Below are 57,671 nucleotides of genomic sequence, written 5' to 3' on the forward strand. Positions count from 1 at the left end.
ATAATTCTCTGGACAGTTTCTCCACTAATCGAAATTTATTTAATTATTTATACAGTTATTGGTAATTCCATAGCTGTTTACTTGAATCAGGCAATAAATATAGTTAATCAACAAGAGCTTGCGTTTAAGGCAGACTTTGCTTATTGCTTAACTCATGTTCGCAATCACGCTGAATCGATTGCTTTTTTTCAGGGAGAAAAGGAAGAATTAAATATAATTCAGCGTCGATTTAATCATGTTCTAGAAACTGCTGAACGGAGGCTGAGTTTGGAGAAAGGTCAAGACGCTTTTGGCAGAGCATATCAGTCTGCCATTAGTGTATTTTCGATGTTTATCCTCACGCCTTTATTTATTCAGAACCAAATTGATTATGGGGAAATTAACCAAGTTAGTTTTGCTTGCTTTATGTTTTCTAATGCTCTGGGAGAGTTAATAGGTGAATTTAGTATTTCCGGGCGATTTTCTAGTTATGTGAAGCGTTTAGCTGAATTTTCAGATGCTTTAGAAGCTGTTAGTAAACAACCAGATAATGTCAATACCATTCAAGTCATAGAAGAAGAACATTTAGCGTTTGAAAATGTCACTTTACAAACACCAAATTATGACCAGACGATTGTTGAAAATTTATCAGTTTCTGTTCAGCCAAGCGAAGGGTTATTGATTGTTGGCCCTAGCGGTGGGGGTAAAAGTTCTCTATTGAGAGCGATCGCAGGATTGTGGAATGCAGGAACTGGTCGTCTAGTGCGTCCTCCCCTAAAAGAAGTCTTATTCCTACCCCAGCGTCCCTATATCATTTTGGGTACTTTGCGCGAACAATTACTCTATCCGCATACAGACCGAAAAATGAGCGACACAGAACTCGGACAAATTTTGCAACAAGTTAACTTACAACACTTGCTTACCCGTGTAAAAGGTTTTGATACAGAAGTTCCTTGGGAGAATATATTGTCTTTAGGAGAACAACAACGTTTAGCTTTTGCACGACTATTAATTACTCATCCTAGTTTCACCATATTAGATGAAGCAACAAGTGCTTTGGATTTAACTAATGAAGAGAATTTATATGAACAACTGCAAGAAAGTAAAACAACTTTTATCAGTGTTGGACATAGAGAGAGTTTATTTAACTATCATCAATGGGTTCTAGAGCTAAAAGAAGATTCCCATTGGCAACTTATTTCTGTGCAAGATTATCAAAGGAAAAAAGGAATTGTCATTGCTCCACCTGAAAACGCTCAAATTACAATAGATAGCTCCTCTGAACTCCAAATAAAACCAGAGATATCAGTAGCAATAGATACAATCGAAAAGCTCACTCATCAAGAAATTAAAGGATTAACAGGCTATTCTATTACCACTATTAGAAGCAGAGCCAGCCAAGGGAAGTCTATCACTACTAAAGATGGCGCAACCTACTGCTATGACAAAAATTCAAAAGTTTTAAAATGGGTGAAAGTTTAGCGGCTGTTGTGAGAACTGATGTGATGTTAACTAAAAAACAAAGACAACTAATAAATTATAAATCTATTACAATTTATGAAAAAAGTTATCAATTACCTGTTATCAACAATTCAAAATTAAAAAAAGCTCAAAAAAAAATTAAAGAATGTCAAGTATTAATTCAACAAGGTACTAAGTATCATTATTATTTGTGGGGAATAATCAAACGAAAGCAGGAAATTAGCCAAGAAGAAATTTTCGCTAAGACTAAATTATTAATTAAAGACTATACTCAACTAATTGATTTTTTAGAAAAATATAAAGATAATTATCAAGATTTTTTATTAAAATTTACTGATAATTGGAAACACTTGTTTACTCAAAAATACCTAGAAATTAAAAATATAAATGCAGAAAGAAACAAACTAGAAATAAAAAATCACAATAATCCGCAACTCATTGAAAAACTAAAATGGGAAAAACAAGAAAACCTCAAATCAATTTTACTTTTGAGTAATACTAACTTTTTGATGTTAGAAAAAATTAAATTGCTAACTCAAGGAATTAAAAGTTTAGGGGAAGATACTAAGAATCAAAAGCAAACTGTCCAGCAAATAGCTCAAGAGTTAGGGGTATATCAAGAAATTTACGAATATCAAATAAAAGCAATAAAAATTCGTCAAGAAATAGCAAAAATAGCTGAGACAGTAACAAATTTTGAAGATTATTTACAAGATTACTTTAGTCCATTTCAATCTTTAATAGACGAAGTAGTAAAACTAGATGCAAACTTTTACGCAATTGTCGGAGAAATTAAAAATTTAGCAACTAGTAGTTTAAATTTCCAGTCAAGCTTATTAACCATACAAGATACTGATACAATTTCTGAAAATATTCTTAATTTATTGGTAGCAAGTTATGAGAGAGGAGATAGATTAAAAGATGCGTTAGTTGAGTCTAAATTATTAAATGAACAAATTACTAATTTTGAGTTAAATAATGATGGAATAGCTTTAGAACAAACAATTTACTTAATATCTAATTATATATCTACTCAACTTGTCGATCAAAGAAAAGTGCTAGGGATATTAGAGACAGATGTCGTTTCTACAAATTCTGCACTTTTTATTGAAAAAACAGAATTATTAGAGCCAACTAATAATCCTGGTAACTCTGTAAAAGAATTTAAAAATAGTAAAAATATTGATTATAGTCAACTTCAAACTCTACTCGCACAATTCCAGTGGAAAGAAGCTGATATTGAAACTGCTAAATTAATGCTACAAGTCATGGGAAAAAATTATTGGAATGAAGTTTATAAGGAAGATATTCTTAACTTTTCTTGTCAAGCTTTTTATACTATCGATGGACTTTGGCAAGAATACAGTCATGGTTATTTCGGCTTTAGTGTACAGCAAAGCATCTGGAAAGAAATAGGCGCTCAAGTAGATTATGAAACAGAAAAGAGACTTGGCGATCGCTTGGGTTGGCGAAAAGAGGGAAACTGGCTAGATTACAACCAACTAACTTTTAAATTATCTCCAACGACACCGATGGGACACTTACCAGTCAAATGGCTACACTACGACCAAGATATTTTTGATTTACCTCCAAATTCATCTGCTGAACCTCTATCAATGGGAGCTTGGCGGGTTGGTTCTTGGCTAGTATGGCAGATGCACTTATTCTTTTCCCGTGTCCAAATTTGTAATGAAAGATCATAAGTTAATAGTGTAAAGTAGAGCTAATAAATAATATGAACCTTTCTGATATAGAAATAGAAGTTTTGCTTTTTGGAAAATGGCGTTTTAATACAGATTGGGAGAAAATTTTTATTGAATTAAAGCAAGATATGACTTATGAGCAAACGAAGATTCAAACATTTATTTTATCTAAACCTAGTGAATTGATCGTAGGTAATAAATTTACTGGCGTCTGGTATATAAATGATGCAAGATTATCTTTAATTCCTAAAACTGTTCCTAAATCAATTTTTAATTTTCAATTACCAATATTACCTAGAGTTTATCTTGCCGATATAATAACTAGTATTACTTCTGCATTTATAACGGAAAAGTATGAAATTCTTGAAGTTAATAAGTCTAGATTTATCATAAGTGATGTAGATAAATCATTTGTTGGTATCAAGATAAGTTAATATGTGAAAATGAATATAGCGGTTATCGGTTGAGTGAGATACAAGAACCCCACCCCCAACCAGGGGGCTATGATGTACCTGATGTGATCAGGAAACGATATATAAATAATCAATTATGCATACAACAATAAATTAATACTTGAAAAATAATATAATTTGCAATTTACTGATGTATTTTCTTTCCTCTGACAGAGTTGATATTGATTTTTATCCCCAAAACTTTTAAAGTTCCAATACTATTGCTGGCATTAATTGAGGTTAACTCTTTACCTAAAAGATAAAAACTCCCAGCAATATTAACAGAATTGTATTGTCCGTTCTTGGCTTTGTTGAGTGTTATCGTAGCATTTTTCTGATTTTTAGCTCCTCTAAGTATTAAAATGCCAGCAAAATTGAAGCTACCCGATGCAGTTAATCTGCTGCTATTAATGCTAGCAGTGGTATTGGCAAAGGTGTAACCTAAAAATTTGAGATTTCCTGCAATATTAGCAGAATTATTGATACTACCATTACTGCCTTTGCTGAGAATAACTGTAGCACCATTGAAAGCTAAAATGCCGAAGTTGAAGTTACTTGTAGCTTGAAACCCAGTCTCATTAAGACTGATACCTAACGCAGTAAATTGTTTACCGAGGAGTGTAACATCACCTACACCAAAAACCTTTTTATTCGTTGAATCAAGGTTGAGTTTAGGAACATTGAACTTGAGAATATTACCTAAATTAATAGCTACATTATTAACTGACACGTTCTGAGTGTTAAATGATAATATCCCGCTACCTAAAGATTGATTAAAAGCAATAATATTTGCTGTTCCTGATACACTTTTGTTTGTCAAGTTAACTGTAAGACTCGGAATACTGAAAGTCAAGAAACCTGCTAAACTCAACTGAACATTCTTCAGGTTAACACTATTTTGAGTAATATCAAAAGTAATGCCTGCTAGCGTATTCCCCAAAAAATAAATTGTTCCTGAACCGCTACCGCTACCAGATTTTATATCAATATTCAAGGCATCAACATCGATACTCAATACATTAGCTAAACTCAAGTCAAAGTTTTTGAAGGTAGCATTATTAGAATTAATTTTAAATTCAACATTTGCAATCTCATTGCCAAAAATTTCAACAGAACCATCTCCTTGAAGATACTGTTCGCTAGGTGTTACCTTTAGGGCTAAATCTAAACTATTGTCATCTGTTCCCTTAATTTTCAGAAATCCTAAATCAATTTCACTAACTTTTAACGAACCCCCAATATTCTTGAAAATTTTGTCACTTTGAAGGATTACAATTGCCTCATGACCCCAAGCATTAATTTTGCCATTAATTTCTAACCCTTCTGATATCGGTTGGCCTGCAATTGTCGTCGGAAAAGGAACATACTTAATTAATGGGTTAAGTTTTCCGTCTCCATCCCCATCAATTGGTTCAATATTTAAGTTTACTAAGCTCTCTAGTAAACCTAGTGCTTTGTTAACCAAATCGATTGAATAACCTACTTGTTTGTTAATAAAAGAAGCGACTGGCCCTCGCCACAAATCTATTAAGCTAACCGCTTGATTAGGATTTAAAACTAAAGCTAATTTTTCTGGATCGTTTGTATCCATGAGGAATGCTACCTCAAAGTCTATTTTTTCCCATTTCAAATCACCAATGAAACCAAAGTTATCGAAGTAAGGAGGTAAATAAGTCCCGCCTCCTTGAAACCTGAGATTGCGAAGTTCAGTTCCTAGCAACCCATAGGGATTACACCAGGATTTTTTACCTTGTTGATAAAAGAATGCCGTTAAAGATTCGGGTTCCAGAGAAAGATTACCAGAGAGAAGTAATTTAGGTTCGTTTTCTTGGGTGGGATCGTAGCCTTGAAGAATCAGATTTCCAGTTAATCCCAAGTTTGGCTCTAAATCAGCCCCAATATTTAACCCTATGAGTAAGTTATTAAAAGTAGCTTTAAATTGTTGCTGGGAAAATAGCTGAATATTGCCTGGAATATTTCCTGTTAAGCTGACCTGTCCCGCAGGATTAAAGCTTATTATGGCTTGGAAGCAAGTAATTTTTAAGCTTTTATGAATAAAACTACTGAAATTTGGATGGAGGTTCTTTAAATCAATATTTCCGATAAAATTAAATCCTCTGCTTAAGTTAATACAACCTAACTTTGGATGTATAAAAGAATAGCCAATGTTAGTTATAATTAACTCTGGGCTGCTGAGTTTTAAATGGTTAACAATAGGTATTATATTTGTTAAAGAGCTAAAACTGAAATGTGTAGGTAGATGATATTTTAATATGGTTTTTTTCCCAAAATATAATTCAATATTTTGGTTATTTAGCAAACCTTTAAAACTGAATTCAATTTCTTGATTGCTTTGGGAAACTCTATATTTTGGTTTAGATATTGTGATTTCATTGTTGCCAAAGACTTCAACAATAATTCTATCAATTGCCACATCCATATATGGAACTGTACTATGAATGCTAAAGAATTTGTCTAAATTTATCTGTAAATCATGATCAAAGTCTAAGTAAGTTCCTGAACTGGATGGGGTTAGCTTTATACAATTTAGAGCCTCAAGCTTTAATTGGATATCATCAGGTAAAGTAATTCCTGCTAGATCAAAGCTGTTATTCATAAATTAAATGGAGCTAAATATTTTTAACAAATTGCCTTGAAATCGATTTATCGCTTCAAGCTATGTTGTAGTTTAGCGTATTCTCATGGTTCTAAAACTTACTACAAATGTGGCGTTCGCTCTTTTCTAAAGCTATATTAGTTTTCAAATAATCTTTAATTATACTGCAACCATAAGTTAGTACATTTAGATTGAGAATTCGTGGCAAGTTCCACAGAATGAGTGTGTTGTCATCACCCCCCGAAACCAAAAAAGTTCCATCGCGGCTGATGGCAATTTTCCTAATCGCTGCGGTATGTCCTCTGAGGGTCGTTAGCTCGGTACCATCAAGTTTCCAAAGCTTGACAGTACCATCTACGCTCCCAGAAGCAAGTATTTTGCTGTCGGGACTGAACGCCACACCCCAAATTGCAGCTGTGTGACCTTTGAATGTTTTAAGCAATTTTCCATCAAGTGTCCACAACTTAATGGTATTGTCACCGCTTCCAGAAGCCACCATTTTACCGTCAGGACTAAAGGCAACTATCCATACTGCTGCCGAATGTGCGACAAGGGTTCTGAACAACTTACCCTCCAGCGTCCACAGCTTAACAGTACCATCACCATTAGCTGAAGCAACCAGCCTACCGTTGGGACTAAATGCAACTTGCCACACTTCGGCTTGATGTTCTTTAAGAATCTGTGGTGTAGGGCGACCTATGTGCCATATCAGCACACTCTTGTTAACATTTGCTATGGCGATCGCTCGGCCATCGGGACTCAATAACGCTCCTGTCATTTTGCCATAAGGGTTTTTGTAACTAGCGATTAACGTACCATTTCGCTGCTTGAGTTTTACCGTATCATCATCACCAGCAAGAGCAATTAACTTGTTATCCTCACTGAAAGAAACCTGGAAGACTAACCTTTCTTCAGTCAAAGTTTTGAGCAATTTGCCTTGACGACTCCAAAATTTAACAGTATTTTCGTGGCTAGCTGTGGCGATGGTAGAACTATCAGAGGCGATCGCTATTGACCAAATCCCTGCACTATGAGCTATCACACTCTTTTGGAATTGATTTTCACTCTGCCAAAGTCTAACAAGGTTTTCTGCACCCGCCGAAGCTATAAAGCTACCGTCAGGACTGAAAGTAACTCCCCAAACAGATGCACTATGTCCTCTGAGCGTTCTCAATTCTGTTCCATCAATGTTCCAAAGTTTAATCGTTTTGTCGAGACTGGCGGAGGCAATAGTCTGACCATCGGGACTAAACGCTACTCCCGAAACTCCGGCACTATGACCTTTAAGAGTTTTATCAAGGTGATAACTGCCATCTGTGCTGTCTCGCTGCCAAAGTTTCACAGTTTTGTCTTCACTTGCTGAAGCAATGGTCTGACTATCAGGACTGAAAGCTACGCCGACAACCCAAGCTGTGTGACCTTGGAGAGGTTGTAGGGGTTTGGCGTTCTGCCAGCCTAAACTGTCTCGTCTCCAAAGTTTTACTGTCCTGTCTAGATTGGCAGCCGCAATGGTTTGACTATCAGGACTAAAAGTTACTCCCCAAAATCCAGTTTTATAACCTTGAAACGTTTTCAGCAAAGTGCCGTCTAGCTTCCAGACTCTCACCGTTTTGTCCCAACCAGCAGAGGCAATGGTTTGACTATCAGGACTAAAAGCTACTCCCCAGACTGAAGCTGTGTGACCTTTGAATGTTCTAGAAATGCGCCACGATAAGTCTGTGTCATTTCGCTGCCAAAGTTTAATAGTACCATCCTCACTTGCCGAGGCAAGTATCTGACCGTCAGGACTAAAAGCGACTGACCTAATTGCTCCCTGATGACCTTTGAGAGTGGCAACTGCTGTACCATCACGTCGCCAAAGTTTGATTGTCTTATCTATGCTGGCTGAGGCAATTAAAGAACTATCAGGGCTGACATTTACTGCCATAACACTTGCTGTATGACCAGAAAGATGATTATATTCATCTGCTCCATAAACTGCTTGTTTTAGTGCATCTTCAACCAGAGGTGCAAGATTTGTGTTTGCTATTCCTAGTTTTTGCAGTTTGTCTTTGGCTTTAATTGCTTCTACCAGCGCATCTAATCTGCGATTTGAGGCAAACAGTCCAGATGAAGAAGATACAAGCGCTCGAATCTCGCTACTCTTAGCTTGAGCTTCGCTTTTAAGAGTTTGACGATACAGAATGAAACTCCCGATCGCCAAACTGCTAGAGATGAGCAACTTGATACACACTCCAACTAGCAAAAACCTTTGCAATCTAGCTGTCTTTTTCTCTTGTACGAGTTGTGCTTTTTCTAGTATCAGTCGTGCCTCTACTTCTTTAGCCCTTGCTGCCTCTAATGCTGTTTGCACTTCAATGCGATCGCATTCAATACTTGCAGTTAAAAACCGATAATCTAAATCGCCCAAACTTTTGCCCTGCGACCATTTTTGAGCATCTTTAAGTGCCTGTCCTCGCAGTAGGCGCGATTCATCTTTATAATCTGATGCGACCCAAGCATTGAATGTCTGCGAGTATGGGCGGAGATTGTCTAGTTGTCTTAATACCCATTCGGCATTAAAAACATTGCGATAGATGGGATTTTTAATTTTGAGATAGCCGTTGTGTTTCTCCACTAAACCAGATAACAACAGTTCTGTTTGTTCTCGACTATCATCAATCGGGACAGAATGAAGAGGTGAAGGGGGAGAGGGGCAAAGGGGCCAAGGGGAAAACTCTTCTCCCCTGCACCCTGCACACTGAGCGTTCGCGTAGCGTCTCGTAGAAAAGTGCTGCCCCCCTGCTCTCTGCTCAAGAGCCTCTGGTGCTTGCAACACCTGCTGATAAAGACCCAACAACCGCCCGGCCTGTTGTTCGTTGAATAGTAGGCGATCTCTTATAGTACGCAGATGTTCAGGTTCGTCTTGTGATTGCCAATGTTGAATAATATGCGTTTTTACTAATTGCTCTATCCAAAATGCTTCTGTACCTGGAGCAAGAGTAATCATTTGTGTAGTATTTTCACAAGCAAGTTGGACAATTAAATCACAGAGTTTTTGTGTGAGAAATGGTTGTCCTTCCGTCCAATGAATAATCTCTTGCAATATTGCTTCTGGTTGAGTGAGTACTTCCTTTAATCCTTGAAGTAGCGGCGTGGCTTCATCTAGTTGAAAGCCTTGTAACTCAATGGCTTTACCAAGGTTAAAGGGCGTGCGGCGTTTATCAGCGATCAGGTCAGAGGGACTAGCTACACCAAATAGTGCAAATCCCAAGCGTTCAAAGTTTGGATTCTCTGGTCGTAGATTATAACAGTGACGAATCCAAGCAAAAAAGTCGTTAATTGGGAAATTTAAACTGAGCAGACTGTCAATTTCATCAATAAAGATAAAAATGCGTTCAGCTTTGCCGTTTCGTAGAGAATTGCTCTTGACATTTGGCAGTAAAATTTCTTCCACAAAGGAATGTAGTTTTTGCACCGAAGAAATGCCAGCTTGCGTCTCCCACCAATGTTTAAAATTGACTTGCGATCCTAACTTGAAGCTGTAGAACAAGCTGATAATAATGCCTTTGTACCATTGATCTGGTGTAGTAACCTCAATACCCAAGCGGGTCATATCCAAGTAAACACAGCTAGAGCCTTCTTCTCGAAGACGGTAACTTGTGCGCTGTAGTAAGGATGACTTGCCCATCTGGCGAGAGTTGAAGACGTAACAAAAATTACCAGCTTTCAAACTGTCATAAAGTTTTTCGTCTGCCTGACGGATAACATATGTCGGGTCGTCACTGCGGAGACTCCCACCTACTTGATATCTCATATTGAAGTGTGATTATCAAACAAGAACATAACACAATTATTAGCAATTGTCAGATTATTTTTGAAAATAAATATTGTCCACTTTCCAGTACGGTTTGATACGATTTATTAGTTTATTTCAGGTAAAAAAATTACTATCTTTTGCATATACAACGTTTTTGGCTGTTCTATTTCAATTCACAAACAAACAGTATCTTCGCTATTTTTACTCTTAACTTTCTTAACTTTCCCAAAAAGTTATTTACTTTCTTAACTTTCTTTGATATTTTTTTTTGATTAATGGAATATAGTTTGGTAAAAGAAATTGTTAATGATTACCATAAATTTTAATTTATATGGCTCATCAAACCAGAATAAATCTTACCTGACAATTTTGAGACAGTTAACGCCATTACATTTTTTATTATTCGGAAAATGTATTGCTAAACAATTGTCGATAACTGTTTTTTAAAATAAGCACGGTAGAGTTCAAAACGTGGTAATATGCGATCGCCTTCAAAGCGAATTAATCCCAAACTTTCAAGCTTGTAAGCCTCAATAGGATTAACAGAAATGCCTTGCTTTGCTGCCACAACTTTAGCATAAGTTTTTGCTATGCTAGGATTTTCGTACAGTTTGAACCAGTGTCGCCATAAATGATAGCGGTAGATGCCACCATTGGCGATCGCATCCTCTATCAGTTCTTGCAGGGTTATTTCTTGAGAGCAAAGATGGTACAAACTAATCTGAATCAGTGCTGGATGTCCTCCTACCAGTGACATCAGTTGGGCAATATCTTTAGGTGTACACGAACTTAAACCATACCGCCTAGCTAAATCTTCTACTTGTGATTGGGTAAATTCCTTCAAACGAATAGATAAACCGATATTAAAAGGAGAGAGGTTAAGATCCACAGAGGCATACTTTTCTGTAGAGTAAACCATGACTAATCTTAGCTTTTGCCAGTTGGGAACGTGTCGTGCTTCCTCACACCACGACCGCAACAAAGCAAAAAACTCTTGACAAATTTGAGGATATTCAAAAAAACGATTAATTTCATTCAATACCAAAACCACTGGGCTTTGACATTGATTAAACAAATAGTTTTCTAAATAGAAGCCGCTACTCAAGCTAGGGCCAATTTCTTCATTCCATTCTGACTTAAAATTAGGGTCAATACCTAATTTTGTTGCAATTTGCCAGCAAAGACAACGCAACAGCTTATTTAAATCAGTTAGACACTCACGATCAAATTGGTAGCAATTCAGATTCACAGTCTGATACCCAAGCTTCTGTGCAAAGGCTAACAGCCTCAATACTAGAGAACTTTTACCCATCTGTTTCGGACCCCTAATCCGAATCACGCAGCCACTTTGAGTTACTTCTCGATAAACCTTTCTCTCTAGTGGGGGACGTTCAATGTAAAAGTAAGAATCTAGAGGTACGGGGCCATCCGGGTATGACTGAAGATTTTCTATCTGTTCAGTTTGTTCGTGATGTTCTTCGACAAATGAGGTGAATTCGGAAGGTTGAGATGAATCTTCTTCTGTATTTGAACCTACAGACAAGAACTCAGATAATTCAGTCTTATTTGCTTCATTGACGGTTGTGTAGTCTTCGCTGTGTAATTCCAGATTAAAAGTGCTAAAGCAGAGTTTTACAGTTTTTTGGTCTACACTTTTGCTTAAAGACCATAATTTACTCAAAGTTCTAGAGGAAACATTAATGCGATCGCTCAATGCTTCTAGACTAAAGCGATCGCCTTTGTTTTCTACGATCTCCACAGAAAGAATCGCTTCTTGTAACCGTTTAATTCCTATGGAAGTTAGTACAACTCCTCGTCTCCGCCTACTTTTCTTTTGTTCTACTTTATACATCAATTAACTAAGTAGTTGTAAATAAGTATTGGCAAATAATAATTTTTATGTTGATATACGCAGATTGAAATTCGGTGTAGTAATTTTTGATACACTTTTATTTGTTTTTTTATGGAATCCATTGGAACTTTAACACATTAGATTACACCATACTAACTTGATAGTTGTAAGGACTTGCAATACTAATCGCTCAAACCTGCAATCAAGGTATTTTCAAACCAGGATTATTTGCAACCCACTTTCCGCACCCCCCAAGTGTCACAATAGGGAAATTACTTAGAAAAAAAGGGAACAAAGAATAAAAATACACATCTAGAGATAAAAAAATATAAAAGCCGTTGGTGGCCATCCCAAGCAGTCAAATGCGGGCAGCATGGTATTTCCGATCTATTTGCAAGGCGATCGCAATATCTTAACAATTTATCTGAAGTTTAAAAAATCCTCAAGCATTATGGTGTGATTTCCGACTCCAGCAAGCTCAATACTTTCTCCTCCAAAGCCGTCAAATAAGCACGGTTTAGTTTCCCCAGCGACTCTAAAAACTTCTGCTCTTAAAATTTGTCATTCTCTTGGCATATCATTATCAGATTTCCTCACCAAAGAGAGCATCACTCTTAATTCTAGTCATGTAAATAGTCACCAATTGCTAACTAGACAGCACAAATCAAGAAAACCATCTAGCCTATTTGATTTACAGAGAGTGCAAGATACTCTGTTAGCTGTAGTGCAAAGTAGCCAGGAACCACCAGCGACAATGCAAGAGGTAGCTGATTCTCTCAAATATGATAGGAGAACGATTTTAAGGCATTTTCCAGATTTATGCGGTGCCATTTTGGCAAAATCTCGTAGTTACAAGAAAGCTCAACATATAAAAAAAATAGAGCAATCTTGCGAGGAGGTCAGGCAAATTGCTTCCCAACTTCGTACCGAGAGAGTCTATCCATCTGAAGCTCGCGTTGCACAGAATATGACAATGCCTGGATACTTAAGGTATAAACAAGTTCGTACTGCATTGCAAGAAGCCAAATTTGAAATGGGTAATTAAGCTGATACTGATTAATCAAATTCCAACTCTTTTGCTTTAACATTAAAAGTGACAAGCATAAGTTGTTCAAGGAAAATTACAATCATAAAGTGACTATTTTGGACAACTAATGCTGTCGATTGCCAAATTAAATGACCACTTGACAAATTAATGTCCACAAGAATATTAACTCCTAAACCCTTACATAGTGAGGGTTTTGTTATTTTAGCCTATGTTTTTCCTATTAGACACTAATTGACAAATTAATTGTCCGAGTTTAGATTGCTGACAAATTAGTTGTCCTATATTGAAAATCACTATTTGTCTAATTTTGCTCTGAGTTGACAAATTAATTGTCCTCCCATATAGTACAATACAACTATGTTTGTAATAAACATATATGCTAGAAATACAAGATGATCAAACAAATGATGATGAAGTAGAAGGTAGTGAGATTATCACTGAATTATCCGCAGGTGATAAGGAACTATTGGAACTAATCCAAAAATTACTCGAACCATGCGATCGCAAAACCTATGGAGAAAGACAAAGGGAGGTAGCCGCCAAACTAGGGAAATCAGTGCGAACAGTACGCAGACTGGTTAAAAAATGGGAAACAGACGGTTTAGCTGCACTGCAAACCACTCGACGGGCTGACAAAGGCAAACACCGCATTGATACCAGGGCTATTTCATTCTAAATGTAGGCAGTTTATGGTAAAATTAGGGCGCAAATTTCGTTTAATCCATTTCCATGTCTGAAATCGCCATTATAGAAGCCTTTGCCGACTTACCAGACCCTCGCCGTGGCGCAGGACAACGTCATAGACAAGCCCTGTGTCTTGCCCTTTTCACCCTTGCGTAGGCGCAGCCCGCCGTAGGCATCGCCGCAGGCAACAGGGGATTTCTGGCGATGGGAGACTGGCTCAAGGCTTATAGAGACGAGTTAGTGGCATTGTTTGCCCCTCCAAAAGACAGACTTCCTTCCTACAGCACCATCCGACGTGTACTGCTTTGCACTAACTACGAAGAATATTCTGCAAGACTAGCGAGGTTTTTTGACATTCGTCCCTTACCTGGAGAAATGATTGCTACTGATGGTAAGGTGTTGCGAGGTTCATATCAACTAGAAACTGACAATCCTGATTCTGAGCCACATCCGGCAATTATCTTGGTTAGCGCCGACATTGTCGAACGGGGACTAATTTTAGAACCTTACCAAGTTGAGTCCAAAACCAATGAAATCAAAGCCTTACCTGAATTTATTAAAAGAATGGCACTACAAGGTGTTATTTTTGCCTTTGATGCTATTAACACTCAAAAAAAACCTGTCAGTTGATTGTGGACAGTGGTAATGACTATATTGGGGCACTCAAAGGCAACCAATCCGGGTTACTAAAAGAAGTGGAGACTTACTTTGGCCCAGAACAAACCGACATGCAGATCAACAAGGGGCATGGTCGAATTGAGAAACGCACCGTTAGTATCTGTCAATCTTTGCAGGATATACGCAATTGGCCAGGATTGGTGACGGTGATTCGAGTGGAATCCGATCGCCAACTCCTCAAGCAACACTTCATTGCGGTACAAACAGAAACCCGTTACTACATCGCTTCGTTCAGTGACACTGCACAAGCTTTTGCCGAACGGATTCGAGGCTACTGGGGAGTTGAGAACAAGCTGCATTACGTTCGAGATGTTACGCAAGGAGAAGACAGTTGTAGAATCCGCACAAATGGGTTAGTCCAAATTTGTGCGTTGGCACGAAATTTTGCTTTGAATCTTTACCGTTCTAATGGCTTTGAGAATATGGCTCAAGCCCAGCGTTTCTCTTCATTTGGTCTAAGCACACTCAAACACTTATTTAGAATGAAATAGCCCTGGTTTGAGGCGCTGGGTTTCAATACCCCTCACAGCTTGAGGCGGGTTGAAAGACAGTTACGGTTACTCCAGTTTCTTGACATTGAAAAGTTTCAATACCCCTCACAGCTTGAGGCGGGTTGAAAGGCATGAGTTCCCACGCCCAAGCGCGGTACTTTCCCGAAGTGTTTCAATACCCCTCACAGCTTGAGGCGGGTTGAAAGGATGCACTACTGGCAGCCACAGAATTGTTGATGAAACTGGAGGTTTCAATACCCCTCACAGCTTGATGCGGGTTGAAAGTTGTCAGATATTATATTTATTTACGCCCATCTACTTAGTACCAAAACAATGGTTTTGGGCGAATTTAGAAACCCTTATAGGACAGAGACATTTCTAATTCACATCAGGCGTAATCAAGGTTTTTTGTAAAAGGTGGGTTGAAAGCGAATCCAGTTACGTCCTTGTTAAACTGGTATTGTGACCATAGCAGTTCATTTTTGATATGCCTTATCCAGACTGCCTAATGGACACTAATTTGTCAACGCGGACATTTATCTGTCAATATGGACATTAATTTGTCAACGCGGACAAATAAATTGGCAATCGACACTTGTTGTCGCAATTGGCGACTACTGGTAAGGACTTCCGAAAGTGGACGTAACTGGATTCGAACCAGTGACCAGACGTAATTAACAGCTAAAACACTTGCTATATCGTGGTTTTCTCTCAAAAACCGTTATCTGAAAAACAGAATTGAGAGAAGAATGAGAGAAACTTTTACAGCAGCAAATATTGAATCACATTTAATCGGGTATGAACGATTATTAGCACTCTTCAAAGAGATCCAGAAGCAAACACCTAAAGGTGTAGGACTCAAACGAGAGGTAAAAACATCTGGTACATATATACTACTTCAATTCAAGATAGGCGATAAACGCACTGCTAAGGCTTGTAATTGTGATTTTACTGAGATAGGCATAATAAAGGCATTAGAAAAAGCACAATTAGTCAGTGAAGCTTTAGGAAAATTCACCAGCGAAACAGAGTTCTTAGCTTGGTATGACGAAACTATCCTTGAGAAGAACATAGTCAAAAATGACCTGATTACATTCAGTGAAGCTATCAAGCTCGTAGAAGATAATTACTGGAATAGTTACACTAGGAAACGTCAAAAGCGAGATAGGAACAACCCTAGCCAACAATCATGTTGGTATGAAGTTTACTATTGTTTCTACAAGTTGCTACCAATAGAAAACTCAGTAAATTTGACTGATATGATGGCAGTAATTAGCAGTAAAGAACGTGGTGCTAAAAGTTATAAACTTTGCACTTGTGCTATGAAAAAACTATGTGAGGTTATAGGTAATGACAAGCTACGGGATGAGTTGAGCAAGATAAATGTAACTCAAACTAAGTTTAAAGAAAATTTGCAAAGTGTTTCACTTGATGACTATCTAAGATTTAGAGATTCGGTTTTAGATATTCCTTTCAAGGACAAACGCTACAATTTTGAGTCTAGGAATGCGTGGCTATTTGTATTTTCAATGCAAGTTGTATATGGATTGAGAGTTAACGAAGTATTCGCTGTTCAAAACATTGATATACCATTCAAAACTAAAGATGGAGTAACCATACCAGCATTAAATGCCCCAAGTAACCGAGATATGGTAGCGGTTGTAGGTGATGAAACAAATTTAGGTACTACTACTAAGACAGGTTATCGATTAGCTATTCCATTAATTCCACCTACTTATCCTGATTTGATTGGGAAGTTAGAGATTAAGTCTGGAAAATTACCAAACATTAACCCTGAAAGTAATAATCCTGAAACCATAGCTAAAAAGCACGCGAAAGAAGCTCATACAAGATTAGTTAAATGGGGACAGCAAATAGGATTTACTCAAACTCATGCTTTACGTCACTTAGCTAACCTTAACGGTATGATGGCAGGGATACCGTTAGAAAAAAGAGCTATGAGTTTAGGTCACTCTCCCACAATGAATGACACAGTGTACAAAAAACGTCAAACAACTAAGACAACACTGGATTTACTTACACAATCTACTAATCAAGCTATTCCATTACAGTCAGCAGTTGCGATCGCTCAACAGCTAGGATGTACTGATGAGAAGTCAATCAAGTTACTAGCTGCTATCTACAATGTTTCTGAAGATCAAATAACAAAGACTATGTAGCCTCAATAATACACGTTCAAGTACCTGAGTTTTAACACTACTTACAATACAAGCAATAACTGAGGATAGTAAATACACAATACTATCCTTTTTTCTTACCTCATGTAACAGCTAATAGTTATTTCATCTAACGGCGCTCTAAACATTAACTAAATTACTATAAACAAGTTAGTCTAAGACAACTAAGTTTAACAACTAATTGTATTTACCTTATTTGGAGTAATTTAATCAGCAATAGGTAAGACAAGTATCTTAAGTAATACTTCATTTAACTATCTTAAATACAGTTAGGTTAACTATGAAAAGTTACCTTAACTAATATATCTAACTTTACTTTAACTAAAGTACTTGAAAATAGATTAATTAAAACAATATAAATACTTGGAATTATATTAGTAATAAATCAGATAACTATACAAACTAATTTATCATCTAATTTATCTTGTAAATAAGTTGTATGAGTAAGAAAAACATTCATAATTCTGCTAATTTAATTACTTTGTTTGCACTAATAATAAATCAAGCAATATCGGCATTTTAATCAATAAGCAAAATCTGAAAAGCAGTATATAGAATGATAAGAAAATACAATCAATTAATTTTCCAAAAGTATACACAAACCGATTTATTCCGTTTACAATATTCGTATGAGCGCTAAAAAAGCTCACCGAACCTTGAAAACTGAATAGTACCTAACCACACATTCTTAGGAAGTCTGGTTAAGTCGTGTCAATTTAGATTTATTTAAACAATAATAACAATGCCAAAAATCACAGATAAACCTTTAACCCATATAGTTAGTACTCGATTAAATAATAAGGATTATGAGCAGTTAGTCAATACAGCAAAACTCCACAAGCTTACAAATACAAGCTTAATAAGGAAGTTAGTTGTAGAATGTTTTGAAAAAGCAGCTAAGGAAATACCAGCACTTAATTAAGTACTGGTATCTATGATTCTCTATAAAAATTAACAATTATTTAACTATGAATAACGAATATTATAACACTTTTGATGATTGCCAGAGCCAAAAAGAAACTGATTTAATACAAGAAGAATATTCTGATAATTTGCTGTTACTACCAACAAAGCATGAGAATAAAAATTTAGTAAAAGTTAATGATGAAACTACCAATACATCTAGAAATACACAAGGTACGATTCCACGAGCCGATATTATAGGTACACAGATAGCTGAAAAATATAAAGATAAATGGATATTTAACAGTGAAGCTAATTGTTGGATGATTTATGAATTAGAACAGTCTGGTATTTGGAGTAAAGTAAATGACTATTATATTGAAGGATTGATCAATAAAGAACTCAAACATCAAAAAATAGCTGGTTATGGCTCTGTTAATTATATAACTAGCATTATTGGTAAACTTAGACTTGAATTAATAGAGATAGGTTGGGAAGAAAAATCTCCTACCAAATTACTACCATTTCAAAACTGCGTACTAGAGATAGCTACAGGAAATATTCTAAATCATTCACGAGAATATCGCTTTACTTGGTGTTTACCGCGTGATTTTGATAACTCTGATAATGAGTTTCGATTGATTAATGATTGGTTAGATGAAGTCACATACAATAATGAGTCAATCAAAGAAATATTACTATGTTACTTAGCTGCTATTCTCAAAGGTCGTTCTGATCTCCAACAATTCTTACATCTCATTGGTTCTAGTGGAACAGGTAAAAGTACATTTGTTGGACTTGCACAATCTCTCGTAGGTAACAAGAATATATGTAGCACTACTCTGAGGGATTTTTGTAGTAAAACCTTTGGAGTGGCTAATGCTTACAAAAAGCGGTTACTTGTATTTGCTGATCAAACTTCGTATCAGGGTGACGTACAAAAGTTTAAGTCACTTACAGGACAAGATGAGTTACAAGCAGAAGAAAAATATAAGCAAGCGTTTCAATTCAAATTTGATGGTATGGTCATCATGGCATCAAATGACCCAGTGTTTGATACTCGTAATTCATCTTGGTTAACGAGAAGGCAGATTTTAATTCCATTCACAATAACTGTAGATAAAACAAAGCTTAGAGATTTAGAAAAAGAGTTTCAACCTGAGTTGAACGCATTAACTCAATATTTACTGAATATTCCTGATGAAAGAATTACTCAAGTATTAAGGCGTGCAGTAGATAACCCAGAACTAGCTAAACATAATTTAGAACATCAAATAATTAGTAATCCTATTGCAGGCTGGATTGATGAGTGTGTTATTCGAGATGCCAGTAGTAAATGTTCAATAGGGAGTGATAAGGCTAAGAGCAACACTTTATTTGGTAGCTATACCCAATGGTGTCATAAGTCTGGTAGTTATCTTCCCAGTTTGCGTAATTTCAGCCCTAATCTACTAGATTTTTGCAACTCTACTATGAGATGGGATGATGTGAAGAAAGCACGTAATAGCCAAGGTTATTGCATTCACGGCTTTAGATTACGTCAACTGGATAACGATGATCATATTCCTTCACCACTAATAGTTAATGTAGAGTCAAAGCTACATAGTGAAGAGTGGGGTATAGCATCCTAACCCAGTCAGGATAAGGGTTATGTAGGTTGTGTAGGGTTAGAGCATTATTTCTAAATATATTAGAAGTAATGCTTTGACCTTCAAACGAAATAAGGAAAGCATAACCTAAGCCACAATCCATAATTCACTATGGTATGTGAGCTTAATATATATCAATAACCCTACACACTATACATAACCCAGTCAGTATAAGGATTACAACACTACACTTGACTCTGCACAGTGTAGCACTTGATTCTACATAAAATCATAGGGGTGGGATTTGCAATTGAAAGTATAATAAATAACTTCACTCAGGCATATCCTAAGTACTAACAGTTATTCTCATAATGAGAGTATCACTAGGATCACTTGAATATGGATTATGCAATTTCAATATATAAAGGTGGCAAAAAAGTTTATCCAAAGGACTATAATTTTGTTTCTTACTCAGAACAAGGTTTAAACTTAAGTAATTATTCGGAGTTAGATATCATGTTAATGATGCAAAATGGATTTTTAAACCACATTCCGCACCATCATTATTATGACTTTACATCAGAGTAAGTTGGTTTATAAAAACATTCTTGTAATTCTTCTAAGCCTCATCTGTATGGAAGTTGGTTTACCAGAATCCATAAGTTCTAAAACGGTCTTAGCACAAAATGTAAGTGCTGATCCGCTTTGCTATTGGCAAACTACAAATGGTACAAGTATAGACTTAGGAGCTTTATGTGCATCTAAATCTAATCAGCATATACCCACTATATCTTTAACAAATACACAAAGTTTGACTATTAATAGTATTAAATTTATTAAGGTAAAGGATACTGAGGAGATAAAGTTTAAAACAGTAGGTACAATCACAAATACAGGGAGTATTCCTCAGAGATTTATAGAAGTTTCTTATCAAAGTTACGCTTTAAATAATGGTTTATTAAAAGCTAGGGACTCCAACAAAGTCTTTGTAAATAATACTACATTAAACCCAGGTGAAACAACAACTTTTCCTGTTGAATTTGAATATGATAAACATAAACATTTTGGAGTCCGAAGCCGTTTTGATGTGTTGGTAATAACTTCTGTGGATTCAGTTGAAGAAGGCTCTATACCAGTTAATATTTGCTATTCTGGCAGACTTGCTGAAGACAGATTTTTGTGTCAGCGTCTTTCTCCAAAGCAAATCAGAGAATTTGGCTAAAGTTTATAGTATTGAAAGCAGAAAACCCAGTGGCTTGAGTCCTGGGTTATTGACATAGAAACTACTCTCTACTTCCTGAAGCAAACACTTCTTTAAACGTTTTTTCATTCAACTCATAAATAGGCGCTGAATATGAATGTTGCAAAAGCAATGGCTTTAGGTGGTCAAAGAGTTTATCCAGAGCAATGTGACTTTTATTCTTATAAGAAATTACTGTTACGTTGCTGTTTTTGTGGACAAGAAGTTTGTTTGAAAAAAGGTAGTATTAGAAAATCTCACTTTGCTCATTTTGCAGGTACAGATCCTAAACAAATAGAAGAATGTGAACTGAGAGTATCAACCGATGGTAACAGCACAGAAACAAGTGGTTTGATTGAAAATAGAGGACAAAGATTAGAGATATTTCAACAACACTTTTTAAGTTTGATTTATGTGGGGCAAGAAAAAATTGTTAATGATGTGAAATTTAATAACTGGATTGATTCAATAAAACAAAGTGATCATCTAGCAATTAATAACATTACTAATGATTGTATAGAATATTTTTTAAAATATCACAACAAAATAAAGCAAAGATATGTTATTCCATTAACAAATGTAAAAGATAAACAAATCTTGTTTCAACAGCAAATAGCTTTCGAGGGAATAGATTATTTGTGCGTTAAATCTAGTTCTAAGTTGCTGGAATACATAATACATTACTGTATATACCAATTATATAAAGAAAAATTTACAAAAAATAATATCGATTTAATTTGTCATACTGCTATCAAAATAATTATGCTTAACCCTTGGATAAAAGCATTAGATAATACTAAAGTTATTAACTCATCAACTACTAATATTTCTCAACTATTTGAATCTAAAATAGTAGAATTTCAATCTCCATCATCACTAGAAATATTCTTGCAAGATATTCAGGATGCTTCTCAACTATATGATTTAGAACAGGCTAAGGTCAATAGTAAGTGGATTGTATCTGGAAGCATTGATATCGACATTAATCAAATCAATGCTAGTGAACGCCATGCACTTGAAAACAAGTTAGATTTGCAATTAACTTTCCCAGCATGGGAATACGGTAACGTCGATAAGCAGACTGGATTACCATCACGTAAAAAAGTTTTTGTTTCTTGCAAATTAGTCACCGAAGCCAATCCAGATGATAAGACAGCGTTACGTTTTTCATTTATGACAAGTCAAAATGTTAACGTTAAAGTAACTACTGAAACTTATTTACCTGCTGTAGTGTATTCCTTTGGGTACGATTTCACCCTCACTGTAGAAAAATATTCGGATCTACTGTTTGCTAAAAATGGTAAATTAATGGAATATCCTCATATAACAAAAAGAGATGAATTAGCAAGCTTACTAGAACGGATGATTAAAGATAATAAAGTAGACTTTATCAAAATGTACATCGACGACAAAGGGAAAAAACGAATATTACATACCTACGATGATACAGTTTTAATTTTGTTAGCATTAAAACGCCGTACACAGTTAGATAATATTTCAATAGAAAGTACTACAGATGTTAAAAAAGGTACATACAATAAAATCACAAATAAAATTGTAATGGAAGCATTCATAGAAGCTTATCAGAAGTCACTTGAATGCTCTGTAAAACTACCAAATACAACGATTGATAATTATCATCGTTATGCACAGTTTAAGCTTACTGAAGCTAATTCAGAACACGTAAAAACTACAGTAGAAAACTACATAGTTAATAATTCTGATGCTCAAATACATAAAGCTACTCACGATGTTAAAAAGTGTCAACAGTCAGCCAGAAGTGTTATTAGAGAACATCAACCAAGTGCTAGTGATAGTGATATATCAAGGTTAGCTATGCTAATCACTGAGTACATTTTCACTAAGTTAAACCTCAATAAATCTCAGGCTGTAGCACTCTTGAGTAATTTGAAACAAGATGTTAACCAGTACATCAAAATTAGAGACTTGGTTATTAAACCAGAATTAGATCACCTTAAAGAAGTTGCTCAAAAAGTTTCAGCACTTTCAAATTCCAGTGACTTTGGAGTTAGTTTTTCATTAATGGGAGGTAAAAAACTGAGTACTCCTATTATCTACACAATGGAAGTTTCTAATACTGGTGAGGTAGTTCTTTATTATCATTACAGTGAGAAAATTAAAAATGCTATAACAGATGAAAATGAAACTAGCTACAAAAAACGTGAAGTAGCCAAAATTAATGCAGCACCGGGAACGCTTAAAGTGGTGTTTCAACATATTACGTTAGATAAGTTAGCTTTTGGTGACTATTCATTCCATCATGAGTTATTAGAAAATTACGCTATACCATTCTGGATTAAGAATGCTGAAAACTATGTATTGGCAAATAAGTTAAAACCAGTATGGATGGTGACAAGTAAGCCTATTGAAATAACTTGTATGGATGATAACCATAGTAAACTAACACTTACCCAATTGCAGAATACATTACCATTCACAGAGGTACAATGGTATCAAACATTAATTCAATGTAGTGAACAGTGTCCTAGTGTGCCACAGTTTGCTAACGCGGTACGTAATATACCAGATAAGTTTAAATACTTAACTGGAGTAACTGAAGTACCTGTAACAAGGATATTACCACAAGTAGTAACTGAAATAATAACCGATGCAACTATACCTGAAATAGCTGTAACTGAGATATCGGTAGTTACAGAAGTCAAACCAGATAAGAAAGTTAAGTAACTGCTAACTTCACATACGAGTAGGATATTTTTCTTACTCATTCCTCAATGTTGGGTAATTAGAAAATTAACCTAAAGATAAGCCGTTACCTACACTCAATTAACGTTTAAATTCTACATCATAGAAAATAGATAAACTATTAGAATAAGCACTTAAATTGATTGAATAGGGGTTATTTAATTACTCAATTCAGTGTTTACAGTTATCATTTATGCCTTATGCGACCGCCACTATTATTGTTTCTATATCTACCTATCTTATGATTAAGATGATAAGTTAAATATAATAATTATCGTACATTATCTACAGTAAGAAAAATAGGTTATATATCTATTAATATATGGATTAATGTGTATATCATATATGCGATATTAGTTAAACTAAGTTATAGTTGATTAGGATTAGTATACTTGCGGCTCAATACGATTAAGTATTTTAAATTTTATTTACCATAAGTTAACTAACCTTAAGTAATGTTACTTGAGCCAATAATATAATTCTCTAGTTGTAGCTAATACTGCATTAGGCAATACAAAGCTGAAGGCTTCCATTACCTTAAACTCAAAACAAAGGTGTTATGGGCGAATATAACGCGAGTATTGATTTAATCAAGCTATTTGCTAATGCTTATCAATTTTTCAAATAACTATGCTCTATATTTAATCTGCTACTTGCTACGATGTAACCTATGTCAGATAACAATTAGACACAACAGGAAACCACCATAGCCATTACTAACGATGAAACTGGGGAATAGTTTTTTCTTACGTTTCTATTGTTGAATGATTAGCCTTGATAGCATTGAACCTTTAATACCTAGCTCTACAATTCCCTATAACAAGCGATATAAGACTTAAACTTGTCATTCTACCTGAGACTGAAAATAGAAGCATTACAGACGAAAATAGCTCAATCCCTAATCTTATACGCATACATAAGCTAATCAGGAAGTTTGCTATATAAGTAATAATACCAGCTTATATTAATACGGGTAAATGATGATCTTCTCTCAAATCAGCTAGTTACCCTTATTTCGTTGTTTTAGGGATAAAATAGTATTGATTGAGAGAAAGCTGAGAGAAAACAAGTTGGTTAGAGCGCTACGTTGACATCGTAGCCAGTACTGGTAAGGACATTATCTTAAATGGACGTAACTGGATTCGAACCAGTGACCTCTACGATGTCAACGTAGCGCTCTAACCAACTGAGCTATACGTCCTTAACCACACGATTTATAATCATAGCATAGATTTTCTTGACTAAACTAACATAGAGGGCGGAAATTAGGCAAACTCTATTTCCTAGATGACCCTAGTGTATGATTGATAAGGTTATTCGGTTCTGGTGGGAGTCAGCTACCAGAGGTAACGGGGAAAAATCGGTGCAAATCCGGCGCTTGGGAGCAACTGTGAACCTATTTGAGAGTAATCTAAAATCCAAATTTGAGTGAATCAGCATGCCCGCCGAAATAGATTTATCAGTTCCACATATCTGCGAGGTACAGATGACTACTACTGTCAATATTTCCCCAACTAGTCCTTTGAATGTTGCTGACCATACTTTATTTGTTTGCAAAACTTGCGCTAGCGTTTGGCAAGATGGAAAACGCTTAGGTGAAAGTGGTGGTGAAAAACTTCTACATCAACTTCAGCAGCTTGCACAAGATTGGGACTTACGAGATAAATTCCCAATTCAGGAAGTTGAATGCATGAGTGCTTGCAATCGTTCTTGTGTAGTCGCCTTTGCTGCCAAAGGCAAATTAACATATTTATTTGGTGATTTAGCCGTTGATGGTAGTGCATCTGCGGTACTAGAATGTGCTAGTCAATACTATGTCAAAGCTGATGGTTTATTACCTTGGTCAGAGCGTCCAGAAGCGCTGAAAAAGGGGATTTTGGCAAAGATTCCACCTTTATCTTAATGATCCGCGTTTTGATTCTGGGTGGGACGGGAGATGCCGCAGAACTAGCTGCTAGAGTGGTGACTATCCAAGGGTTAGAAGCAATCACGTCTCTAGCCGGTCGCACCCGTAAACCATCAGTTCCCTTGGGCGATTTACGGGTTGGAGGCTTCGGTGGTGTAGCTGGATTGGCTAGCTATCTGCGAGGGGAGCAAATCGACTTATTAATTGATGCAACCCATCCTTTTGCTAGTCAGATTTCTTTTAATGCGGCAGATGCCGCAATCGAAGTCGGAGTACCCCGTCTGATGTTAATTCGTCCGCCTTGGGAAAAAGTAAGTGGCGATCGCTGGATTGAAGTTGACAGCGTTGAAGCCGCAGCAGCATCTGTAGCAAATCAGCCACAACGGGTATTTTTGACAGTTGGGAGGCAAGAACTCGCCGCTTTTGCTCATTTAGAGAAAATTTGGTTTCTGATGCGGATGATTGACCCTCCTAGCGATGATGCTTTAGTGCCACCGGGAATGATATTGTGCGATCGCGGTCCCTTTACCCTGAATAATGAAAGGCAAATCCTGATTCACAACAACATTGATGCCATCGTCAGTAAAAATAGCGGTGGCGATGCCACAAAGCCGAAGATTATTGCAGCGCGAGAACTAGGCGTGAAAGTTATTATGGTAAATCGTCCAGCCATACCGCCAGGAGAGCAAGTTACTGATGTGGATGCGGCTTTGGCATGGCTATTTAATAAGTTGCACGAATAATTCATAATTCTAATGAAAATCTGTATTGTTGGCGCGGGTGCGATCGGTGGATATTTAGGGGCAAAATTGGCACTCGCAGGTGAAGCAGTGACGCTAATTGCGCGTGGTTCTCATTTGGAGGCAATTCAAAAAAATGGGCTGAAGTTGCTCATGACAGACGGTTCTAGCCAAATTGCTACTCCATTTTTGGCAACTAGCGAGATCCAAAAAGCGGGACGACAAGATGTAGTAATTTTAACTGTTAAGGCTCACAGTGTCCTGGCGATCGCACCTTTTCTGCCTGCACTCTACGATGCCCAGACGATGGTGGTGACAGCCCAAAATGGTGTTCCTTGGTGGTACTTTCGTCAGCATGGTGGTGAGTATGAAGGTACACGCATTCAATCTGTTGATCCAGATGGGATTATTGAAGCTAATATCACTGCTGACCGCGCCATCGGTTGTGTCGTTTACCCGGCAACTGAGATAATTGAACCAGGTGTAATTAAACATATTGAAGGCGATCGCTTTACTCTGGGTGAAATCGACGGCACTAAAACAGAACGCATCCAATTATTAGCACAAACTCTCAAACAGGCAGGATTTAAAGCACCAATCCGCAATCAAATTCGCACGGAAATTTGGATCAAGTTGTGGGGTAATGTGGCATTTAATCCGATTAGTGCCCTGACTGGTGCTACTCTAGAAGGTATTTGTCAGTATCCTCTGACTCGTGAACTAGCGCGGCAAATGATGACTGAAACTCAGGCGATCGCTGAAAAATTGGGTATAAAGTTTGGCATCACAATGGATCAGCGAATTAATGGGGCAGAAAATGTTGGTGCCCATAAAACATCTATGCTACAAGATATTGAAGTTGGGCGGACTACGGAGATAGACGCGATCGTTGGCGCGGTGGCAGAATTGGGAAAACTTACTCAAATTCCCACACCTTATATTGATGCTATTTATGCCAGTGTTAAGCTGCTGGAGGCGACTAAAGTCAGAATTTGACGAACCACAGAGACGCAGAGAACACAGAGACAGGAGGAATAGAGAGGATTTTTGTGTCAGCTTTGGGATATTTTTTTATTTGGAAGTCCCTTAAGGTGCGGAATGAAAGTTATCAGGACTTACGCAAAATATCTCTCAAACTCTGATTTCTCCGTGTCGCGCCAGTTGCTATAAACTCCTCCACCCCCGCAACGCACTGGCTTCTCTGCGCCTCTGCGGTAGCCTGCGGCAAGCCGTTCGCGTAGCGTCTCGTAGAGAAGCGTCTACGCTATTCCGTAACTTGTGCGTAAGTCCTAGTTATATAGTTATCAAGTTTATGAATAAGAAAAAACTATGGCTATTAACGATACTGGTTGTAGTAGTAATCAACATGATCATCGGACATAGTAATTCTCTAAAAGCTGCTTCATCTTTAGGTAAAGACACGCTGACGATGATTACTTCCCCAGATTATCCTCCTTATGAGTTTTATGATACTAAAGTCGGCGATCGCCAAATCGTTGGCTTTGATATAGATATTGCCAAGACCCTTGCTCAAAAACTAGGGTTTAAACTTCAGATAATGGAATCCGATTTTAATGGATTAATTCCTGCACTCCAAGCAAATCGCGCTGACTTTGCAATGGCTGGGATGACTCCAACTCCAGAACGTCAGAAAAATATTGATTTTTCAATTATTTATTACGAAGCTAAAGATACGATTGTCGCCCCTAAAGGTAGCAACCTGAAGCAGCCCAAAGATTTATTAGGAAAAAAGGTTGGGGTACAACTAGGAACGATACAAGAACAAAATGCTCAGAAAATTGCTAAAAAAGTTGCGGGTATTCAGCTAAAGCAACTCAACAAAGTCCCGGAAGTAGTTCAGGAAATCAAATCTGGGCGAATTGATGCAGCAATTGTTGAGGATACTGTCGCTAAGGGATTCGCCCAAGCTAACCCAGATTTAGAGTTTAATATTATTCCCTCAGAGGAGGCAAGTGGATCAGCGATCGCTTTTCCCAAAGGTTCTTCTTTAGCAGAACCGTTTAACAAAGTCCTTCAACAAATGAAGGACAATGGCACATTAGCGAAACTAGTAGCCAAGTGGTTTTCACAGAACACTACCGCCAATCCTGCATCCTCAACTCCTGCCAAAGGCGGATTGAATCTCGACTTCACCAGAATTCTTCCTGATATTCCCTTTATTCTTCGGGGAATCCCTTTAACTTTATTGTTTACGCTATTATCTGTATCCTTGGGGTTAATCTGGGGAACAATACTCTCTCTATTAAAAATTCTCAGCATCAAGCCGCTTACCTGGGTTGCTAACGCCTACACCTCTGTTTTTCGAGGCACACCATTGCTATTACAGTTGGCGTTGGTTTACTACGCAACACCCCAGCTTACAGGCTATGACATTTCCGCATTGGAGGCAGGGGTGCTAACTTTTACCCTGAATTCTGGCGCTTATATGTCGGAAACTATCAGAGGTGGGATTCAGGCGGTGGATAAAGGGCAAAGTGAAGCGGCAATGTCTATGGGTGTTCCCTATTGGTTGATGATGTGGGATGTGATTTTTCCCCAAGCATTGAAGAACATTCTCCCCGCATTGGTAAATGAAACTATCGGATTGCTCAAAGATTCTGCGCTGGTGTCAACTATTGGGGTAGTGGAAATATTACGCAGCGCCCAAATCGTTGGTGCAAACAAGTATATTTATTTTGAACCACTGCTATTTGCAGGGTTAATCTACTATGTTTTGGTAATGGGTATGACTTTGGGTGCATCCGCTTTAGAAAGGAGGTTACGGGAAAGTGAGTAATGTAGTAATTCGCACGGAATTTTTATCTAAATCCTTTGGCAAACTCGACGTACTCAAAGATATTTCCACTGAGTTTTACCAGGGGGAAGTGGTTGCCATATTAGGCCCTTCTGGTTCAGGTAAGTCTACCTTTCTGCGATGCATAAACTTGCTAGAACAACCCACCAGAGGAAGAATCTACTTTCACGACCAAGAAATCACTAATCCCAAGGCAAACATCGCTAAGGTGCGTCAGCATTTGGTGATGGTATTTCAACATTTTAATTTGTTTCCCCACATGAGTGTGCTGCAAAATGTCACCTACGCACCCATAAAGGTGAAAGGAATAAACAAGCAAAAAGCAGAACAACATGGCTTAGAATTGCTTGCTAAGGTCGGTTTAGAACCAAAAGCAGATGTCTATCCGTCCAAATTATCTGGGGGACAAAAACAGCGAGTAGCGATCGCGCGTGCATTAGCAATGGAACCAGAGATGATTTTGTTTGATGAACCCACCTCTGCATTAGATCCAGAAATGGTTAAAGATGTGCTGGAAGTGATGAAAGCTTTGGCGGTATCTGGAATGACAATGGCGATCGTTACTCATGAAATGGGGTTTGCTAGAGTTGTTGCCAATCGGATTATGTTCCTCGACCAGGGAAGTTTAGCAGAAGATACTACTCCTAGCGAATTTTTCCAAAATCCTAAGTGCGATCGCGCCAAGCAATTCTTGGAAAAAATGCTTTAGAACATCAGAAATTCAGCGCTTTTCTTGTATTCCTGAAACTTTTCCAAAACGGGGCGATCGTTTGGCATTAATGCAGGTAAAAGCGCACTCACTGAATTTGCGATCGCAAAGGGTTGGTTAGAAAGATAAATCAGAATGGCGATCGCACAAACTACCAATTTATAACAAGAATTGTCTTGGATAGGGAGCTAAGTACAGCCTTTCCTTAATTCGTAGCGAATTAAGGAAAGGCAATACCCTACAATGGCAATGAATGCGTCGGCCGCTTTGTTAATGCGTCGGCGGCCTTGTTAATGCATCTCAATGCAATGCCAATGCGTTCCCCTGCATTGGAAACGCTGCGCTTTTACCCAAAACTGTACTAAGAGCGATCGCTTTTCAATATGGTTTGGATAAGCTTTTTTCTTCCCTTGCTTTCCTTTAAACTGAAACAGTATTATCCCTACTTTCTCAAACGAAAGCGCACTGGCATTCTATCAGGCGGATAAATCAAAAGGTTTTGCTGTAACTGTTCCAGAGATGATCGACCGTTGACCAACTCCCAGTCAAAGTAGTAAAGCAGTAGTGCCAGCATCATTGTTCCTTCCAGCATTGACAAATGCTCTCCCAAGCAACGATGAGAACCTGAGCCAAAGTCTATCATTGGCAGTTGACTACTTTCCTTATTCTTCTCTAACCAACGCTCTGGCAGAAATTCATCGGGATGAGAATATACTTCTGGATCTCGTCCAGCAGCAAGCATTGACCAGAATATTTTCGTGCCACGAGGAATAACCGTACCCTCAATAACAGTGTCACGTTCAGCCTCCAATGAAGTCGAGCCTGAAGCGACTGAATAAAGGCGCAAAGTTTCCTTGATAATAGCGCGGATGTAATTCAAATCCTTGAGGCTTTCTCCATTAATACTGCCTTGACTTTTCCAAGCTTGGTCAACAACGGCCTGTGCCTGCTGAAAAACTCTTGGATTTAAGGCCAACTCTCCTATTGCAAAGGATAAAGTATGGGCCGTGGTATCAGTACCAGCGATTAAAAGTTCAATAACTTCTGCTACTAGTGTTTCCCGATTGTATTTTGGTTCTTTGGCAGCTATTTTCACCAACATTGATTCTTGGAACAAAGGACTTACCTGTGTTAAATCCGTCTGATTTTGTTCTCTCATCTGTAAAGCTAAGTCTACACGGGGAGTAATAAACTCCTCTAAATATCGCCTTGCTGCCCAATAATCTCGTGAATTCTTAGTTGGCAGATATTTCATCCATATCTTCTCGCCAGTAGCTACCCGTAGGAACCTATAGCTGACAATAGACATCGCCTCGTACACCTTGAGAACATCAAGGGGTTGTCCTTCATGAGTAGCAACGTTTTTATCCACAGGAATGCCCAGTACAAGAGAGGAAATCACCCTCATTGTTAGTTCTACAAACAGAGGATCTACCTGAACTTCTGGTGAAGCAGCTGACTGAATTTTCTCAATTATTTGTTCGCAAGCTTGGCTAATAATTTCCACATATTTGGAGAGACCGCTAGAACTGAATTCAGGGTTCCAAGCCTTGCGTCTGTACTGCCACTCACTTCCGTTTTGACCAAAAAGAATGGGCCCACCAATGTCGTTCCAAGCTTTGCTAGCTCGCTGTGACCTAATTAGGCTACCGTCTCTCATCCCATTAACAATGGTGTCTTCGATAACTTTTGGCTTACTCAAAACGAGAACTGGATTGCCAGTCCAGTAAACATACATTGGCCCTAGCTGCTGGCTCCAATCAAACAATAATTGGAAGAATTTCTTCTCTTTCACTGCTGCTAATACTTGAGGAATATTTCCTAATAGCCAGTGTCTCTTAGGAGAGGGAAAGGACTGTAGAGATTTGTAAGTGTTCTTTTGTTTCCACCACCGCCAACCTAATATTCCCACTGTGCTAGTAATGCCTAAGACTGTAACTAAATATGGAAATGAGTCAGAAAAAGCAATTTGAGCAGCAATCTCTTGGAACATGAATCCGCCTTTGTCCAACAAAACTTAGGTTATTCAGATACTACCGTATTGTTTCCAGATTGGTTCAGCGCGGTTCATAGTTGAGTGGTTTCTAAAGAAAATCTAAAGGTAGCAAATAGCGATCGCCTGAAAACAGGATAATGCAGCTGAATTGGCGAATTCTTCCCATTCAACCTCTAACTATGGCATCTACACCAAAATCCTGGCTTCCAGCCGAGATCATTAGACTTCTTGCATAAATCAAAAAAAGAACCCCACCCCGCCTTTGACTTACGTCAAATTCTCCCCTAAGAGCCTGCTCTTAGGGGCTGGGGGTGTTAGGGACTTTTGCGGTTCTATTGGAGAGCAAAAGCCAAGTCACTCTCAATAAACAAGGCACCTGTTAGGTTAGCGCCACTCAAATTGCATTCGTGAAAATTTGCCCCTCTTAAATCTGCTAGTGCTAAATTGGCTCCTGTTAAATCTGCATGAGTCAGGTTAACTTCACTTAAACATGCGCTAGTGAGGTTAGCCCCCCTCAGTGAAACTTGTTGCAGGTCTGCCCCTTTTAGGTTTGTCCTCATTAGGTATGCCGAAATCAGGTCGGCTCCACTTAAATTAGCTTGGCTTAGGTCTGCTGCTGTTAAATCAGCTTTACTGAGATTGGCTTGACTTAGGTCTGCCCAACTCAGCTTTGCATAACTTAGGTTAATTCCACTCAGCTTTACTGATGCAAGTACTGCACACCTCAAATTAGCATTAACAAAATTTCTTTCTCCTATTGCATAACGGCGTAAAATTTCATCAGCTGTTACTCTGTCTAAAACAGCTTTTGAAGCGCCTTGATAACACCATGTAGCTTCCAATAGTAAGGACGCAGTATTAACAGCTATCTCATCACATTTAGCGATGATCACACCATTGCAGCCATCCCACTGACCGTTGAGCATAAGGGCGATCTCACTAGCAGCAGCAATTGAGTCAAATAGTAAAATGGATTCTTTGTGGGGTTTTAACCAACTATTCCAAGCAGTCGAGATAATATTTTTCATTTCTATAATTTTTGGCGCTTTCAAACGATTACGGCTCTAACTTCAAGGTATTAATCAACTCTGTTGACTTTCCCTCTATCTTGAGTTAAATATTCAGGGTTAGTTCTACCAGTCATACCAATTCACACAAACCCTGATACATATAGATTTATCGTAGAGAACATTGCTGTGCCCCTACCAACGTATTTGTATGATTATTAAAGTGAAACGGTATCACCAGCGCAAAAGACTCGGCTTCGTTTTTCAAGACTGCCTCTTTTTCTTTTATACGCCACTTGGTGACAGAGCGCTGCACACAGCCCTACAAAACTGATGCAGCCCATTTACAGCGCCCAGTCACAAAAGAGTTACAAATGTCTGCAAGAACTAAGTTCTAAACAGCTGAATCTGAGCGTTGTATCTGCTGCCGAATGGTATCAATAGAAGCATTAATACCAGCCAGTTTGGACTCTAAATCATCTCGCATCCAAATCAAGAATTTTAATTTCCGCTCTAAGCTAGCTTTGTGCGAAATGGGTTCGCTTCCATAACAGGTATTACCCCAAAAAGGAAACATAGTCTACCTCTGTATTTAGCTTTTGTAAGAGTGCAATATCTTGCACCACTACATTCTGACTAATAACAATCAGACTGGTGTGGGTAACAACCGACCATTATTGTACGTGTTTAGCGAACCCTTGCTAAAAGTTGCCTCAAGAAATGGTGGAGGTATTTGACCAGACTGCCATCAACTCTTTCCACTCCTCCTTTAAGAAAAAGCTGAAGCTTAATTAAACTCTTCAATTTGACACTAAATAACGAATACCGATCATTAACACAAAGATACCATAGAGCTTTTTCATTAACTCACTGCTAATAAACGGCTGATTTGCAAGCAATGCCCCAAAGAAGTTACCCACAATTAAACCAACTGCAATAATCAAGGCATATTTGATATTAAGATTACCGGTGCGCTGGTAAACCAAGGCTGCTAAAATGCCGATTGGCAAAATTTGAGCAGCCACAGAAGTTCCTGTAGCTAACTTCTGATCCAAACCAATTACTAACACCATTGCCGGAATCATAATTGCGCCGCCACCGATACCAAACATCCCGCCAGCAATGCCAGAAACTAAACCGATTAACAACAGTTGGATAAAGATATTAGACATAAAAAATGGTCGCTTGATTGGAAATTATAAATTAATTTTATAGGAAAAAATGGATTTAGGTAGCATTCCATGCACACCTTTTTGGGGACTGTTTACAACTTGAGTAATATGAAAATTCACAGCTAAACTACACAATACATAAGCATCTTCTGGCGATAAATTTACGAAGCGTTCCAGAAAATCAATCATGTTTTTTAAAGCCAGTTCTAAGGCTTCATCTAAGGTTTGAGCAAAGCCCATTGTGATGATATCAGTTGGAGTTTCGGCAATTGGTGTTGTCAGTTGTAAATCCTTGCGAAGTTTGAGGGTAATTCTACCGTTCATGGAAGTTTCAATGGCGGTGACATTTACTTCACCATCTCCCTGTGCAGAATGCCCATCACCAATAGAAAATAATGCACCGGGTACGAAAATTGGCAAAAATAACCGAGAACCAGCTTGTAATTCCCGATTGTCGATATTACCGCCGTAAGAACCTGGTGGGACAGAAGTTCGAGAGGTTTCCGGAGTAGCGACACCAAGAATCCCAAAAAACGGTTTGAGGGGAATTTTGATGCCAGCACCCGCCGGAAATTCCGCGATATTGTTTGCTAAATCTAGAGGAATGAATCTCAAAGCAGGTTCAGGAAACTGATGTGGTAATGCTCCCCAACCTGTACGAATGGCATTGAAGCCGACAGGTAAACGAGGTGCGATCGCATCTAATTGTACTTCTAAAACATCCCCTGGTTGGGCATCGCGCACATAAATCGGCCCTGTGAGTAAATGCGGCCCCCCGGCAATTTTGCGTTCTGGTAAAAGATTTTGGCAGATGTCGATAAATTCTGGTGTGAGAAACTCTGGTGGTGCTTGGTCATAAACGTAGTAACCAGTATAAGTTTCTACGTCAACGGTATCGCCAGAGTCAATAATGAGTGCTGGTTCTAGCAGATGGGAGAAACCGCCTAAATGCACGGTTTCTTTTGAGGCTTTTAAAATGTGGTGAGTCATTGCTGTTGTGTTTTTAGTTGCGTGCAATACAGAAGCAAGCCGCATCGGCGGGTTAAGAGACTTGAGCAAACCAGCGTACCATTGGTAGGCGTACAGCAATGAACCAGGCTTCATACAAATCTGGTTTAATTGCCAGAGCTTTATCCAAGTTAGCGATCGCTTCTTCTAAGCTACCTAAATTCACCAGCGCAATACTCCGGTTGTACCAGGCTTCGTAGAAATCTGGTTTAATTTCCAGTACTTTGTCTAAGTTAGTAACTATATATTCATCAATAACTTCTAAGTTCGCTAGCACTGTTTTGCTTTTGTAGGAGCCTGCTAAAAAGCCAAGATTCATGTCCAAGGGCTTTTTGTAGCCAGTGTTCGCTTGATTTGGGCGTTCTAAAAGGAGGCTATCTATTATGCGTATTGATTCCATTAAAGTTTTACCCAATTAGTCATGTGGGTGTTAATGCGATCGCATTTTAGATTTTAGCCTCTCTTCTTCTACCTTCTCTGAATAATTAATTATTTCCGTTCTAAATCCATAACTAAAATAGGTTTCAAGTTGAAATGTCATTAACATTATATTTGTGATCTGTATTCACGATAATTGGCAGAGGAAATGGAGACTAGTGCTAAAGGAGATATCTAACGTCAGTATCCTCACAGTCCATCTGCACTACACAATTTCTTCCTTGTGCTTTTGCTTGGTAGAGTCCCTGGTCAGCAGCAGCAATTAAGGTTGCAGGAGATAATTGGCTATGAGGAGTGATGGTTGACACACCAAAACTTAAGGTGATGAATTCATTGACATCAGAATGCGGATGAGGCATTTGTAATGCACTAACATTGGTCTGAATATCTCTTGCAACTGCGATCGCCCCTTGAATATCAGTATTCGGCAAAATGACTGCAAACTCTTCTCCACCATAACGAGCAACTAAATCAACGGGGTGTTTAACTGTCTGAGATATTGCCTTGGCAACCTGTCTGAGTGCATCATCTCCTGCCAAATGTCCATGCGTATCGTTGTAAAGCTTAAAGTAATCGACATCACACAAAATCAAAGATAGTGAGCCTTGCTCTTGTGCCAACCGTTGCCACTCTGCGTTGAACGTGTCATCAAAGCAGCGTCGATTTGCCACTTGGGTTAGACCATCCGAAGAGGCAAGGCGCTGTAATTCCTGGTTTGCTTGTTGTAATTGGTGGTAAAGTTCTGATTGCTGAATAGCGATCGCAGCTTGACCTGCTAACTGCTTAAACAAATTAACCTCAGATCGCTGCCATTGTCTGGGGTTACGGCATTGGTGAGCGATCAATAGTCCCCACAAACGGTCTTGGTGCAAAATGGGTATGATCAGGTTTGACCGGATTTGCAAACTCCGAAGCATGTCAATATGACACGGCGATAGTCCCGCAGTTTCAATGTCTTCGATCGCTTTAGTATTGCCTTGTTGGTAGTATGCGCGCGTAGATTTAAACCACGTGTCCAAGACTTGAAATCCCAGAATGGATATGCAGCCTTCTGCTAAGGATTCTACGGCAACTAACCCACTCCAGTCTGGCTTAAACTGATAGATTACCACTCGGTCTATCTCAAACAGTTGTCGTACTTCGGCTGCTGTGGTTTGCAAAATCTCGTCTAACTCTAACGATTCTCGAATGCGCTGCGTTACAGCCGTGACAATTCGCTCAGACTCGATTTGGTGTTGAACCTGCTGCTTAACCAACTGAGAATTTGCTGATGCTACAGTTAATGCGATCGGATCAAACTGAGGGGTTATAGTGACAGGCACTCCACTGGGTTTAGCAATCAAATAGCCTTGAGCAAGATTTGCACCTCGTTCTCGCAGCCAGTTCAGTTCCTCAATGCACTCAATTCCTTCCGCAACAGTCTGGATGTTTAACTTTTGAGTAATCTCTAGAAGCTTCTCGGTAATCGAAGCTTTGTAAACGTCCTGATGCACATCTCGAATTAACTCCATGTCCAGCTTGATAAAGTCTGGACGTAACTGATGAAGCAAGTTTAGGCTGGAATAGCCAGAACCCAGGTCATCAAGGGCGACTAAAAACCCAGCATCCCGGTAGTATTGCAGCACCGTCTTCAGATGGTCTAAATCTTGAGGATTGTCTGACTCCACGACTTCAAAAACAACCCGATCATGGGAAATGCCGACAGCATCAATTGCATCTACCGTACTACGTAGGCAAAAAGCTGGGTCATAAAGTGATGTTAGTGCAAAATTGATGAAGATATGCCCACTTACTTTATAGCGACTGACTTGAGTAATTGCGCTCAAGCGAGCAACTTGGTCAAGTTGTGGTAGGAGTCCGGCTTCGGTTGCTAACTCCAGAATTGGTTTCGGTAGCAATATATTGCCTTGTTCATCCAGTCCCCGTAAGAGCGATTCATATCCAAAAATCTGCGATGTATCCTTAATTGAGACAATTGGTTGCAAGTAAGTGGTGAATCGCTCCATTGCTAGCATTTCAACCAGCCAGTCGGATTGGTTCAACTTAATGAAGCGTTGTAATGAGGCTATGTCACTAAAATCCTGAATTTGAGGTTGCATAGCGCCTCGAATGAAAAGGACTTGCGTCTCTTTTAATTCTCTCGGTGCAAGCAATTCGGCTAGGTTACGCGCAATTTTTAGCGACTGTCCGGGTTTACAGTCCAAACTTAAACCTGGTCGCTCGTGCATCAGTTCATACTTAAGGGCAAACTGCTGTAGGTAGGAGGTAACTTTTTGCAGAGTATGTGGAACGGGGAACCAGAGAAAGAGCCTGCCTGCTTCCTTACTCCGGCAGCGTGCAACATTGCGACAAGCACAAGTTTTGGAGATGCGACATATTTGACTCATAGCTAACTAATTTACTTAATGCGATCTAGTTTATTATTCCCACTGTTTATCCGATAAAAGATAAACTATACTTCAAATAGATGAAGATTTGATGAGTTTGGCAAACTGAATATTTTAGCTGATCAGGTGATTTCCCAACATCTTCAAAACTTGATATTAACTGCTCAAGCAATTGCCGATAGCTTTTCTACAATAAAGCAAATTAACTAGTAGTTATATAAACAATTTTAAATCATAAAATAAAAGCAAAAATTAGTCAGTGCAAGAAAGATTTTCAGATAGATTAATTAAGATTCAATATATATTACTTAATACCATTTCTTTTTGAAGATGCACCTATGGGACTTACGCAAAACTGCGCTGTAGGGGCAATTCATGTAGTTTTAGCTGACCGCAGGGTATTGCCCCTACGTCAATAAAGCGCAGCCTCACATAGAATTGGTATAAGAATGAATCTAGCCTCAATCAAGAACAAAAGCTCTCCAAAAATTTAATAAAGAATTTTTTATAAAACAGGAGATTTTAAAAGTGTTGTTTATTATCCAAAACTCTTAGAAACATCAAGCACTATATATTATCAATTTTGACAACAGAGTGTTCTTTTGCGTCTATTACTCCTGAGATAGAGATTGTGATCTCAAGTCAGAGGATCACAACTTTCATCATAATTTTAATTTATCGTTTTAAGAAAAAAGACTATTTGATTTTATTCTCCAAGTCGCTTTATCCTGAAATCACTAGAGATTTGAACTTTGAACAAATACAAACTTGGCTTACGATTAATACAGCTAAAGGCTAAGTAATTAACTATCCAAATCTCTATTGCTGTCAAACTTAGGTGAAAAATAGGTGCTACATGAATCCGGCAAAATCATTAACCAGCAACATCAACTTTCAGAAAGCAAAAAAGGACAATAACTAAATGCTAGAGCAGCAGATTGATTCCCCCACCAGACCGAAGACAAGTGCAATGATTATGAAACTTTTCCAAATAACTCTAGTGGTCTTGGTACTTTTGATTAACTTAGGAATTGCTTTCCCCTCTTGGGCAGAAAGAGCGCCTTCTTTAACTAGCAATCCTAACTATTTTGAAGTAGGACAAAAAGTCATTTGGCTTTACAAGCCCCGCACGGATTCTAACGATGTCCAAAGAATTACCGCCGAAGTAGTCAAGTTAAGTTCCAAGCAAGTGCAAATCAAGGTGTACAAACATAACAAGGAATTTGTCAATCGTTGGGTGAATCCAAACAAGCTTGAGAATTCACCAAAAGTTAAAGAGTCAGTACTCTAAAATTTAGCCAGATGGAAGTAAATCTAGTCCTAGCTAGCGACAAAACTCTTTAGTGGACAAAGTATTTGGATTTAGAGTGAGATCAGCTATTTCACATCTAAATATGCATATAATGGTAATCGTAGAAAGAGTGTATCTACGATTATGCCAACTAAAGGACATCTGAGGCGATGCGGAAGCCGCCACTTCGTGAACGCAATCAGAGAATTTACTGTCTGAGTTAAAAGATAGCAATTCTCCACAGTTAACACTAAGGATATTAATCTGATTTTTAATGGATGATGAAAAATAATATATGGATAGTAAAGAATTAGCGCAATACATCGAAGCAACGAATAGCATTACCAAACCTTGGCTATTGGTACAACTGCGCCTCAAGAAATTGCAAGAGCGTCGAGCCACCCTTACAAACGATGTCTATACCAAAGAATTAGAAGATATTTACCAAGACTTGATGAATTTGGGGGAATGGTGGCATGGGATTGAAGATGAGGTATTTTAAAATGATGAGTTATCAGCTATGAGTTTTCCTAACTCCTAACTCCTAACTCCTGACTTTTAACTTAAAACGCAACCTGATGCCTCAAGCTCTCGATCAAGTCGATTACGACACTCTCGATGCCGCAAAACGACGCTTCATCGATGCCGCCAAACGCACACTTGGCTTTGCAAGCGCTTATGGCACCGTGCCCGCATCCGGTCTCGGAGCTAGCGCTAACGCTTTTAGTTTTAACCTGGCTCCGTTTCTAGAGGCGGGGGCTAGGGAACTTTCGATGACACTTGTACCCGAAGGACTGGGCACCGCAGACGATACCCGGCCTGACGATCTCTGTGAAGAGGAGCTTCGACGATTCTGGTGGAATATCGGTATCAAGATCATCTCATGTCTGACGAACGACGCGGCAACCTCAGGTATGCAGACTATACTTCTCGGTCTTTATCTGCCGTCGAGTACTCCTGAAACGATCTTTACTCCCGCTTTCCTTGATGGGTTTCTAGATGGAGTAGTTGAGGGATGTAAACGAGTGGGGTGCGTATATCTCTCAGGGGAAACTCCTCAACTAAAAACTAAGATGATTCCAGGCCGGCTGGACATTGCAGGCTCGGTTTTTGGGGTCATGCCGGCTGGTGTCGCTCCCATTGATAGCTCGCGTCTTGATGCCGGAAATACCATTGTTCTCGTCGAGAGTTCGGGTCCCCATGAAAACGGCTTTACCCCACTGCGAAAGCTCGCCCAGTCGCTCCCTGATGGCTACAGAACAAAACTTCCGAGTGGGCAGGAGTTCTGGTCAGCGATGAATGCTGCGTCGCATCTCTACACGCCGCTTGTGCAGGCGGTGCTTGGCGAAGGAATTCGTCCCACGGCAATGGAGAATATCACTGGTCATGGCTGGCAAAAGCTGATGCGCTCGGTGAAGCCGCTCCGGTATGTCATCGAAACAATGCTGCCAGTGCCGGAGATATTTACGTTTGTCGAGGGTCATCTTGAGGGTGGCGCAGCGACGATGCTTTCCGTGTTCAATTATGGAGCAGGATTTGCATTTTATACAGAGTCACAGCAGGATGCAGAGAGAATCGTGATGCTCGCAAGAGAACATCAGCTTTCGGCTGTGATTGCAGGAAGGGTTGAAGCGTCCCTTAGCCGCGAGGTGGTGGTAGAACCGCTTGGAGTCACCTTGAAGGGGGATTCTTTTGGAATTGCGCGAGGGGTATAGTTATTTAGGAGCGATCGCCAGTTTTCTTGAAGCTATTGTAGACAATTATCCATTTAAAATTAGAGGATACTCTTAGTTTTGCGATGCCCTTCTCTACGAGATGCTGCGCCTAGCTTGCTTCCAGGTACTGCTGCGGAGGACAAGCTACGCGCAGCGTCCCGCAGAAAAGTGGTACGGCGCAGGCTCAGGGTAAGACCTGCGGTGGTCACTGAGCTTTGTCGTTGGCGTAGCCTCTCGTAGAGAAGTGCGGGCTACGCCGGAGCACAAGTCATTACTGATGAGATAAAATCAGTGTAATTATTGAGATGAATAATATTTTTTACACACAACATAAAGTTATATTTGCGGCTGATTAGAGATAATTACTCTACCATGCCTTTACTCTCTAAGTAATTTAACACAGATACTCTAGGCGGATTTATGAAGTTTTGAATGCAATATTTATTACTACCGAAAATAGAAGTAGTCCAAAACACCCATGACTACTGAGGTTAAGATTTGCTAACGTAGTCTTAACATATTGAAAAATTTGCTGAAAAAGCTGAGAAAGTAGCAGCTAACACTAATTTTTAGTGCTAGGTCTTCTCTCATCTGTAAATGTGGCGTTTTAGTGTGTTAAGAATTATATTTTTATTCTGAGGGGGTTATGGTTATAAATTTTGCCCAGACTACTGCTTCGGCAGAACTTTTGAAGCAAGTATTTCATAACATTGATGCACATAGTTGTCCAAGGTTATTCAACTTTCATATGCACACTGTCTACTCAGATGGGAGGTTGCAGCCAAGTGGATTGATGGAGCAGGCGATCGCTATTGGGCTAAAAGGGTTAGCAATCACCGATCATCATGGTATTATCGGCTATCAAGCATCACTTGCTTGGTTAGAAGACTGGAAGTGGAGTAATCCTGGTGCAATCATTCCTCAGCTGTGGAGTGGGGTGGAAATCAATGCCAACCTTTTGGATATAGAAGTTCACATTTTGGCTTACGCTTTTGCAACAGAACACCCTAGTATGAAACCCTATCTGCAAAGAAGGGCGACTATAGGCCAAGAATATCAGGCAAGTAACGTGATTGCCGCTATTCATGAAGCTGGGGGATTGGCAGTTTTGGCTCATCCAGCTCGTTATAAGCGATCGCATTTTGACTTAATTCCAGCCGCGGCCCAAAAGGGTATCGATGGCGTGGAAACTTTCTACGCCTACAACAACCCTACCCCTTGGCAACCGAGCATCTTGGAATCAGAACAAGTGCAAAAGTTAGCTGATGAATACTTTCTTCTCAATACCTGTGGTACTGATACCCACGGTTTGAGCCTGCTACAACGCTTGTAAAGATGAATCCATTTGTTTTTATGCCCCTGGTTCAAACAGCCAGGAGGTTATTTTTTGAGCATAATTGTCTCTTTAGCAGCTTTTTCCTTACGTTCACTATAGCGGTCTGTGAGATAATCAACTTTGTCACGCAATAGCAAGGTAAACTTGTAAAGTTCTTCCATAACATCCACGACGCGATCGCGGTAGGGCGAATCCTTCATAGTGCCGTCTTCGTTAAACTCCTGATATGCTTTAGCCACTGAGGATTGGTTGGGGATAGTGAACATTCGCATCCAGCGCCCAAGAATTCTTAATGTATTAAGAGCGTTGAAAGACTGAGATCCCCCACTCACTTGCATGATCGCCAAAGTTCTGCCTTGAGTCGGGCGCATCGCTCCCATCGTCAGGGGAATCCAATCTATCTGATTTTTCAGAATACCAGAAATCTGACCGTGCAACTCTGGGCTAGACCAGACTTGCCCTTCTGACCACAGGCTTAATTCGCGCAACTCCTGCACCTTTGGGTGAGTGTCAGGTACGCTGCCGTAGATTGGCAGTTCGCGCGAGTCGAAAAACTTTACCTCTGCCCCAAATTCTTCAATGATGCGTGCTGCTTCCTCTGCTAAGAGGCGGCTATAGGAACGCTCACGCAGGGAGCCATACAAAAATAAAATTCTGGGGGGATGGTCAAATGTCGTCATAGAAATTTCAGTATACAAATTAATAGCTGGGAAAGATAAGCGCAGAGCTACAGAGACTAAGAACAGGTGGATTAAGGGGTTATTTTTACCTCGCTTTGAGACTTAGCTTGTGTACTTCAGCAACTTGAAATCTGCTATATTTTTCGTGAAAATTTGCTTTGGGTTTGTTGAGCCAGGGACGGCATATCAATAACAAAACAACGAGTAGAAAATATGAAATTAGTCCTGTCGCACCGATGATGAATAACCCTGGTAGCCTATCTTTTATCGTTTCAGACTTGAGCTTCTTCCACCAATCTTCATCCATTGCTTTATCCCAATATCTAATAGTAATTAACATGCCATTGGCTTACGAACACCTGCTAGTTTCTCTGGAATCACCCACCACAGGTTCTCTGAAATTGGTTGAATTGTTTCTTGCTCCATTGGTTTGAGTCTTAGTCTAATCCCAGTACTACAATTTGATTTAAGGTTGCAATCTTTATCGAGCAGGTATAATTTGTTTATTTATAGACTCAATTAGTTGAGTCACCCGTTCCCTGATTTCATCGCGGACTCTCGGAAAAACTTCCGGTTGTTCTGCTGGATCATCTAATTGCCAGTCTTCAAATACTTCCCGTGTTACCCATTCCGGCGGCAAATTCACGCCACAGCCACACAAAGAAATCACTACATCAAAGTCTTGGGCTTTGAAATCACTCAGGGGTTTGGAGTGTTGATCGGTAATGTCGATACCAATTTCTTTCATGGTAGCGATTGCTTCTAGTCTGACAAGACTTGCTTCTAACCCAGAGCTTATCACTTCAATCTTTCCCTTGCCAAGAGTTTTAGCAAAACCTTCCGCCATTTGGGAACGGGCAGAATTCTTTTTACAGACAAACATCACACGTTTCATCGTTCAACTTCTCCGAATAATGTGAGTCAATTTAAAGGGTTCTCGATTCAGGTGTTACGAAATAACGTTTTTCAAGCCAGAAAGCAACATTAACAAGACCAATCAACACAGGCACTTCTACTAGAGGCCCGACAACGGCGGCAAAAGCAACACCTGAATTAATGCCAAAGACGGCGATCGCAACTGCGATCGCAAGTTCAAAGTTATTTCCGGCGGCTGTAAACGCTACACTTGCGGCTCTAGAATAGTCTATCTTAATCCGCCAAGCCATATAAAAGCTGACCAGAAACATGATGACGAAGTAGATGATCATCGGAATTGCAATCTTCACTACATCTAAGGGTATCTGAACGATCAAATTTCCTTTCAAGCTGAACATAACCACAATTGTAAATAACAAAGTAATCAGCGTGATCTGGCTGATTTTAGGCACAAATTCCTCATGATACCACTGCTTACTTTTCACCTTTACTAAGAAGTAACGAGTAAAAAATCCAGCTAAAAAGGGAATACCCAGATAGATGAACACACTTTTGGCAATCTCGGTAATGCTGACATTCACAACACTGCCTTGTAACCCAAATAGTGGCGGCAGTACAGTTATGAAAAACCATGCATAAGGACTATAAAAGATGACTTGAAAGATACTGTTGAAGGCAACCAATCCAGCCGTGTACTCTGTATTGCCTCGTGCCAAGTCACTCCACACAACCACCATTGCAATACATCGGGCTAATCCAATCAGAATCAATCCGGTCATGTATTCTGGATAACCGTGTAAGAAGATAGTCGCCAGAGTAAACATCAAAATTGGCCCAATGATCCAATTCTGAATTAGTGACACACCAAGAATTTTTCCGTTGCGAAATACATCCCCTAATTCTTCATACCGCACCTTGGCTAAGGGCGGGTACATCATCAAAATTAACCCAATAGCAATTGGTATATTGGTTGTTCCCACCTGGAACTGGTTGATAAATGCTTCTACTCGCGGAAATAAATAGCCTAGACTAACACCGATAGCCATTGCTAAAAAAATCCACAAGGTCAGGAAGCGATCAATAAAGGAGAGGCGTTTTGAAGTCTTTTTATTCATTATGGAGTTCATACAGCTTACATTAGGGACTTTCAAATAAAAAAATACTCAACTACTTCTTGTAGGGTGGGCGTCTCCCGCGCCGGTAGCCAAATGCGGGTAAGATGCCCATCCTATAAGATTAGATAATTTATTTGTTGGAAATCCCTTATTCAAAGTTTGATCATGAACAAGTTGCTTGGTTTGGATGATTGTCCATACCTAAAACTGTCCTTCCTTCCGTAACAACTCCCCTATTGTTAAGTTCATCTCTGGTTTTCCTCCAAATACTGTTCCCACTTTGCCTTCATACAAGTGAATATAATTGAGGTGTTTGCTATCATTTGGTAAAGGTATATAGCCCACAGCACTTACTATTGTTGGTGCTTTATCAATGTAAAATTCGACAAATTTGTTTACTAATGTTTTGTTTTGGTTATCCCGAAAATTAACGTAGATAAACAAAGGTCGAGCAAGGGGCTGATACTGAACTTTTTCTACAGTTTGACGTGATGGCAGTACTGCCCCTTTGCCGTTGTCAATTGCCAGCGCTTTTAACTTATTTTGGGATTTTTCGTAATAGGCATAGCCAAAGTAACCCAAAGCATTTGGATCTTTGCTGATGCCATCCACCAATACTTGATCATCTTCACTCGCTGTGTAGTCATTACGACTGGCTCTAGTTTTACCTACAGTCGCTTCTGTAAAGTAGTCAAAAGTACCAGACTCTCTCCCAGCACCATACAAATTCATTGGGCGATCTGGCCAAGATGCACGTACTTGGTTCCAGCGAGTGATTTTCCCTTGGGCTTCCGGTTCCCAAATCTTTTTCAATTCTGCTATTGTGATGTCTTTTGCCCAATCGTTTTGCGGATTAACAGCGACGGTAAGCGCATCAAAAGCAATGGGAAACTCCATATACGCCACACCATTTTTCTTGCAAGTTTCCATCTCTGCCTTCAAAATCGGTCAGGAAGCGTTGCTAATATCGGTTTTTCCAGCACAGAATTTTTCAAACCCGCCAGTAGTACCAGAAATTTTAACTGCAACCTGCACCTGATTCTTTGGATCAGCTTGATAGTTTTTGGCAATCGCCTGTGAAATGGGATATACCGTGCTAGAACCATCAATTTCAATTATTGTTGTTGCAGCCTTACCAGAATCTCTTCCCTTAGTCCCATTTTGTGACTGCTGAGTTTGAGCAGATAGGTTGGATGCTGCTGTGCAACTGGTCGTCAAAGCTAATATTGCCAGTGCTCCGGCGTAGCCTGCACTTCTCTGCGAGAGGCTACGCCAACGACAAAGTGACACAGTGAACCCTTCGGCAAGGTCAGGGTAAGACCTGTCGAACTGCTCAGTGACCACCGCAGGCATCGCCAATTCCTTTGCTGTTGTCTTCATTGACACCATCCCTGTGAGTTATATCAAGAGTATATCTAAGTAAGTCGGCGTTAAAAAAATAACCTATATGACGAAATGTAAAATCAGCAAACAGCTTATAAATCACTGATCACACAATTTTTATAAAACTAAATATATATGGGTTTTATCGTGCCCATATACTTATATATCAAAAAAAATTGATTTGTAAATGCCTACACAGCTAGAAAAAAACAAAACATTACAAAAAAAATTGATGGATTTTTAAGTCTCGCAGCGAGAACGAATAGGTAATATTGGGCTAAAGCGGCGGAATTCTGCTAGATACTGCTCTAGGGCAACAAATTGCGGCAGATTGAGACTGTAGTAAATCCAGCGCCCTTCTTGACGAGCGCGAACTAAACCAGCTTGTTTCAGGGTTTTGAGGTGAAAAGACAGTTTAGATTGAGTGGTTCCCAGGTGGTCGCACAGGTCACACACGCATAGTTCTTGAGAGCGCAGCAGTTCTAAGACCTGAATCCGTAGGGGGTCAGACAGGGCATGAAAGCCAGCAGCGATCGTTTCAGGAGTGAAGGTGCTATTAGGAACCATCAAATTTTATTGAAGTATTTCTTTATGGTAAGGGACTTCCAAGAAATAAATTATCTAATCTTGTGGGGTGGAGATCTTGTCCGCCCTTCTCTACGTGCGGGCGAGACACCCACCCCACAAGAAGTAGTTGAGTATTTTTTTATTTGTCAGTCCCTAAAGTGTAAATGATCGGTTAAACAATACCTTTAGCGAAAATAAAGGTAGGTCTAATACATCCTCTTACATAAATATTTTTTTGTTTCGCGCAAAGACTTTAAAACATAATTATGAATTATGAATTTTAAAGGTCTATAGTCGATTCTTAGTTGGGATCACAATCATTGAGAAATAGGGTACTTCAGCTGGATCGACTTCATCCAAAGGTACGATGCGTTGCTGTGACGTTGATGCCCGCTCAATATATCTTGCTCTTGATGCTAGCCCTAATTTATGTAGGATATCTCGTACTTTGGTAAAGTGACGACCTAGTTTCATAATTGCGGCTGCGTCGGTAATTAGCAAATGTGTAGTCAGTTCTTCTGCTGGGAGTGGGGCGGGTAGGACGGTGAGAATATCAGTATAGTAGGTGAAAGGCACACCCAAGGCTACCGGACAAGCCATCAGTGAAGAAACTCCGGGGACAACTTCTGTTTGGTATTGGTCAGATAACCGCGTGAACAGGTACATAAACGAACCATAGAAAAATGGATCACCTTCGCACAGCACCACAACATCTCGACCGGCTGCTAAATGGGCGGCGATTGGTTCAATTTCTTGATCATAAATAGACTTTGCCTTTTCTGGCTCCAAAGCGCGGGGGAGGTGAAATAGCACCTCAATTTGATTACCAGGAAGATACTGTGCCACGATCGCTCTAGCGATACTTGCTTTATCTGTGGCTGATTGATAAGCTACCACCGGAGCCGCACGCAATAGCCGCAGCGCTTTCAGAGTCAATAGTTCGGGATCGCCTGGGCCGACACCAATTCCATAAAGACGACCTTTGGTTTTTATATTCATTCTTCCTCCGTTGCTAGGGCGTTAACTGCTGCTGCTGCGATCGCACTCCCACCGCGCCGACCGTGTAATGTCAAAAATGGTACATTTCTGCTGTCTGCTGCCAGTGCTGCTTTCGATTCGGCTGCACCGACAAATCCCACTGGAAAGCCTAAGATTATAGCAGGTTTGTGAGCTAATTCATCGAGCATTTCTAACAGCCGGAACAGTGCGGTGGGCGCATTTCCAATTGCAATCACTGCTCCTTCGAGGTGCGATCGCCATAATTCTAAAGCTGCCGCCGACCTTGTAGTACCCAGACGCTGGGCAATTTCTGGCACTTCCGGATCATTGAGAGTGCAGATAACTTGATTGTTTGCAGACAACCGCCGTCTGGTAACGCCATCGGCAACCATCCGGCAATCGCACAGAATTGGCGCTCCTGCTGCTAGTGCTGCCCTTGCGGATTGCACTGCTGTTGGTGAATATCCCAAGTCATTGATAATATCCGTCATCCCACAGGCATGAATCAGACGGACGGCAACTTTTGCTACATCCGGTGGCAGCACATCTAGGTTCGCTTCTGACCGGATGATTGCAAAGGAATTACGGTAAATTTCGTTAGCATTTCGGATGTAGTCGGGCATTTAGTTTGGGATTTTGGATTTTGGATTGATTTGTCAATTAATATAGATACTCCGTTTTCACTAGAAGAATACCTAATTTAATTAACCGCAGAGGCGCAGAGAACACAGAGAAGAGAAACAGAGGAATTGGGTAATCTTCAACTGTGAAGAAAGAAAGTAATCAATCATCTGTATTTATTAACTTCTGTAATTGGGCGATCGCATACCGATTAGCAAATTCCCCAAAGGACTCATTGGGATTTAAACGTTGAATTTTATACACCTGTAGTATCCGCTCTATTAATGTCGGAAGTTCGGCAAAAGTCACATATTTATATATTTCACGTCCGAATTTATGCTGGTTGTCACCTACATAAACGTGATAGCCTTCAACAGTTCCATTCTCAGCCTCAATGCTGACACCAAGCAGAGTAATATCACTCTTGCTGTGCTGGGCGCAAGATTTTTCGCAGCCGGTGAAGTGGATATTAACTGGGTAATCCAGAGTGATGCGAGTTTTAAGATACTTTGCTAATGCCAACGCATCATCCTTGGTGTCCGTCGCAGAAGCGGCGCAACCCTTTTTGCCAGAACAGGCAACTAATGCACTCTTGATGTTGGTTGCAGAGGTATCCAATCCTAAGAAAGTAATCTCTCGCTGGACATCAGCAACCCATTGCTGAGGGATATCTGTGAGGAGCAAATTTTGCCAGGGGGTTAGCCGAAGAGTTCCGCTACCGTATTTTGCTGCTAAATCTGCTAAACCCCGCATCTGCTTACTTTCTAATCGCCCAAGGGGTAAGACGACACCAAGGTAAAATAAGCCTTGCTGACGTTGGGGATGAATGCCAATATGCTGATACTTCCCCTCTGACTGCTCCCACTTCCCTTGCAGGGAAGTGGGTTGGGGGGTTAGGTCTTTTCTTGTTTCACTGTATAAAAGAGAAAAAGATAGATGTTGCTCAACTTGCTGGAGATAATTTTCACAACCCAAAGTATTTAATAACTCTCTTAGACGTACCTGACGCTGACTCGTAGTATTACTATGAGCTAGATAGACATCCGCCAAAGCTGCCAAGACGGTCAAACATTTTTCTGGTAGTAACAAAATTCGCATATCACTAGGCGATTGACCCTTTGCGCCTACACTGAGATAGAGGCGAAAATAAACATTACCGTCAACTAAGATAGCGGCAAAGGTGATATCATTCAAGCGATCGCACACCCGAATTATCCCACCACCATCAAAGCAAACGCTAAATTTCGCCGACAGTCCCGAAAGCGCCGGATGTGCAGCAATATAATCATCCCAACCTTGGACAAAAGGGCGAGTGTCGATTAATTCCTGAGTATCGATACCAGCAGTTGGGCTGGTCATAATATTGCGGATGTGGTCTACAACAGGATTGCCAGAACCCAATTTCATATCCTGTAAATGCTTCAGAACATCAGCATTTATCCCCGTGTGGATTTCACGGATTTGTAGGTTAGCTCGATTAGTCACATCCATATAGCCGCCACCGTGCTGTTCTGCTATATCTGCGATCGCACGGCACTGCTGACTACTAATAATCCCACCGGGTATTCTAATCCGAGATAATATCCCATCGGCGGCGGGTGTAGCATAAAACAAGCCAGGACAAGTGGCAAATCCAGAAAACAAACTTGGAACTCCTTCCCGGTGCAACGCAGGGAGTAAACGGTGAGTGTGTCCTGAGAGTTGGCATTCTGACTTGGGTGATCCCATTACAGCTGCGGCACAGTCCCGGAATTTCACCGGAGTTTCCCAACTACAAGCTTTAGTAATTTAGCACGAGAAGGCAGTCAGAAAATTTAATGCTTTGCGGAAGTCCCTATCTTTTCTGCGTTCGCGCAGCGTGTCGCAGACAGACGCTACGCGAACAAGGTATTCCTAAGATGGGGATTGTGAGCAGAGGATGAACGCAAACAGCGTCACGAAGTGAGGATTACATCCAGGATTTTCTGGTGTTGACAATTCAAAATTCGGCTGCTGGCGTTTAGACTGCGATCGCCTTAATAAAAATGCTCCAAAGAGTACAACCCATAAAGCGATCGCCAGACATTATAATTTTACAATTGGGCTATCTAACATAATTTTGAGCCACTTTCCAATAGCGGGAGAACCGCTTCAGGTCAATATAGCCATCATAATCAAAAAATGGTTCTACCTTTAGCACTTGGACTGTTAGCGATCGCTCCATTTGATTGCAGATATGAGCAAATCTGGGACTGGGACTGTTAGCTGTGACAACTAAATTCGCATCATGTTCTTGAGCAAAAGCTAAAATTTCTTGTGCCACATCGCCACGGCGGATAACAACGGGTAACTCTAGCAAGCATTCGTAGATGAAAGCGATGCGTTTGAGACTCAGTTGCCATTCCTCTATTAAAGCCTCGTCCCAAACCCAGATAGCTGGCGCATCGGGGTATTTTTGCAGTCCGGGGTTGTATGGGCTGAGGCAATCTCCATGCACCCAAACAATTGGTTTACTCATTAGATTTTGGTTTTGTTTCCTGTTAAGACGCAAAAAATCTTAGTACAGCATTTCATTAATTCGTAGCAAATTATAGCAGAATTCAAGTATTTGAACTACATCTGTCGTAAGGGCATAGCATTGCTCATTGGTGTCAACTTAACTAACGTAAAAGCCATTCTAAAACCAATACAGTTCAGTTAAGCATTTATTGCTTCTCTTCCTTCTCTTCCTTCTCTTCCTTCTCTACGAGACGCTACGCGAATGCGTCCTTCTCTTCTCTACGAGAGGCTGCGCCAACGAGACGCTGCGCGAATGCGTCCTTCTCTACGAGACGCTGCGCGAATGCGGTTCGTTAAAAAAATTGACTTTGACAAAGAGTTTTAGCCTTAACCCAAGCGTATTGATTCTAAAACCAGCTTTTAGAGATTGTCTCGTTCCCAGTCTCCGACTGGGAATGCCTAGTGTGAGGCTCCGCCTCAAGACTAGCGGCAGAGCCGCAATTGATTTGCATTTCCAGCCAGAGGCTAGAAACGAGGTTTTAAAGGGGTTTGGGCTTAAGTTGACACCTATGAGCATTGCAGTGCCCCTACCGCGTGGTCTATTTACCGACTCAGCACTCTTCATCTGAAAATAGGTGTAAATCTGGCAATGCCAATGCATCCCTCTGCAATGCCAATGCGTCCTTCTGCAATGCCAATGCATCCCTCTGCAATGCCAATGCGTCCCTCTGCAATGCCAATGCATCCCTCTGCAATGCCAATGCATCCCTCTGCATTTAAAAACGCTACGATTCTTATGCAAAACTGTACTTACCGCCGCTTCTTCCCATGCTGCCAACTTTGGCTATTGGCTTGTTTGCTAAATTCCCCTTTAGGAAAAAGTCGCTGTTCTAATTCTTCATAGCTGCCTTCAAAATCACAATGACCGTAAAGCGGACATTTTTGGCAATAAACGCTTTTCGTATAGCGTTCTAAGTTCTCACGGTTGAAAAAATACGGTTTATGACTAAAGGTGCTAGCAACCCACTGCCATGACATATTATTGCTAGCAGGATCTCCATCTAAAAGGTGTTCAAGAAACCACTTAGCTCCTGCTTGCCAACGAATACGCCGCCAATGGACAATATAAGCGGCTAGCCACATCCGGGCGTGATTATGTAGATAGCCAGTTTCTTTTAAGTCACGGCTAAAGGTGTCGATGCAAACTCTGCCTGTGGTTCCTTGTCTGATATCTTGCGGCAATTCCGGTGCATATTCAGCCACAGTGTAACCAGTTTTGTACTCTTCTTGGTCTTCCCAGATTCCATCCCCTAACTTTACATACAACCGTTGCCAGTAGTCGCGCCAGCCTAACTCATTAATTAGTTTAGTAGCATCGTCTTGGTGCTGTACCCGGTCAAGGACATAATCCCGAATTTCTCGCAAACTCAAAACGCCATAGCGGATATAAGGCGAAAGTCGCGTGACTGCACCTGTGAAAAAATTACGTGTTTGCGCGTAGAGTAATGGGTCAATTTTTTGCAGCGCTTTTTGTGCTGCTTGGCATCCTCCCAGAGTTTCGCTGATGTGGTCATCGCGTTGTGCCGCATCTGGAAATTGTTCGCGGAGGTAGGCTACCAACTCATCGCGGTTGGTAAATTCGCGTTGCATATCTTTAGTCATGAGAACTTTGAAGGGTGAGAATAGATAAACAAAAATATCTGTAAGTTAAGTCATTATTATGACGTTTTTCCATAGTAAAGTTTATTCACTACAGATGAATGAGATGCGATCGCTCAATAGCTCAATATATGTACAATTCTAAAGCGATTGCAATCTCTCACACCACCATCATGAGCAATATTCCCCAAGTCGGACAACCAGCGCCAGATTTCTCCACACCTGACCAAAATGGCAATTCAGTCACTCTCGACGACCTCAGCAGTCAGTGGATTGTCCTCTACTTCTACCCTAAAGATGACACTCCCGGCTGTACCACCGAAGCGAAAGATTTCACCGAGTTGTATCAAGACTTCAGCGCACTGGGAGCGAAAATATTAGGCGTAAGTCCAGATTCGGGTAAGTCCCATTGTAAATTTATCAGCAAACATAACTTATCAATCACCCTTTTAAGTGACCCAGAACATCTTTTGACAGAAGCCTACGGCGCTTGGCAATTGAAAAAATTTATGGGCAAAGAATATATGGGTGTTGCTCGCTCAACCTTTCTAATTTCACCTGATAAAATTATTGTTTATGCTTGGCCTAATGTAAAAACCAAAGGTCATGCTCAGGCAGTTTTAACTAAATTACGGGAATTAGCAGCCACGTAACGCGACTGGATGCAGGTATAGTTACAGCAATAAATTAGACTTCTCGCAAGTTAAAATAAACTTGATTCAAGTTATCCAAGCCCAAAATATCACTCTCGCCTATTTCAAGCAAAAATTTGCTCTACACAAATCTGAAGATGAGCAATTTTTTACAGAGTGGTTTGACTACATCCCGGAAATTTCCGAGTTAGAAAAACAATACTTGGACAGAGTTAAAAATAACTATCTCAACGTGCTTGAAAATGCTCCTCTTTTAGAAGAAGCAGTAAAAATGGTGGTATTATCTCCCCTCGTAGATTTGGCTGGTTTTTATGGTCATCCTTTTTACATCGCTACAGAAGAAAGTGTAGAAATTAGTGAAGAAATTATCATTGATGATGAAGACAACTCTGAAGAAACTCAAGAAATTATCAAAGGTAAAATTGATGTTCTGGTTCTCCAAGATAAGTTATGGTTACTAATAATTGAATCTAAGAGGTCTAGTTTTTCCTTAGCAAAGGCAATTCCTCAAGCACTGACTTATATGCTGGCAAATCCTCAGCCGGAGCATCCTGTATATTCCTTGGTAATGAATGGAGAAGATTTTCAATTTATCAAACTGATAAAACAAGATAAGCTAATGTATGCTTTGTCTGATAGATTCACTTTATATAGACGCGAAAATGAGTTATACAAAGTTGTAAATATATTAAAGAAATTAGGTCAAATTTTAATTTAATTATTTATGACTTCTGAATTGTTATTAAACTTTGCTATTCCTATCTAGATTAATACTGGAACAGTGATATAGCGGTTATCGGTTGAGTGAGATACAAGAACCCCACCCCCAACCCCCTCCCCGCAAGCGAGGAGGGCGCTATGATATACCTCATGTGATCAGGAAACGCTATATAATACTTATACTGTGTGTATCTTTAAAATGAATTATGGTTCAATTTATCCAAGCACAAAATATCGGGCTTGCCTATTTGGAAGAAAGATTTAGTCTACGGCAAGCCGAAGATGATGTATTCTTTACAGAATGGTTTGAAAGTTTACCGGAAATTACAGATTTAGAAAAGCAAGGTTTAGACAGAATAAAAGTTCATTTTCTCCGTTTAGTCAAGCATCCTCCTTTGTCAGAAGAAACGGTGAAATTAGTAGTTTTATCTCCTTTACTCAATTTATCTGGATTTTATGATGAGCCTTTTTATATGAGAGGCGAACAATCAATAGAAATTTCTGCGGAAGATGAAGGAGAAATTATTAGAGGTAGAATTGATGTTTTAGTTATTCAAGAAAAATTCTGGTTGTTAGTAATTGAATCTAAAAGGTCTAGCTTTTCTCTTTTAGAAGCCATACCTCAAGCACTTGTTTATATGCTGGCTAATCCTAATCAAGACAAACCTACTTTTGGATTAGTAACAAATGGTAGTCATTTCATTTTTATAAAATTGACTAAACAAAATATACCAAAGTATGCATTGTCTGATGAATTTACGATGTTGAAGAGAAAAAGTGAATTGTATCAGGTTCTAAGTGTATTAAAAAATTTGAGTCAAATTTTGAGTTAATAATTATGTCTATTCGTCCTATATACCTTGATTGTCACGCGACTACACCCGTAGATGAACGGGTACTAGCAGCAATGCTACCCTACTTCACAGAACACTTTGGCAACCCATCGAGTATTAGTCATGTTTACGGTTGGGAAGCAGAAGCTGCTGTCAAACAAACGCGAGAGATTTTAGCAGCAGCAATCAACGCCACACCAGAAGAAATTGTTTTTACCAGTGGTGCAACAGAAGCGAATAATTTAGCGATTAAAGGTGTTGCTGAAGCTTATTTTAAAAAAGGTCAGCATATTATTACTGTTGCCACTGAACATAGTGCAGTTATTGATCCTTGTAATTATTTAAAAAGTCTCGGTTTTGAAATTACTATTCTCCCAGTTAAAAAAGATGGATTAATTGATTTAACTGAGTTAAAAAAAGCTTTCCGTCCTGAGACGATTTTGGTATCGGTAATGGCTGCAAATAACGAAATTGGCGTGTTGCAGCCATTGGCAGAAATTGGGGAAATGTGCCGCGATCGCCTACACCCGGACGGAAGCGATCGCAATATCATTTTCCATACCGACGCCGCCCAAGCTATTGGTAAAATTCCCCTAGATGTGCAAGCGATGAAAATAGATTTGATGTCGCTAACTGCACACAAAGTATATGGCCCAAAGGGCATTGGGGCGCTGTACGTCCGCAGGCGCAATCCCAGAGTGCAACTGGCTCCCCAGCAGCACGGCGGCGGACATGAACGGGGGATGCGCTCTGGTACATTGTATACACCGCAAATTGTCGGCTTTGGGAAAGCTGTAGAAATCGCTTTAGCAGAACAAGCAACAGAAACCCAACGCCTCACCCAGTTAAGGCAAAGCTTGTGGGAACAGATGAAGCAAATTGAAGGAATTCATCTCAACGGACACCCTCAACAGCGATTGGCGGGAAACTTGAATATCAGTGTTGAGGGGGTGGATGGAGCTGCACTTTTGCTAGGATTGCAGCCAGTAATGGCGGTTTCTTCTGGTTCTGCTTGCTCGTCGGCAACCACTGCACCCTCCCATGTTCTCACAGCACTGGGACATTCAGAACAGCTAGCTTATGCCTCAGTGCGGTTTGGTATTGGACGGTTTAATACCCAAGAGGAAATTGCTCTTGTGGCGAAACACGCGATCGCTACCATTGAAAGTTTACGCAAAACCTCTTTTATGGATTCTCGCGGAGGAAAGCAGCAATCTGATCTAGCTCTTGCTGATTGAGGCGGAATTCCCCAGCCCCGATGATTCCTTCCACCTGCTTGGGATTGCGTCCGCCAACGATCGCCGCAGTCACCGCCGGATTGTTTAAAGTCCAAGCGATCGCCACCTCACCCGGCGAGCGATCGTGTTGTTGACCGATGTGTTGCAACACCTCCACCAGCTTCAGGTTACGAGATAGACGTGGCTCCTGAAATTCACTACTGTTTTTGCGCCAATCATCATCTGATAAATTAGCAACCCGCTCAGGTGTCATCTTTCCTGTGAGCAAGCCAGATTGCATCGGTGAATAAACAATCACACCGATGTTATTTTCCTGACAAAAAGGCAGAATCTCCTTTTCGACATCGGGCTTAACCAGAGAATAAGGCGGTTGCAATGAAGTAACTGGTGCAATCTTTTGGGCACGTTTCAACTGTTCTACATTGAAGTTTGAAACCCCGATATAGCGAACCTTGCCCTCATCCTTTAACTTGGCGAGAGTTGTCCAGCCTTCTTCGATATCTGAGTCAGGGCTAGGCCAGTGAATCTGGTAGAGGTCGATAGTTTCAATATCAAGTCGGCGCAGACTAGCTTCAACTTCCCGCCGCAGAGAATCTGCCTTGAGGCTGTTACCAATTTTGCGCGTTTCATCCCAAATCAGTGAGCATTTAGTGAAAATGTAGGGGCGATTAGATCGACCTTTGAGCGCCTTAGCAACAATCTCCTCCGAATGCCCCAGACCATAGACAGCTGCGGTGTCAATCCAATTAACACCGAGGTCGAGAGCGCTATTGATCGCTGCGATCGATTCCTGGTCATCCTGGGTTCCCCAACCAAAAGCCCATCCACTTCCACCGATCGCCCAGGCTCCAAAGCCGATTGGGGTAATGTGAAGCTCCGAATTGCCAAGCTGTTTGGTTTGCATATCTACCTTCTTCAAGAATTTTTGAGTCAATTGTTAGTGTACGCTGCAAACATTTTCTCAACCGCTATCTGAGGTGTGAATGACTACTGCTAAATTTTGAATGTTGTGTTTATATGCACTATTACACTGTGGTCTGGCGGAAAATAAGGGACTTAGAGCAACTTGTCTGGTTAAATTGATACCTGGATTTACGCCGTCCTGTACTAGACTTACTTGCTTGAAGATGGTAACAGTTGTCAATGTTTATCAAAATAAAGAAGTAATATGTCAGAAGATTTAAAAGGCAAAGTTGCGCTGATCACAGGTGCAAACAAAGGTATCGGGTATGAGATTGCACGCCAATTAGGTTCTAGAGGTGCTACTGTTCTTGTGGGTGCAAGAGATATAGGACGTGGTGAAGAAGCTGCGAATAAACTTCGTTCAAATCAGATCGATGCCCGAACAATTCAGCTTGATGTCATCGACCAAAAAACAATCGACTCTGCGAGTAAACAAATCGAGAGCGAATTCGGAAAACTTGACATCCTTGTGAACAATGCCGGGATAGCAAGTGATGGCGATCGCCTTCCACCCAGTCAAGTTGATATTGAAACACTGCGACACACTTACGAAACAAATGTATTTGGAGTGTTTGCAGTTATAAAAACGCTGTTGCCACTCTTAAAGAAGTCAAAAGCAGGGCGAATAGTAAATTTATCAAGTGGTTTAGGTTCTCTGACTCAAAACTCTGACCCAAATTATGAGTTCGCTAATGCTAAGCCTCTTGCTTATAACTCATCAAAGACAGCAGTGAATGCGATCACAGTTTTGTTGGCTGCTGAACTTAAAGATACCCCGATTAAAGTCAATGCTGCTGACCCTGGTTTCACAGCAACTGACCTTAATCAACACCAAGGGCACCGTACTGTTGAGCAGGGAGCGATCGCAGCAGTGAGACTTGCTACTCTACCTGATGATGGTTCTAGCGGAGGGTTTTTTGATGAAAA

Annotated in this window: 47 protein-coding genes, 1 tRNA gene, 2 pseudogenes and 1 riboswitch (1 of these 51 running past the window's edge); of the genes and pseudogenes, 25 read left to right on the forward strand and 25 right to left on the reverse strand. The window is 39.9% G+C overall.

Features of this window, described 5'->3' with window-relative positions; all coding sequences use genetic code 11:
• From V7K15_RS15020 to V7K15_RS15030, 3 genes are all read left to right on the forward strand, one after another.
• Positions 1–1,461 (forward strand): ABC transporter ATP-binding protein/permease (locus V7K15_RS15020; protein WP_334906274.1); only part of this gene is annotated, 1,461 nt, incomplete at its 5' end.
• Positions 1,446–3,164, forward strand: coding sequence for a GUN4 domain-containing protein (locus tag V7K15_RS15025; protein WP_334906275.1), 1,719 nt, complete (start codon positions 1,446–1,448; stop codon positions 3,162–3,164). The genes V7K15_RS15020 and V7K15_RS15025, both read left to right, overlap by 16 nt.
• 32 nt (positions 3,165–3,196) lie before the next feature.
• Complete coding sequence (locus tag V7K15_RS15030; protein ID WP_334906276.1) at positions 3,197–3,598, forward strand: hypothetical protein; 402 nt, start codon at positions 3,197–3,199, stop codon at positions 3,596–3,598.
• A 163-nt stretch (positions 3,599–3,761) separates the two neighbouring features.
• Here the strand turns inward: V7K15_RS15030 and V7K15_RS15035 are convergent, their stop codons facing one another.
• The 3 genes from V7K15_RS15035 to V7K15_RS15045 form a co-directional block, all read right to left on the reverse strand.
• Entirely contained in the window at positions 3,762–6,233 is a 2,472-nt protein-coding gene (locus V7K15_RS15035) for a hypothetical protein (protein WP_334906277.1), read from the reverse strand.
• 91 nt (positions 6,234–6,324) lie between these two features.
• Positions 6,325–10,029 carry an AAA-like domain-containing protein gene (locus V7K15_RS15040; protein ID WP_334906278.1) on the reverse strand — a complete coding sequence of 1,235 codons (3,705 nt, stop codon included), beginning with the start codon at positions 10,027–10,029 and terminating at the stop codon, positions 6,325–6,327.
• Positions 10,030–10,450: 421 nt separating this feature from the next.
• Positions 10,451–11,884: an AAA-like domain-containing protein gene (locus V7K15_RS15045; RefSeq protein WP_334906279.1), complete on the reverse strand. Its 1,434-nt coding sequence runs from the start codon at positions 11,882–11,884 to the stop codon at positions 10,451–10,453.
• A 700-nt stretch (positions 11,885–12,584) separates the two neighbouring features.
• Between V7K15_RS15045 and V7K15_RS15050 the strand changes: the two genes are divergently transcribed.
• From V7K15_RS15050 to V7K15_RS15085, 8 genes and pseudogenes are all read left to right on the forward strand, one after another.
• Positions 12,585–12,929, forward strand: coding sequence for a hypothetical protein (locus V7K15_RS15050; protein WP_334906280.1), 345 nt, complete (start codon positions 12,585–12,587; stop codon positions 12,927–12,929).
• Positions 12,930–13,308: 379 nt separating this feature from the next.
• A complete protein-coding gene (locus V7K15_RS15055; RefSeq protein WP_334906281.1) occupies positions 13,309–13,608 on the forward strand; it encodes a helix-turn-helix domain-containing protein in 300 nt (99 codons plus the stop codon).
• A 212-nt stretch (positions 13,609–13,820) separates the two neighbouring features.
• Positions 13,821–14,785, forward strand: a pseudogene (locus V7K15_RS15060) (ISAs1 family transposase).
• 749 nt (positions 14,786–15,534) lie between these two features.
• Positions 15,535–16,965 (forward strand): hypothetical protein, encoded by a 1,431-nt coding sequence (locus V7K15_RS15065; protein WP_334906282.1) that lies wholly within the window; start codon positions 15,535–15,537, stop codon positions 16,963–16,965.
• A 760-nt stretch (positions 16,966–17,725) separates the two neighbouring features.
• A complete protein-coding gene (locus V7K15_RS15070) occupies positions 17,726–17,905 on the forward strand; it encodes a hypothetical protein (RefSeq protein ID WP_334906283.1) in 180 nt (59 codons plus the stop codon).
• A gap of 46 nt (positions 17,906–17,951) precedes the next feature.
• Positions 17,952–19,517, forward strand: coding sequence for a DNA primase family protein (locus tag V7K15_RS15075; protein WP_334906284.1), 1,566 nt, complete (start codon positions 17,952–17,954; stop codon positions 19,515–19,517).
• A gap of 592 nt (positions 19,518–20,109) precedes the next feature.
• Positions 20,110–20,697 carry a hypothetical protein gene (locus V7K15_RS15080; protein ID WP_334906285.1) on the forward strand — a complete coding sequence of 196 codons (588 nt, stop codon included), beginning with the start codon at positions 20,110–20,112 and terminating at the stop codon, positions 20,695–20,697.
• 132 nt (positions 20,698–20,829) lie between these two features.
• Positions 20,830–23,421, forward strand: a complete 2,592-nt coding sequence (locus V7K15_RS15085; RefSeq protein WP_334906286.1) for a competence protein CoiA family protein — start codon at positions 20,830–20,832, stop codon at positions 23,419–23,421.
• A gap of 1,145 nt (positions 23,422–24,566) precedes the next feature.
• Here the strand turns inward: V7K15_RS15085 and V7K15_RS15090 are convergent.
• Positions 24,567–24,640 (reverse strand) — tRNA-Val (locus V7K15_RS15090).
• Positions 24,641–24,925: 285 nt separating this feature from the next.
• Between V7K15_RS15090 and V7K15_RS15095 the strand changes: the two genes are divergently transcribed.
• The 5 genes from V7K15_RS15095 to V7K15_RS15115 all read left to right on the forward strand — a co-directional run bounded on the left by V7K15_RS15095 (position 24,926) and on the right by V7K15_RS15115 (position 29,609).
• A complete protein-coding gene (locus V7K15_RS15095; protein ID WP_334906327.1) occupies positions 24,926–25,342 on the forward strand; it encodes a DUF1636 domain-containing protein in 417 nt (138 codons plus the stop codon).
• On the forward strand, positions 25,342–26,088 hold the full coding sequence (locus V7K15_RS15100) for a cobalt-precorrin-6A reductase (protein ID WP_334906287.1): 747 nt from the start codon (positions 25,342–25,344) through the stop codon (positions 26,086–26,088). The genes V7K15_RS15095 and V7K15_RS15100 overlap by 1 nt, the downstream gene beginning before the upstream one ends.
• 12 nt (positions 26,089–26,100) lie before the next feature.
• A complete protein-coding gene (locus V7K15_RS15105) occupies positions 26,101–27,081 on the forward strand; it encodes a 2-dehydropantoate 2-reductase (RefSeq protein ID WP_334906288.1) in 981 nt (326 codons plus the stop codon).
• Between the two features lie 316 nt (positions 27,082–27,397).
• Complete coding sequence (locus tag V7K15_RS15110; protein WP_334906289.1) at positions 27,398–28,882, forward strand: ABC transporter permease subunit; 1,485 nt, start codon at positions 27,398–27,400, stop codon at positions 28,880–28,882.
• Positions 28,875–29,609, forward strand: coding sequence for an amino acid ABC transporter ATP-binding protein (locus tag V7K15_RS15115; protein WP_334906290.1), 735 nt, complete (start codon positions 28,875–28,877; stop codon positions 29,607–29,609). The genes V7K15_RS15110 and V7K15_RS15115 overlap by 8 nt, the downstream gene beginning before the upstream one ends.
• Here V7K15_RS15115 and V7K15_RS15120 read toward each other — a convergent pair.
• From V7K15_RS15120 to V7K15_RS15155, 8 genes are all read right to left on the reverse strand, one after another.
• Entirely contained in the window at positions 29,606–29,767 is a 162-nt protein-coding gene (locus V7K15_RS15120) for a hypothetical protein (RefSeq protein WP_334906291.1), read from the reverse strand. The two genes, V7K15_RS15115 and V7K15_RS15120, sit on opposite strands and share 4 nt — an antisense overlap.
• 284 nt (positions 29,768–30,051) lie before the next feature.
• The gene (locus V7K15_RS15125; protein ID WP_334906292.1) at positions 30,052–31,602 is read right to left on the reverse strand and encodes a cytochrome P450; all 1,551 of its coding nucleotides are present in this window, start codon (positions 31,600–31,602) and stop codon (positions 30,052–30,054) included.
• A gap of 335 nt (positions 31,603–31,937) precedes the next feature.
• Entirely contained in the window at positions 31,938–32,633 is a 696-nt protein-coding gene (locus V7K15_RS15130; RefSeq protein ID WP_334906293.1) for a pentapeptide repeat-containing protein, read from the reverse strand.
• Positions 32,634–33,006: 373 nt separating this feature from the next.
• Positions 33,007–33,189, reverse strand: coding sequence for a hypothetical protein (locus V7K15_RS15135; protein WP_334906294.1), 183 nt, complete (start codon positions 33,187–33,189; stop codon positions 33,007–33,009).
• A gap of 223 nt (positions 33,190–33,412) precedes the next feature.
• Positions 33,413–33,784: a TSUP family transporter gene (locus tag V7K15_RS15140; RefSeq protein WP_334906295.1), complete on the reverse strand. Its 372-nt coding sequence runs from the start codon at positions 33,782–33,784 to the stop codon at positions 33,413–33,415.
• A gap of 24 nt (positions 33,785–33,808) precedes the next feature.
• Complete coding sequence (locus tag V7K15_RS15145; RefSeq protein WP_334906328.1) at positions 33,809–34,774, reverse strand: acetamidase/formamidase family protein; 966 nt, start codon at positions 34,772–34,774, stop codon at positions 33,809–33,811.
• Positions 34,775–34,826: 52 nt separating this feature from the next.
• Positions 34,827–35,192 carry a tetratricopeptide repeat protein gene (locus V7K15_RS15150; RefSeq protein ID WP_334906296.1) on the reverse strand — a complete coding sequence of 122 codons (366 nt, stop codon included), beginning with the start codon at positions 35,190–35,192 and terminating at the stop codon, positions 34,827–34,829.
• Positions 35,193–35,391: 199 nt separating this feature from the next.
• Positions 35,392–37,617: an EAL domain-containing protein gene (locus V7K15_RS15155; RefSeq protein WP_334906297.1), complete on the reverse strand. Its 2,226-nt coding sequence runs from the start codon at positions 37,615–37,617 to the stop codon at positions 35,392–35,394.
• Positions 37,618–38,539: 922 nt separating this feature from the next.
• On the opposite strand from V7K15_RS15155, the gene V7K15_RS15160 reads away from it, so the two are divergent.
• The 4 genes from V7K15_RS15160 (at position 38,540) to V7K15_RS15175 (ending at position 41,956) form a co-directional block, all read left to right on the forward strand.
• Positions 38,540–38,908: a hypothetical protein gene (locus V7K15_RS15160; RefSeq protein WP_334906298.1), complete on the forward strand. Its 369-nt coding sequence runs from the start codon at positions 38,540–38,542 to the stop codon at positions 38,906–38,908.
• A gap of 295 nt (positions 38,909–39,203) precedes the next feature.
• Positions 39,204–39,410 (forward strand): hypothetical protein, encoded by a 207-nt coding sequence (locus tag V7K15_RS15165; RefSeq protein ID WP_292793795.1) that lies wholly within the window; start codon positions 39,204–39,206, stop codon positions 39,408–39,410.
• Positions 39,411–39,486: 76 nt separating this feature from the next.
• Positions 39,487–40,623, forward strand: coding sequence for an AIR synthase related protein (locus V7K15_RS15170; protein ID WP_334906299.1), 1,137 nt, complete (start codon positions 39,487–39,489; stop codon positions 40,621–40,623).
• A 646-nt stretch (positions 40,624–41,269) separates the two neighbouring features.
• The gene (locus tag V7K15_RS15175; RefSeq protein ID WP_334906300.1) at positions 41,270–41,956 is read left to right on the forward strand and encodes a PHP domain-containing protein; all 687 of its coding nucleotides are present in this window, start codon (positions 41,270–41,272) and stop codon (positions 41,954–41,956) included.
• 47 nt (positions 41,957–42,003) lie between these two features.
• Here the strand turns inward: V7K15_RS15175 and arsH are convergent, their stop codons facing one another.
• From arsH to V7K15_RS15235, 12 genes and pseudogenes are all read right to left on the reverse strand, one after another.
• Positions 42,004–42,639, reverse strand: coding sequence for an arsenical resistance protein ArsH (gene arsH / locus V7K15_RS15180; RefSeq protein WP_334906301.1), 636 nt, complete (start codon positions 42,637–42,639; stop codon positions 42,004–42,006).
• 85 nt (positions 42,640–42,724) lie between these two features.
• Positions 42,725–42,979: a hypothetical protein gene (locus V7K15_RS15185; RefSeq protein WP_334906302.1), complete on the reverse strand. Its 255-nt coding sequence runs from the start codon at positions 42,977–42,979 to the stop codon at positions 42,725–42,727.
• A 141-nt stretch (positions 42,980–43,120) separates the two neighbouring features.
• Positions 43,121–43,534: an arsenate reductase, glutathione/glutaredoxin type gene (gene arsC / locus V7K15_RS15190; RefSeq protein WP_334906303.1), complete on the reverse strand. Its 414-nt coding sequence runs from the start codon at positions 43,532–43,534 to the stop codon at positions 43,121–43,123.
• A gap of 31 nt (positions 43,535–43,565) precedes the next feature.
• Complete coding sequence (arsB, locus tag V7K15_RS15195) at positions 43,566–44,630, reverse strand: ACR3 family arsenite efflux transporter (protein WP_334906304.1); 1,065 nt, start codon at positions 44,628–44,630, stop codon at positions 43,566–43,568.
• A 201-nt stretch (positions 44,631–44,831) separates the two neighbouring features.
• Positions 44,832–45,920 (reverse strand): annotated as a pseudogene (locus tag V7K15_RS15200) (PstS family phosphate ABC transporter substrate-binding protein).
• 333 nt (positions 45,921–46,253) lie between these two features.
• On the reverse strand, positions 46,254–46,580 hold the full coding sequence (locus V7K15_RS15205; RefSeq protein WP_334906305.1) for an ArsR/SmtB family transcription factor: 327 nt from the start codon (positions 46,578–46,580) through the stop codon (positions 46,254–46,256).
• Between the two features lie 288 nt (positions 46,581–46,868).
• Complete coding sequence (locus tag V7K15_RS15210; RefSeq protein WP_334906329.1) at positions 46,869–47,573, reverse strand: precorrin-2 C(20)-methyltransferase; 705 nt, start codon at positions 47,571–47,573, stop codon at positions 46,869–46,871.
• A gap of 2 nt (positions 47,574–47,575) precedes the next feature.
• A complete protein-coding gene (locus V7K15_RS15215; RefSeq protein WP_334906306.1) occupies positions 47,576–48,202 on the reverse strand; it encodes a precorrin-8X methylmutase in 627 nt (208 codons plus the stop codon).
• A 160-nt stretch (positions 48,203–48,362) separates the two neighbouring features.
• On the reverse strand, positions 48,363–49,928 hold the full coding sequence (gene cobG / locus V7K15_RS15220; RefSeq protein WP_442949677.1) for a precorrin-3B synthase: 1,566 nt from the start codon (positions 49,926–49,928) through the stop codon (positions 48,363–48,365).
• A riboswitch (adenosylcobalamin-variant (AdoCbl-variant) riboswitch) is annotated at positions 49,895–49,984 on the reverse strand. Its footprint overlaps the gene before it by 34 nt.
• Positions 49,985–50,283: 299 nt before the next feature.
• On the reverse strand, positions 50,284–50,697 hold the full coding sequence (locus V7K15_RS15225) for a hypothetical protein (RefSeq protein ID WP_334906308.1): 414 nt from the start codon (positions 50,695–50,697) through the stop codon (positions 50,284–50,286).
• A 592-nt stretch (positions 50,698–51,289) separates the two neighbouring features.
• Positions 51,290–51,454 carry a hypothetical protein gene (locus V7K15_RS15230; protein WP_334906309.1) on the reverse strand — a complete coding sequence of 55 codons (165 nt, stop codon included), beginning with the start codon at positions 51,452–51,454 and terminating at the stop codon, positions 51,290–51,292.
• A 34-nt stretch (positions 51,455–51,488) separates the two neighbouring features.
• Positions 51,489–52,340 (reverse strand): FAD-binding domain-containing protein, encoded by an 852-nt coding sequence (locus tag V7K15_RS15235; RefSeq protein WP_334906310.1) that lies wholly within the window; start codon positions 52,338–52,340, stop codon positions 51,489–51,491.
• Positions 52,341–52,510: 170 nt separating this feature from the next.
• Here V7K15_RS15235 and bcp point away from each other — a divergent pair, with 170 nt between their 5' ends.
• The 4 genes from bcp (at position 52,511) to V7K15_RS15255 (ending at position 55,781) form a co-directional block, all read left to right on the forward strand.
• A complete protein-coding gene (gene bcp / locus V7K15_RS15240) occupies positions 52,511–52,990 on the forward strand; it encodes a thioredoxin-dependent thiol peroxidase (RefSeq protein ID WP_334906330.1) in 480 nt (159 codons plus the stop codon).
• A 61-nt stretch (positions 52,991–53,051) separates the two neighbouring features.
• Positions 53,052–53,708, forward strand: coding sequence for a type I restriction endonuclease (locus V7K15_RS15245; protein WP_334906311.1), 657 nt, complete (start codon positions 53,052–53,054; stop codon positions 53,706–53,708).
• 208 nt (positions 53,709–53,916) lie between these two features.
• The gene (locus tag V7K15_RS15250; protein WP_334906312.1) at positions 53,917–54,543 is read left to right on the forward strand and encodes a restriction endonuclease subunit R; all 627 of its coding nucleotides are present in this window, start codon (positions 53,917–53,919) and stop codon (positions 54,541–54,543) included.
• 5 nt (positions 54,544–54,548) lie between these two features.
• Positions 54,549–55,781, forward strand: a complete 1,233-nt coding sequence (locus tag V7K15_RS15255) for a cysteine desulfurase family protein (protein WP_334906313.1) — start codon at positions 54,549–54,551, stop codon at positions 55,779–55,781.
• On the opposite strand, the gene V7K15_RS15260 is transcribed toward V7K15_RS15255, so the two are convergent.
• Complete coding sequence (locus V7K15_RS15260) at positions 55,729–56,685, reverse strand: aldo/keto reductase (RefSeq protein ID WP_334906314.1); 957 nt, start codon at positions 56,683–56,685, stop codon at positions 55,729–55,731. The genes V7K15_RS15255 and V7K15_RS15260 overlap by 53 nt on opposite strands.
• A gap of 264 nt (positions 56,686–56,949) precedes the next feature.
• On the opposite strand from V7K15_RS15260, the gene V7K15_RS15265 reads away from it, so the two are divergent.
• Positions 56,950–57,671: the 5' portion of an SDR family oxidoreductase gene (locus tag V7K15_RS15265; RefSeq protein ID WP_334906315.1), read on the forward strand. Its footprint extends 19 nt past the window's final position; the window shows 722 of its 741 coding nt (coding positions 1–722); the start codon lies at positions 56,950–56,952; the stop codon falls past the right edge of the window.

The organism is Nostoc sp., assembly GCF_036919815.1.
Taxonomy (GTDB): domain Bacteria; phylum Cyanobacteriota; class Cyanobacteriia; order Cyanobacteriales; family Nostocaceae; genus Nostoc.

Excerpts from the sequence above, each read along its gene's own strand:
- V7K15_RS15025 (WP_334906275.1), top strand. The coding sequence starts at position 1,446 with ATGGGTGAAAGTTTAGCGGCTGTTGTGAGAACTGATGTGATGTTAACT.
- V7K15_RS15030 (WP_334906276.1), top strand. The coding sequence starts at position 3,197 with ATGAACCTTTCTGATATAGAAATAGAAGTTTTGCTTTTTGGAAAATGG.
- V7K15_RS15035 (WP_334906277.1), bottom strand. The coding sequence starts at position 6,233 with ATGAATAACAGCTTTGATCTAGCAGGAATTACTTTACCTGATGATATC.
- V7K15_RS15040 (WP_334906278.1), bottom strand. The coding sequence starts at position 10,029 with ATGAGATATCAAGTAGGTGGGAGTCTCCGCAGTGACGACCCGACATAT.
- V7K15_RS15045 (WP_334906279.1), bottom strand. The coding sequence starts at position 11,884 with ATGTATAAAGTAGAACAAAAGAAAAGTAGGCGGAGACGAGGAGTTGTA.
- V7K15_RS15055 (WP_334906281.1), top strand. The coding sequence starts at position 13,309 with ATGCTAGAAATACAAGATGATCAAACAAATGATGATGAAGTAGAAGGT.
- V7K15_RS15065 (WP_334906282.1), top strand. The coding sequence starts at position 15,535 with ATGAGAGAAACTTTTACAGCAGCAAATATTGAATCACATTTAATCGGG.
- V7K15_RS15070 (WP_334906283.1), top strand. The coding sequence starts at position 17,726 with ATGCCAAAAATCACAGATAAACCTTTAACCCATATAGTTAGTACTCGA.
- V7K15_RS15075 (WP_334906284.1), top strand. The coding sequence starts at position 17,952 with ATGAATAACGAATATTATAACACTTTTGATGATTGCCAGAGCCAAAAA.
- V7K15_RS15080 (WP_334906285.1), top strand. The coding sequence starts at position 20,110 with ATGGAAGTTGGTTTACCAGAATCCATAAGTTCTAAAACGGTCTTAGCA.
- V7K15_RS15085 (WP_334906286.1), top strand. The coding sequence starts at position 20,830 with ATGAATGTTGCAAAAGCAATGGCTTTAGGTGGTCAAAGAGTTTATCCA.
- V7K15_RS15095 (WP_334906327.1), top strand. The coding sequence starts at position 24,926 with ATGACTACTACTGTCAATATTTCCCCAACTAGTCCTTTGAATGTTGCT.
- V7K15_RS15100 (WP_334906287.1), top strand. The coding sequence starts at position 25,342 with ATGATCCGCGTTTTGATTCTGGGTGGGACGGGAGATGCCGCAGAACTA.
- V7K15_RS15105 (WP_334906288.1), top strand. The coding sequence starts at position 26,101 with ATGAAAATCTGTATTGTTGGCGCGGGTGCGATCGGTGGATATTTAGGG.
- V7K15_RS15110 (WP_334906289.1), top strand. The coding sequence starts at position 27,398 with ATGAATAAGAAAAAACTATGGCTATTAACGATACTGGTTGTAGTAGTA.
- V7K15_RS15125 (WP_334906292.1), bottom strand. The coding sequence starts at position 31,602 with ATGTTCCAAGAGATTGCTGCTCAAATTGCTTTTTCTGACTCATTTCCA.
- V7K15_RS15130 (WP_334906293.1), bottom strand. The coding sequence starts at position 32,633 with ATGAAAAATATTATCTCGACTGCTTGGAATAGTTGGTTAAAACCCCAC.
- V7K15_RS15135 (WP_334906294.1), bottom strand. The coding sequence starts at position 33,189 with ATGTTTCCTTTTTGGGGTAATACCTGTTATGGAAGCGAACCCATTTCG.
- V7K15_RS15140 (WP_334906295.1), bottom strand. The coding sequence starts at position 33,784 with ATGTCTAATATCTTTATCCAACTGTTGTTAATCGGTTTAGTTTCTGGC.
- V7K15_RS15145 (WP_334906328.1), bottom strand. The coding sequence starts at position 34,774 with ATGACTCACCACATTTTAAAAGCCTCAAAAGAAACCGTGCATTTAGGC.
- V7K15_RS15150 (WP_334906296.1), bottom strand. The coding sequence starts at position 35,192 with ATGGAATCAATACGCATAATAGATAGCCTCCTTTTAGAACGCCCAAAT.
- V7K15_RS15155 (WP_334906297.1), bottom strand. The coding sequence starts at position 37,617 with ATGAGTCAAATATGTCGCATCTCCAAAACTTGTGCTTGTCGCAATGTT.
- V7K15_RS15160 (WP_334906298.1), top strand. The coding sequence starts at position 38,540 with ATGCTAGAGCAGCAGATTGATTCCCCCACCAGACCGAAGACAAGTGCA.
- V7K15_RS15165 (WP_292793795.1), top strand. The coding sequence starts at position 39,204 with ATGGATAGTAAAGAATTAGCGCAATACATCGAAGCAACGAATAGCATT.
- V7K15_RS15170 (WP_334906299.1), top strand. The coding sequence starts at position 39,487 with ATGCCTCAAGCTCTCGATCAAGTCGATTACGACACTCTCGATGCCGCA.
- V7K15_RS15175 (WP_334906300.1), top strand. The coding sequence starts at position 41,270 with ATGGTTATAAATTTTGCCCAGACTACTGCTTCGGCAGAACTTTTGAAG.
- arsH (WP_334906301.1), bottom strand. The coding sequence starts at position 42,639 with ATGACGACATTTGACCATCCCCCCAGAATTTTATTTTTGTATGGCTCC.
- V7K15_RS15185 (WP_334906302.1), bottom strand. The coding sequence starts at position 42,979 with ATGTTAATTACTATTAGATATTGGGATAAAGCAATGGATGAAGATTGG.
- arsC (WP_334906303.1), bottom strand. The coding sequence starts at position 43,534 with ATGAAACGTGTGATGTTTGTCTGTAAAAAGAATTCTGCCCGTTCCCAA.
- arsB (WP_334906304.1), bottom strand. The coding sequence starts at position 44,630 with ATGAATAAAAAGACTTCAAAACGCCTCTCCTTTATTGATCGCTTCCTG.
- V7K15_RS15205 (WP_334906305.1), bottom strand. The coding sequence starts at position 46,580 with ATGGTTCCTAATAGCACCTTCACTCCTGAAACGATCGCTGCTGGCTTT.
- V7K15_RS15215 (WP_334906306.1), bottom strand. The coding sequence starts at position 48,202 with ATGCCCGACTACATCCGAAATGCTAACGAAATTTACCGTAATTCCTTT.
- cobG (WP_442949677.1), bottom strand. The coding sequence starts at position 49,928 with ATGGGATCACCCAAGTCAGAATGCCAACTCTCAGGACACACTCACCGT.
- V7K15_RS15225 (WP_334906308.1), bottom strand. The coding sequence starts at position 50,697 with ATGAGTAAACCAATTGTTTGGGTGCATGGAGATTGCCTCAGCCCATAC.
- V7K15_RS15230 (WP_334906309.1), bottom strand. The coding sequence starts at position 51,454 with ATGCAGAGGGATGCATTGGCATTGCAGAGGGATGCATTGGCATTGCAG.
- V7K15_RS15235 (WP_334906310.1), bottom strand. The coding sequence starts at position 52,340 with ATGACTAAAGATATGCAACGCGAATTTACCAACCGCGATGAGTTGGTA.
- bcp (WP_334906330.1), top strand. The coding sequence starts at position 52,511 with ATGAGCAATATTCCCCAAGTCGGACAACCAGCGCCAGATTTCTCCACA.
- V7K15_RS15250 (WP_334906312.1), top strand. The coding sequence starts at position 53,917 with ATGGTTCAATTTATCCAAGCACAAAATATCGGGCTTGCCTATTTGGAA.
- V7K15_RS15255 (WP_334906313.1), top strand. The coding sequence starts at position 54,549 with ATGTCTATTCGTCCTATATACCTTGATTGTCACGCGACTACACCCGTA.
- V7K15_RS15260 (WP_334906314.1), bottom strand. The coding sequence starts at position 56,685 with ATGCAAACCAAACAGCTTGGCAATTCGGAGCTTCACATTACCCCAATC.